The organism is Pseudoxanthomonas spadix BD-a59, from assembly GCF_000233915.3.
Lineage (GTDB): Bacteria > Pseudomonadota > Gammaproteobacteria > Xanthomonadales > Xanthomonadaceae > Pseudoxanthomonas_A > Pseudoxanthomonas_A spadix.
The window spans coordinates 1-57,051 of the sequence record NC_016147.2; the positions used below are offsets into that span (position 1 = coordinate 1).

General features: G+C 69.1%; 47 protein-coding genes (1 of these 47 only partly in view). 28 read left to right on the top strand and 19 right to left on the bottom strand.

All coding sequences use genetic code 11. The annotated features are described in order from the left end of the window. The 11 genes from dnaA (at position 1) to DSC_RS00055 (ending at position 12,076) form a co-directional block, all read left to right on the top strand. Entirely contained in the window at positions 1-1,335 is a 1,335-nt protein-coding gene (gene dnaA, locus DSC_RS00005) for a chromosomal replication initiator protein DnaA (RefSeq protein WP_014159029.1), read from the top strand. Positions 1,336-1,630: 295 nt separating this feature from the next. Continuing rightward, complete coding sequence (dnaN, locus tag DSC_RS00010) at positions 1,631-2,734, top strand: DNA polymerase III subunit beta (RefSeq protein WP_014159030.1); 1,104 nt, start codon at positions 1,631-1,633, stop codon at positions 2,732-2,734. A gap of 78 nt (positions 2,735-2,812) precedes the next feature. After that, positions 2,813-3,892, top strand: coding sequence for a DNA replication/repair protein RecF (gene recF, locus DSC_RS00015; RefSeq protein WP_014159031.1), 1,080 nt, complete (start codon positions 2,813-2,815; stop codon positions 3,890-3,892). Between the two features lie 129 nt (positions 3,893-4,021). Beyond that, a complete protein-coding gene (gene gyrB / locus DSC_RS00020; RefSeq protein ID WP_014159032.1) occupies positions 4,022-6,490 on the top strand; it encodes a DNA topoisomerase (ATP-hydrolyzing) subunit B in 2,469 nt (822 codons plus the stop codon). Between the two features lie 11 nt (positions 6,491-6,501). After that, positions 6,502-7,344, top strand: a complete 843-nt coding sequence (locus DSC_RS00025; RefSeq protein ID WP_014159033.1) for a CPBP family intramembrane glutamic endopeptidase — start codon at positions 6,502-6,504, stop codon at positions 7,342-7,344. Between the two features lie 46 nt (positions 7,345-7,390). Then, positions 7,391-8,203: a M48 family metallopeptidase gene (locus DSC_RS00030; protein WP_043290230.1), complete on the top strand. Its 813-nt coding sequence runs from the start codon at positions 7,391-7,393 to the stop codon at positions 8,201-8,203. Positions 8,204-8,339: 136 nt separating this feature from the next. After that, positions 8,340-9,533, top strand: coding sequence for a heme biosynthesis protein HemY (locus DSC_RS00035; protein ID WP_014159035.1), 1,194 nt, complete (start codon positions 8,340-8,342; stop codon positions 9,531-9,533). Between the two features lie 161 nt (positions 9,534-9,694). Further along, complete coding sequence (locus DSC_RS00040) at positions 9,695-10,369, top strand: energy transducer TonB (protein ID WP_014159036.1); 675 nt, start codon at positions 9,695-9,697, stop codon at positions 10,367-10,369. 65 nt (positions 10,370-10,434) lie between these two features. Next, a complete protein-coding gene (gene exbB / locus DSC_RS00045) occupies positions 10,435-11,190 on the top strand; it encodes a TonB-system energizer ExbB (RefSeq protein WP_014159037.1) in 756 nt (251 codons plus the stop codon). A gap of 44 nt (positions 11,191-11,234) precedes the next feature. Then, complete coding sequence (locus DSC_RS00050; RefSeq protein WP_043290232.1) at positions 11,235-11,663, top strand: ExbD/TolR family protein; 429 nt, start codon at positions 11,235-11,237, stop codon at positions 11,661-11,663. Positions 11,664-11,665: 2 nt separating this feature from the next. Next, a complete protein-coding gene (locus tag DSC_RS00055) occupies positions 11,666-12,076 on the top strand; it encodes an ExbD/TolR family protein (protein WP_014159039.1) in 411 nt (136 codons plus the stop codon). Positions 12,077-12,372: 296 nt separating this feature from the next. Here DSC_RS00055 and DSC_RS00060 read toward each other — a convergent pair whose 3' ends face one another. The 3 genes from DSC_RS00060 to cls are packed head-to-tail and all read right to left on the bottom strand — an operon-like array spanning position 12,373 to position 14,935. Next, a complete protein-coding gene (locus DSC_RS00060; protein ID WP_043290233.1) occupies positions 12,373-13,149 on the bottom strand; it encodes a pyridoxine 5'-phosphate synthase in 777 nt (258 codons plus the stop codon). After that, positions 13,139-13,420, bottom strand: a complete 282-nt coding sequence (locus tag DSC_RS00065) for a hypothetical protein (RefSeq protein WP_014159041.1) — start codon at positions 13,418-13,420, stop codon at positions 13,139-13,141. Before DSC_RS00065 ends, DSC_RS00060 begins: the two co-directional genes overlap by 11 nt. 60 nt (positions 13,421-13,480) lie before the next feature. Then, complete coding sequence (gene cls, locus DSC_RS00070) at positions 13,481-14,935, bottom strand: cardiolipin synthase (RefSeq protein WP_014159042.1); 1,455 nt, start codon at positions 14,933-14,935, stop codon at positions 13,481-13,483. A gap of 57 nt (positions 14,936-14,992) precedes the next feature. Here cls and DSC_RS00075 point away from each other — a divergent pair, with 57 nt between their 5' ends. Next, a complete protein-coding gene (locus DSC_RS00075) occupies positions 14,993-16,069 on the top strand; it encodes a PA0069 family radical SAM protein (RefSeq protein ID WP_014159043.1) in 1,077 nt (358 codons plus the stop codon). Positions 16,070-16,165: 96 nt separating this feature from the next. Here DSC_RS00075 and mnmG read toward each other — a convergent pair whose 3' ends face one another. Next, positions 16,166-18,055: a tRNA uridine-5-carboxymethylaminomethyl(34) synthesis enzyme MnmG gene (mnmG, locus tag DSC_RS00080; RefSeq protein ID WP_014159044.1), complete on the bottom strand. Its 1,890-nt coding sequence runs from the start codon at positions 18,053-18,055 to the stop codon at positions 16,166-16,168. A gap of 675 nt (positions 18,056-18,730) precedes the next feature. Continuing rightward, positions 18,731-19,357, bottom strand: a complete 627-nt coding sequence (locus DSC_RS16375) for a hypothetical protein (protein ID WP_147475102.1) — start codon at positions 19,355-19,357, stop codon at positions 18,731-18,733. Between the two features lie 144 nt (positions 19,358-19,501). On the opposite strand from DSC_RS16375, the gene DSC_RS00085 reads away from it, so the two are divergent. Then, on the top strand, positions 19,502-20,461 hold the full coding sequence (locus DSC_RS00085; RefSeq protein WP_014159045.1) for a pyridoxal-phosphate dependent enzyme: 960 nt from the start codon (positions 19,502-19,504) through the stop codon (positions 20,459-20,461). Next, positions 20,458-21,066 (top strand): YdcF family protein, encoded by a 609-nt coding sequence (locus DSC_RS00090; protein WP_014159046.1) that lies wholly within the window; start codon positions 20,458-20,460, stop codon positions 21,064-21,066. Before DSC_RS00085 ends, DSC_RS00090 begins: the two co-directional genes overlap by 4 nt. Positions 21,067-21,222: 156 nt before the next feature. Here DSC_RS00090 and bioC read toward each other — a convergent pair whose 3' ends face one another. Further along, on the bottom strand, positions 21,223-22,107 hold the full coding sequence (bioC, locus tag DSC_RS00095; RefSeq protein ID WP_043290798.1) for a malonyl-ACP O-methyltransferase BioC: 885 nt from the start codon (positions 22,105-22,107) through the stop codon (positions 21,223-21,225). A gap of 128 nt (positions 22,108-22,235) precedes the next feature. Further along, complete coding sequence (gene bioF, locus DSC_RS00100) at positions 22,236-23,435, bottom strand: 8-amino-7-oxononanoate synthase (protein WP_014159048.1); 1,200 nt, start codon at positions 23,433-23,435, stop codon at positions 22,236-22,238. 161 nt (positions 23,436-23,596) lie between these two features. On the opposite strand from bioF, the gene DSC_RS00105 reads away from it, so the two are divergent. Beyond that, positions 23,597-24,301, top strand: coding sequence for a ComF family protein (locus DSC_RS00105; protein ID WP_014159049.1), 705 nt, complete (start codon positions 23,597-23,599; stop codon positions 24,299-24,301). A 24-nt stretch (positions 24,302-24,325) separates the two neighbouring features. Here the strand turns inward: DSC_RS00105 and DSC_RS00110 are convergent, their stop codons facing one another. Further along, a complete protein-coding gene (locus DSC_RS00110; protein WP_014159050.1) occupies positions 24,326-25,732 on the bottom strand; it encodes a short-chain fatty acid transporter in 1,407 nt (468 codons plus the stop codon). A 224-nt stretch (positions 25,733-25,956) separates the two neighbouring features. Here DSC_RS00110 and DSC_RS00115 point away from each other — a divergent pair, with 224 nt between their 5' ends. After that, positions 25,957-26,511: an HdeD family acid-resistance protein gene (locus DSC_RS00115; RefSeq protein WP_014159051.1), complete on the top strand. Its 555-nt coding sequence runs from the start codon at positions 25,957-25,959 to the stop codon at positions 26,509-26,511. 2 nt (positions 26,512-26,513) lie between these two features. Here the strand turns inward: DSC_RS00115 and ubiA are convergent, their stop codons facing one another. The 4 genes from ubiA to DSC_RS00135 all read right to left on the bottom strand — a co-directional run bounded on the left by ubiA (position 26,514) and on the right by DSC_RS00135 (position 32,154). Next, positions 26,514-27,407, bottom strand: coding sequence for a 4-hydroxybenzoate octaprenyltransferase (gene ubiA, locus DSC_RS00120; RefSeq protein WP_014159052.1), 894 nt, complete (start codon positions 27,405-27,407; stop codon positions 26,514-26,516). A gap of 218 nt (positions 27,408-27,625) precedes the next feature. Then, a complete protein-coding gene (locus DSC_RS00125) occupies positions 27,626-28,486 on the bottom strand; it encodes a hypothetical protein (protein ID WP_014159053.1) in 861 nt (286 codons plus the stop codon). 10 nt (positions 28,487-28,496) lie between these two features. Then, the gene (locus DSC_RS00130; RefSeq protein WP_014159054.1) at positions 28,497-31,103 is read right to left on the bottom strand and encodes a TonB-dependent receptor; all 2,607 of its coding nucleotides are present in this window, start codon (positions 31,101-31,103) and stop codon (positions 28,497-28,499) included. Between the two features lie 451 nt (positions 31,104-31,554). Further along, the gene (locus DSC_RS00135) at positions 31,555-32,154 is read right to left on the bottom strand and encodes a nitroreductase family protein (protein ID WP_014159055.1); all 600 of its coding nucleotides are present in this window, start codon (positions 32,152-32,154) and stop codon (positions 31,555-31,557) included. A gap of 284 nt (positions 32,155-32,438) precedes the next feature. Here DSC_RS00135 and DSC_RS00140 point away from each other — a divergent pair, with 284 nt between their 5' ends. Both DSC_RS00140 and DSC_RS00145 read left to right on the top strand, forming a co-directional pair. Beyond that, entirely contained in the window at positions 32,439-32,771 is a 333-nt protein-coding gene (locus DSC_RS00140) for a hypothetical protein (RefSeq protein WP_014159056.1), read from the top strand. Between the two features lie 224 nt (positions 32,772-32,995). Next, entirely contained in the window at positions 32,996-33,541 is a 546-nt protein-coding gene (locus tag DSC_RS00145; protein WP_014159057.1) for a glutathione peroxidase, read from the top strand. Between the two features lie 79 nt (positions 33,542-33,620). Here the strand turns inward: DSC_RS00145 and DSC_RS00150 are convergent, their stop codons facing one another. The 6 genes from DSC_RS00150 to DSC_RS00175 all read right to left on the bottom strand — a co-directional run bounded on the left by DSC_RS00150 (position 33,621) and on the right by DSC_RS00175 (position 37,884). Beyond that, positions 33,621-34,613, bottom strand: coding sequence for an MlaA family lipoprotein (locus DSC_RS00150; protein ID WP_043290235.1), 993 nt, complete (start codon positions 34,611-34,613; stop codon positions 33,621-33,623). 65 nt (positions 34,614-34,678) lie between these two features. After that, positions 34,679-34,981 carry an STAS domain-containing protein gene (locus tag DSC_RS00155; protein WP_014159059.1) on the bottom strand — a complete coding sequence of 101 codons (303 nt, stop codon included), beginning with the start codon at positions 34,979-34,981 and terminating at the stop codon, positions 34,679-34,681. 8 nt (positions 34,982-34,989) lie between these two features. Continuing rightward, positions 34,990-35,664, bottom strand: coding sequence for an MlaC/ttg2D family ABC transporter substrate-binding protein (locus DSC_RS00160; RefSeq protein ID WP_014159060.1), 675 nt, complete (start codon positions 35,662-35,664; stop codon positions 34,990-34,992). Further along, on the bottom strand, positions 35,661-36,206 hold the full coding sequence (gene mlaD, locus DSC_RS00165) for an outer membrane lipid asymmetry maintenance protein MlaD (protein ID WP_014159061.1): 546 nt from the start codon (positions 36,204-36,206) through the stop codon (positions 35,661-35,663). Before mlaD ends, DSC_RS00160 begins: the two co-directional genes overlap by 4 nt. A 133-nt stretch (positions 36,207-36,339) precedes the next feature. Further along, complete coding sequence (locus DSC_RS00170; RefSeq protein ID WP_014159062.1) at positions 36,340-37,089, bottom strand: MlaE family lipid ABC transporter permease subunit; 750 nt, start codon at positions 37,087-37,089, stop codon at positions 36,340-36,342. Positions 37,090-37,098: 9 nt separating this feature from the next. After that, positions 37,099-37,884, bottom strand: a complete 786-nt coding sequence (locus tag DSC_RS00175) for an ABC transporter ATP-binding protein (protein ID WP_014159063.1) — start codon at positions 37,882-37,884, stop codon at positions 37,099-37,101. Positions 37,885-38,087: 203 nt separating this feature from the next. Here DSC_RS00175 and recC point away from each other — a divergent pair, with 203 nt between their 5' ends. The 8 genes from recC to DSC_RS00215 all read left to right on the top strand — a co-directional run bounded on the left by recC (position 38,088) and on the right by DSC_RS00215 (position 53,674). Beyond that, the gene (recC, locus tag DSC_RS00180; protein WP_014159064.1) at positions 38,088-41,549 is read left to right on the top strand and encodes an exodeoxyribonuclease V subunit gamma; all 3,462 of its coding nucleotides are present in this window, start codon (positions 38,088-38,090) and stop codon (positions 41,547-41,549) included. A 316-nt stretch (positions 41,550-41,865) separates the two neighbouring features. Beyond that, positions 41,866-45,489, top strand: a complete 3,624-nt coding sequence (locus tag DSC_RS00185) for a UvrD-helicase domain-containing protein (protein WP_014159065.1) — start codon at positions 41,866-41,868, stop codon at positions 45,487-45,489. A gap of 88 nt (positions 45,490-45,577) precedes the next feature. Next, positions 45,578-47,497 carry an exodeoxyribonuclease V subunit alpha gene (recD, locus tag DSC_RS00190; RefSeq protein ID WP_014159066.1) on the top strand — a complete coding sequence of 640 codons (1,920 nt, stop codon included), beginning with the start codon at positions 45,578-45,580 and terminating at the stop codon, positions 47,495-47,497. A 565-nt stretch (positions 47,498-48,062) separates the two neighbouring features. Further along, positions 48,063-48,746, top strand: a complete 684-nt coding sequence (locus DSC_RS00195) for a heavy metal response regulator transcription factor (protein WP_014159067.1) — start codon at positions 48,063-48,065, stop codon at positions 48,744-48,746. After that, positions 48,743-50,188: a heavy metal sensor histidine kinase gene (locus tag DSC_RS00200; RefSeq protein ID WP_014159068.1), complete on the top strand. Its 1,446-nt coding sequence runs from the start codon at positions 48,743-48,745 to the stop codon at positions 50,186-50,188. Before DSC_RS00195 ends, DSC_RS00200 begins: the two co-directional genes overlap by 4 nt. A gap of 95 nt (positions 50,189-50,283) precedes the next feature. Further along, complete coding sequence (locus DSC_RS00205; RefSeq protein ID WP_014159069.1) at positions 50,284-50,790, top strand: hypothetical protein; 507 nt, start codon at positions 50,284-50,286, stop codon at positions 50,788-50,790. Between the two features lie 141 nt (positions 50,791-50,931). Continuing rightward, positions 50,932-51,942 carry a zinc-binding alcohol dehydrogenase family protein gene (locus DSC_RS00210; protein ID WP_014159070.1) on the top strand — a complete coding sequence of 337 codons (1,011 nt, stop codon included), beginning with the start codon at positions 50,932-50,934 and terminating at the stop codon, positions 51,940-51,942. A gap of 145 nt (positions 51,943-52,087) precedes the next feature. Beyond that, positions 52,088-53,674: a DNA recombination protein RmuC gene (locus DSC_RS00215; RefSeq protein WP_014159071.1), complete on the top strand. Its 1,587-nt coding sequence runs from the start codon at positions 52,088-52,090 to the stop codon at positions 53,672-53,674. A 121-nt stretch (positions 53,675-53,795) separates the two neighbouring features. Here the strand turns inward: DSC_RS00215 and ilvD are convergent, their stop codons facing one another. Beyond that, a complete protein-coding gene (ilvD, locus tag DSC_RS00220; RefSeq protein WP_014159072.1) occupies positions 53,796-55,634 on the bottom strand; it encodes a dihydroxy-acid dehydratase in 1,839 nt (612 codons plus the stop codon). Positions 55,635-55,795: 161 nt separating this feature from the next. Here ilvD and DSC_RS00225 point away from each other — a divergent pair, with 161 nt between their 5' ends. Both DSC_RS00225 and DSC_RS00230 read left to right on the top strand, forming a co-directional pair. Next, positions 55,796-56,332 carry a DUF1190 domain-containing protein gene (locus DSC_RS00225; RefSeq protein ID WP_014159073.1) on the top strand — a complete coding sequence of 179 codons (537 nt, stop codon included), beginning with the start codon at positions 55,796-55,798 and terminating at the stop codon, positions 56,330-56,332. Beyond that, positions 56,332-57,051 carry the 5' portion of a glutathionylspermidine synthase family protein gene (locus DSC_RS00230; RefSeq protein WP_014159074.1) on the top strand. Its footprint extends 465 nt past the window's final position, so the window shows 720 of its 1,185 coding nt (coding positions 1-720); it begins with the start codon at positions 56,332-56,334; its stop codon lies off the right edge, out of view. Before DSC_RS00225 ends, DSC_RS00230 begins: the two co-directional genes overlap by 1 nt.

Here is a 57,051-nt window from a genome sequence, read left to right on the forward strand (position 1 = left end):
ATGGATGCCTGGCCCCGCTGCCTAGAACGCCTGGAAGCCGAATTGCCGGCTGAAGATGTCCATACCTGGCTCAAGCCGCTGCAGGCCGAACAACGTCCCGACGCGGTCGTGCTGTACGCGCCCAATGCCTTCATCGTCGACCAGGTGCGCGAGCGCTACCTGCCACGCATTCGCGAGCTGCTGGACCACTACGCCGGGCTGGACCAGGTCTCGCTGGCGGTCGGCTCGCGCGCCAGGACGGCCGAGCCTGGGGCCTTCGCCGGCGCGCCGGCCTCGCTGGGCACCACCGCCACCGCGCCGACCGAGCCGTTCGCCGGCAACCTGGATACCCACTACACCTTCGACAACTTCGTCGAAGGCCGCAGCAACCAGCTCGGACGCGCCGCGGCCTGGCAGGCGGCGCAGAAGCCGGGCGAGCGTTCGCACAATCCGCTGCTGCTGTACGGCAGCACCGGCCTGGGCAAGACCCACCTGATGTTCGCCGCCGGCAACGAGCTGCGCCGGCAGAACCCGGCCGCACGCGTGCTGTACCTGCGTTCGGAACAGTTCTTCAGTGCCATGACCAAGGCGCTGATCGACCGGACCATGGACCAGTTCAAGCGTCGCTTCCAGCAGGTCGAGGCGCTGTTGATCGACGACATCCAGTTCTTCGCCGGCAAGGACCGCACCCAGGAAGAGTTCTTCCACACCTTCAACGCGCTGTTCGACGGCCGCCAGCAGATCATCCTGACCTGCGACCGCTATCCGCGCGAGGTCGAGGGCCTGGAGCCGCGGCTGAAGTCGCGCCTGGCCTGGGGCCTGTCGGTGGCCATCGACCCGCCCGATTTCGAGACCCGCGCGGCGATCGTGCTGGCCAAGGCGGCCGAGCGCGGGACCCACATCCCGGACGATGTGGCCTTCCTGCTGGCCAAGAAGATGCGCTCCAACGTGCGCGACCTGGAAGGGGCGCTCAACACCCTGGCCGCGCGCGCCAACTTCCTGGGCAAGGCGATCACCCCCGAGTTCGCCCAGGAAACCCTGCGCGACCTGCTGCGCGCCCAGCAGCAGGCCATCGGCATCCCCAACATCCAGAAGACCGTGGCCGATTACTACGGCCTGCAGATCAAGGACCTGCTGTCCAAGCGCCGCACCCGTTCGCTGGCGCGTCCGCGGCAGATGGCCATGGCCCTGACCAAGGAGCTGACCGAGCACAGCCTGCCGGAGATCGGCGATGCCTTTGCCGGCCGCGACCACACCACGGTGCTGCATGCCTGCCGGCAGATCCGGACCCTGATGGAATCGGACGGCAAGCTGAAGGAAGACTGGGACAAGCTGATCCGCAAGCTGAGTGAGTGAACACGCGCCCGCGGGCCGGGTCAGGTGGCTATGCTGTACAGGTCGGCCCGAGGGGTGAACAACCGGTGGGCCGAGGGCTCTTCAAGCTGTGGACAAGGGGTGGATCAAATCCTGCGGGAAAACTGTCCACAGGTTTCCCCAGCAGGCGCGGCGCACCTATGCACCGGGTTTTGCCCTATAAAAATCCAGAAATATCAAGCGGTTAAAGGCTTTTTCCCGCGAAATTGCGGCAACCATCACCACCAGTTTTAAGATTTATACACTTCTAAAAACATAGAGCACCGGGACCCACACGATGCGTTTCAGCCTGCAGCGAGAAGCTTTCCTCAAACCCCTGGCGCAAGTGGTCAACGTGGTGGAACGTCGCCAGACGCTCCCCGTGCTGGCCAATTTCCTGGTCCAGGTGCACGACGGCCAGTTGTCCCTGACCGGTACGGACCTGGAAGTGGAAATGATTGCGCGCAGCGCGGTCGAGGACGCCCAGGACGGGGAGACCACGATCCCGGCCCGCAAGCTGTTCGAGATCGTGCGCGCCCTGCCCGACGGCAGCCGGATCACGGTCAGTCAGAGCGGGGACAAGGTCAGCGTCGCCGCCGGGCGCAGCCGCTTTACCCTGGCCACCCTGCCGGCCAACGATTTCCCGTCGGTCGATGAAGTCGAAGCCAGCGAGCGGGTCACCGTGCCCGAGGCCGCGCTGAAGGAACTGATCGAGCGCACCTCCTTCGCCATGGCCCAGCAGGACGTGCGCTATTACCTCAACGGCTTGCTGTTTGACCTGCGCGATTCGGCGCTGCGCTGCGTAGCCACCGATGGCCACCGGCTGGCGCTGTGCGAATCGGGCCTGGACACTGGCACCAGCCTGACCAAGCGCCAGATCATCGTGCCGCGCAAGGGCGTCACCGAGCTGCAGCGCCTGCTCGAGGGCGGCGAGCGCCTGCTGGAGCTGGAGCTCGGCCGCAGCCACATCCGGGTCAAGCGCGACGATGTGACCTTTACCTCCAAGCTGATCGACGGCCGCTTCCCCGATTACGAAGCGGTGATCCCGATCGGCGCGGACATCGAGGTCAAGCTGGACCGGGAAGTGCTGCGTGCGGCCCTGCAGCGCGCCGCGATCCTGTCCAACGAGAAATACCGCGGCGTGCGCGTGGAACTTTCGCCCGGGCAGATGAAGATCAGCGCCCATAACCCGGAGCAGGAAGAAGCCCAGGAGGAAATCGAGGCCGACACCAAGGCTGACGGGCTGGCGATCGGCTTCAACGTCAATTACCTGCTGGACGCCTTGTCTGCCTTGCGTGACGAGCACATCGTGATCCAGCTGCGCGATGCCAATTCTTCGGCCCTGGTGCGAGAGGCCAGCAGTGAGCGTTGCCGCCACGTGGTGATGCCGCTTCGGCTCTGATGCGTCGGTGGCTGTTCCACGTGAAACCCAGACAACGCCCGGACCGATCCGGGCGTTGTCATTAGCGAACGCGAAGCGATGCACGTGACCCGACTGGCCGTGGGCGGCTTGCGCAGGTTCGCGCAGGTTGAACTTGCCCCGAAGCCCGGCTTGAACCTGATCACCGGCGACAACGGGGCCGGCAAGACCAGCCTGCTCGAAGCCCTGCACCTGATGGCCTGGGGCCGCAGTTTTCGCGGGCGCGTGCGCGATGGATTGATCCGCACCGGTTCGCAGGCCGTTGAGGTCTTCGTGGAGTGGCGCGAAGGCCAGGATGACCGGATCCGCCGTGCGGGTCTGCGCCACAGCGGGCAGGAATGGAGCGGCCGCCTGGATGGCCGCAACGTCGGTCAGCTCGGTGAGCTGTGTGCGGCACTGGCGGTGGTGAGCTTCGAGCCGGGCAGCCATGCACTGGTGACCGGCAGCGGCGAGCCACGGCGACGCTTTCTGGACTGGGGCCTGTTTCACGTGGAACAGGATTTCCTCCCGGTCTGGCGTCGCTACAACCGCGCGCTGAAGCAGCGCAACGCCCTGCTCAAGTCCGGCGGCAGCGGGAAACAGCTCGATGCCTGGGACGTCGAGTTGGCGGAGGCCGGCGAAGCGGTGACCGCGCACCGGCAGGCATACCTGGACCGGCTGCAAGGCCAGGTCCAGGACGTTGCCAACGCGCTGGTGCCGATGCTGGGCCGGGCGCAACTGGAATTTGCGCCGGGTTGGCGTCGCCAAGCGCTGTCGCTGGCCGATGCGCTGCTGGTGTCGCGGGAGCGCGATCGCCAGTTCGGCCACACCGGCGTGGGCCCGCATCGGGCAGATTGGCGGGTCGATTTCAGCGCCCTGCCCCAGCGCGAAGCATTGTCTCGTGGCCAGGCCAAGCTGACCGCGCTGTCCTGTCTGCTGGCCCAGTCCCAGGACTATGCGGCCCAGCGTGGGGAATGGCCGGTGCTGGCCCTGGATGACCTGGCCTCCGAGCTGGACCGCCGTCACCAGGCCAGTGTGTTGGCTCGGGTGATCCAGTCCGGCGCCCAGGTCCTGGTCACCGGTACTGAAATGCCGGCAGCACTGGAAGCTGTGCCGCTGGCGTGGTTTCACGTGGAACACGACACCATCGTCGGCCACTGAACCGCGCGACTGGGCCCCAGGGAGGCCGCACCGGTCGCGGTGGTACAATTCCTGCTTCCTTATCAAGCGTCGGCGGCCTGCGCGAATCCTCTCGTCGCGCGCCCCGGCCGTGCAGGCGATCGACACCGAATGACCGAACAGACCCCCCCGGCAACCGCCGGCCAGACCGGCACCTACGACGCCAACAGCATTACCGCCCTGGAAGGCCTGGAGGCCGTGCGCAAGCGTCCGGGCATGTACATCGGCGACGTGCACGATGGCACCGGCCTGCATCACATGGTCTTTGAGGTGGTCGACAACTCGATCGATGAGGCCCTGGCCGGCCATGCCGACAGCGTGGTGGTGACCATCCATGCCGATGGTTCGGTGTCGGTCTCGGACAATGGCCGCGGCATCCCGGTCGGCAGGCACGCGCAAATGAGCGCCAAGCTCGGCCGCGAGGTCTCCGCTGCCGAGGTGGTGATGACCATCCTGCACGCCGGCGGCAAGTTCGATGACAACAGCTACAAGGTTTCCGGCGGCCTGCACGGCGTCGGCGTCAGCGTGGTCAATGCACTGTCGGAGAAGCTGCTGCTGGATATCTTCCAGGGCGGATTCCACTATCAGCAGGAATTCAGCCATGGCGTCGCGCTCGCCCCGCTCAGGCAGCTCGGTGCCAGCACCAAGCGCGGCACCACCCTGCAATTCTGGCCCTCGGTCACCGCCTTCCATGGCAATGTCGAGTTCCACTACGACATCCTGGCCCGGCGCCTGCGCGAGCTGTCCTTCCTCAACTCCGGCGTCAAGATCGTGCTGGCCGACGAACGCGGCGAAGGCCGCCGCGACGACTTCCACTACGAAGGCGGTATCGCCAGCTTCGTCGAGCACCTGGCCAAGGCCAAAAATCCCCTGCACCCGCACGTGATCTCCACCGTGGGTGAATACAACAACATCGTGGTCGACGTGGCCCTGCAGTGGACCGACGCCTACCAGGAAACGATGTACTGCTTCACCAACAACATCCCGCAGAAGGACGGCGGCACCCACCTGGCCGGCTTCCGCGCCGCCCTGACCCGGGTGCTGAGCAACTACATCGAGCAAAACGGCATTGCCAAGCAAGCCAAGGTTGCTCTGACCGGCGATGACATGCGCGAAGGCATGATCGCGGTGCTGTCGGTCAAGGTGCCCGACCCCAGCTTCTCCTCGCAAACCAAGGAGAAGCTGGTCAGCTCCGAGGTGCGCCAGGCCGTGGAGAACGCCTTCGGCGCGCGCCTGCAGGAGTTCCTGCAGGAGCATCCGAACGAGGCCAAGGCGATCACCGGCAAGATCGTCGACGCCGCCCGTGCCCGCGAGGCCGCGCGCAAGGCAAGGGACCTCACCCGCCGCAAGGGCGCACTGGACATCGCCGGGCTGCCCGGCAAGCTGGCCGACTGCCAGGAAAAGGATCCGGCGCTGTCCGAGCTGTTCATCGTCGAGGGCGACTCGGCCGGCGGCTCGGCCAAGCAGGGCCGCAACCGCAAGAACCAGGCGGTCCTGCCGCTGCGGGGCAAGATCCTCAATGTCGAACGCGCCCGTTTCGACCGCATGCTCGCCTCCGACCAGGTCGGCACCCTGATCACCGCGCTGGGCACCGGCATCGGCCGCGATGAGTACAACCCGGACAAGCTGCGCTACCACCGCATCATCATCATGACCGACGCCGACGTGGACGGCTCGCACATCCGCACCCTGCTGCTGACCTTCTTCTACCGGCAGATGCCCGAGCTGATCGAGCGCGGCCACGTCTACATCGGCCTGCCGCCGCTGTACAAGCTCAAGCAGGGCAAGCAGGAGCTGTACCTGAAGGACGACGCGGCGCTCAACGTCTACTTGGCCAACAGCGCGGTGGAGAATGCCGCGCTGATCCCGGCCGCCGGCGAGCCGCCGATTTCCGGCGAGGTCCTGGAAAAACTGCTGATCCTGTTCGCCGATGCACGCGATACGATCGCGCGCAACACACATCGCTACAATCCGGCCCTGCTCGAGGCGATGATCGATGCCGCCCCGACCGATGTCCTGCCCAGCCTGGACCCTGCGGCCCTGCGCAAGGAGCTGGATACGCTGGAAGGCGCACTCAACAGCCCCAGCATCGGCAGCCCGCGCTATACCCTGGAACTGCAGACTGCCACCGACACACGCCCGGCCGCGCTGCTGGCCACCCGCCACCACATGGGCGAGGAACTGACCCAGGTGCTGTCGCTGTCGGCCTTCGAAACCGGCGAACTGCGCCCGCTGCGTGAAGCGGCCGCGCAGCTGCACGGCCTGGTCCGCGACGGCGCCCGGATCCAGCGTGGCGCCCGCAGCCAGGAGATCACCAGCTTCGCCCAGGCCCAGGCCTGGCTGCTGGAAGAGGCCAAGAAGGGCCGCCAGATCCAGCGCTTCAAGGGCCTGGGCGAAATGAACCCCGAGCAGCTGTGGGAAACCACGGTCAATCCCGATACCCGGCGCATGCTCCAGGTCCGGATCGAGGACGCGGTGGCCGCCGACCAGATCTTCAGCACGCTGATGGGCGATGTGGTGGAGCCGCGCCGCGAGTTCATCGACGCCAACGCGCTGAAGGTGTCCAACCTGGACATCTGAGCCTGGCGCGCATGGAAGCCGATCCGCTCCAGTCCGGCGGCGGGCAGGGAGCCTCTTCCCGGCCGGGAAGCGCACTGCCGCTGCGCCAGGCGCTGTCGCGCTTTGCGCTGGAGGTGCTGATCGTGGCGGTGCTGTTTGGCCTGCTTTCGCTGTCGGGCGCCCTGGCCTGGGGCCTCTGGCGCGGCGTGCAGCTGGCGCTGCAGGGCATGCCCACCGCCGATCCCGGCGCGATCATGCAGGCGGTCGGCAAGCCCGGGCCGCTGGCGGCCATCGCCATGAGCGTGCTCGGGGTGGGCGGCACGGCGCTGGCGGCCATGCTCTGGCGCGCCCCGCCCCGTGGCGATGAACGCCGCCGCTCGCGTGCCGCCCTGCGCATGCCGGCGACCTGGCTGCTGGCGTTGTTCACCGCCGCGGGGGTGATCTGCTTCAGCGCGGTCGTCGCGCAGATCGCCGCGGCCCTGCGCCAATCGCTGGACCCCACCAACATGACCCTGGTGCGCGGCACGCTGGCCCAGCATCCGGGGCTGCTGCTGCTGTTCGCCGTGGTCGTCGCGCCGATCTACGAAGAAGTCCTGTTCCGGCGCGTGCTGTTTGGCAGGCTCTGGCGTGACGGCTGGCCGTTGCTGGGCGCGGTGTTGAGTGGGGTGCTGTTCGCCTTCATGCACGAACCGCCATGGGTGGGCGACAAGTCACTGGCCGTGCAACTGCCGCTGTGGGTGGTCTACACCTGCATGGGCATCGCCTTTGCGTGGGTCTACCGGCGCACTGGCTCGCTGGGGGCCTCGATCATCGCGCACGGGCTCAACAACGCGTTTGCGCTCGGCCTGATGATGGTCTTCGGCGTTGCCCGCTGAGCGCGGAAGCTTGACGGAAAGTTCATGTGTGCCAACACTGATCCGCATGAAAGCTAGACCCCGACTCGTCCTCCCGCTGTTGTGCTGCCTGGTCGCCGGCGTGCTGCTGGCCGGTTGCGCCACCATGACCTCCTCGACCGGCCGTCGCCAGAATGTGGGCGCGGTCTCGCAGCAGGAACTGGATCAGCTCGGCGCCCAGGCCTTCGCTGAGGCCAAGCAGAAACAGGCCATCAGCAGGGATCCCGGACAGAACGCCTACGTGCGCTGCGTGGTCAACGCGCTGGTGGCCCAACTGCCGGCATCCACACGCGGCATCGCCTGGGAAACGGCGGTGTTCGAGGACAGGGACGCCAACGCCTTCGCCCTGCCCGGCGGCAAGGTCGGAGTGAACACCGGCATGTTTCCGGTGGCCCGGACCCAGGATCAGCTGGCCGCGGTGATCGCACATGAAATCGGTCACGTCGTTGAGCACCACTTTGAAGAGCGCCTCACCAACCAGGTCCGCACCTCGCAGGCGCTGCAACTGTTGGGCGCGCTGGCCGGCGACTACGGTTCGCTGGTCACCCAGGGCGGCAGCATCGCCGCCAGTGCAGGCTTTCTGCTGCCCAATTCGCGCGCCCAGGAAAGCGAGGCCGACGTGGTCGGCCAGCGCCTGATGGCACAGGCCGGGTTCGATCCGCGCCAGGCCGTGGACCTGTGGCAGAACATGCTGGCCGCCGGTGGCAGCCGGCCACCGCAGTGGCTGTCCACCCATCCCGATCCAAGCGCCCGCATCCGCGAGCTGCAAAGCCGCGCCGATACGCTGGTGCCGACCTGGCAGGCCGCGCGCGCTGCAGGCCGCACGCCGCGTTGCCGCTAGTGGCCAGTTGCGCCGAGCGCGCAACGAAATCCGTACACATTGTTAATTCTATTCTGCTAGTTTTCCCGGCGGTCATCATTGGCCTGCTGTTCAGCCCCCCTGCCCACGCAAGCCCCGATTCCGCAAGAGGTGATCCATGTTGTTGCGCACCCCCAAACATGCCCTGCTCTCCCTGGCCGTCCTCGGCCTGCTCGCCGGCACGGTTGCCGTCGATGCCTCGGCCCAGCAGACGCGTGAGCGCGCAGAACGCAAGAGAGGCGGCGATACCAAGCAGGAAGTGCTCTTCCCCGACGCCACCCGCCAGGTACCGGAGGCCAAGAACTCTCGCAAGATGGCGTCCAGGGCCGAGAAGCTGATCAAGGCCTACAACGACCAGGACTGGGCCGCCGCACGCACCCAGGCCGATGAAATCATCGCCAGCCCCGACGCCAACGACTACGACAAGGCGCTGGCCGCGCAGATCGCTTCGCAGGCCGCCTACAGCACCGACGACTCGGCCGCGGCCAAGGCCTACCTCAAGCAGGTCCTGGACCTCAATGCGCTGGACAACAACGGCCACTACCAGGCCATGTACATGCTGGCCCAGCTGCAGCTGCAGGACGAACAGTACGCCGAAGGCCTGGCCACCCTCGACAGATATCTGGCCGAGACCAGGTCGAGCAAGCCTGAAGACCTCGCCCTGAAGGGTCAGGCCCTGTACCAGGCCGAGCGCTACGCCGAGGCGATCGAGCCGCTGAAGCAGGCCATCGCCACCTCGCCCGAGCCCAAGGCGCAGTGGAGCCGGGTACTGATGGCCAGCTACGAAGCCAACAACCAGCCCGCCGAGGCACTCGGGTTGGCCGAGGACATGGCCGCCAAGGCGCCAAACGACAAGAGCGCGCAGATGAACCTGGCCGTGGTGTACTCGCAGAACGACCAGCCGGAGAAGGCCGCGGCGATCCTGGACAAGCTGCGCGCCTCGGGCCAGCTGACCGACGAAAAGGAATACCGCCAGCTGTACGCCACCTACAGCAACATGGACAAGCACGAAAAGCAGACCATCGAGGTCATCAACGACGGCCTGGCCAAGAACATCCTCAAGCCGAACCTGGAGGTGTATCAGATCCTCGCGCAGGCGTACTACTATTCCGAGCCGCCGCAGATCGCGCAGGCCATCGAAGCCTGGAAGAAGGCGGCGCCCCTGGATCCGACCGGCGAGACCTATCTGAATCTGGCCCGGGTGCAACTGCAGGAAGGACACACCGACGAGGCCAGGAAGGCCGCCCAGGCAGCGCTGGACAAGGGTGTAAAGAAACCGCAGGACGCGAAAACGATCATTGGCGTCAAGTGATCGGTTGGAAGCGATTTCACAGCGGTGGATCCCTGCTGGAATCGTGATGAAGGATTGGGTTAAGCTGGCAATTCCGCTGCGGTTCTGCAGGGGAATCCGAATCGAATCGACATTCCGGTGCGCCTGACCGCGCACCCCGTTTCCATTGAGTCCATTGGCGCATGGCTGAACAACTCGTCATCAACCGCTATCGGGAGCAGGAGGGTCCGCAGGGGCTCAACTGGTCGCGCATCATCGGCTACGCATTCGTCATCGCGCTGCATGTGGCGGTGTTCTTGCTTCTGTTGATCCCTGCGGTTGCACCGCCGGCGCAGAAGGAGGAGGAACAGAAGATGCTGGTTCAGATCGTCGACCCGCCCCCGCCCCCGCCGCCGCACCCACCGCCGCCGCCCAAGCAGGAGACCCCGCCGCCGCCGGTGAAGGAGCTGTCCCCGCCCAAGCCGTCGCCGGTCCCGCCGCCGCCGGAAGCCCCGCCGGTGGACGTGCCCGATCCGCGTCCGATGGATACCTATGCCCCGCCCGCGCCGCCGGCCCCGCCTGCGCCGTCCCCGGACATCGGCGCCAGCGTGGACATTTCCTCCAAGAACATGAACCCGCCGCGCTATCCGCCGGCCGCTGCCCGTGCGGGCGTGGAAGGCACGGTGATCCTGATCATCGATGTCGACGCCAACGGCAACGTCACCAACGTCTCGGTCGAGAAGTCCAGCCGCAACCGCGATCTCGACCGCGCCGCGACGGAAGCAGCACGCAAGTGGCGCTTCAATCCCGGTAAATCAGGCGGCCAGAGTGTCGCCGGGCGCGTGCGCGTCCCGGTCGACTTCAGCATGGGCGGCTGAGCCGGACTGCTTCACCCAATGAGCGTCACCTAACCCCACCAAATTTCCAACTAAAGGTAAGCGTCATGCTGCAGGAAACTCTGATTGTTGCCGCCGCGGGAGGCACCAACGCCGCCGCGGCCCTGAACCAGATGGGCTTCTCCCACCTGATCTCCGAAATGACCAGCAACCCGGGCGCCTTCGTGGTGTCGTGGGTGGTGCTGCTGACCCTGGTCATCATGTCCGCCGCGTCCTGGTACTGGACCATCGTCAACATCATCAAGAGCGTGCGCCTGCGCTCGCAGGCCGATCGGGTGACCGCGGCCTTCTGGGAGGCCAAAAACGCCCAGGACGCCATCCGCTTCATGGAGGAGCAACCGCGCAACGAGCCGTTTTCCAAGATCGCCCTGGATGCCGCCCAGGCCGCCGCCCACCACCAGCGCGCTGAAGGTACCGGCACCGGCGAGGCCCTGAGCCGTTCGGAGTTCGTCGACCGGGCCCTGCGTCAGGCCGTCACCCGCGAGAGCACCAAGATCCAGTCCGGCATGATCCTGCTGGCCACCGTCGGTGCGACCGCTCCGTTCGTGGGTCTGCTGGGAACGGTGTGGGGCATCTACGGCGCCCTGATTCGCATCGGTGCCACCGGCAGCGCCGGCATCGACGCTGTCGCCGGCCCGGTGGGCGAAGCGCTGATCATGACCGCCATCGGCCTGTTCGTCGCGATCCCGGCGGTGTTTGCCTACAACTTCTTCAGCAAGATCAACGCCACCACGATCGCCAACTTCGATACCTTCGCGCACGACCTGCACGACTTCTTCGCGACAGGCGCCCGCGTGCGCTAACGCGTCGAAACAAAACCCCACGACAAGAAGTATCCGGAGGCCGTATGGCATTCAGTAGCGGGGGCGGCGGTAGCGGCCCCATGGTAGACATCAACGTGACGCCCCTGGTGGACGTCATGCTGGTGCTGCTGATCATCTTCATCATCACCACGCCGCTGATGTCGCAGAAGGTAAAGGTGGAGTTGCCCGAAACCACGTTCATCCCCAATCAGGATGAACTGGCCAAGCGCACGCCGCCGATCAACATCGCGGTCAAGGAAGACGGTTCGATCTACTGGAACGACGAGCCGGTGACCAAGGACATGCTGGAGTCACGCCTGTCTTCGGCGGCTCAGCAGACGCCGCAGCCGTCCCTCAATCTGCGCGCCGACAAGACCACCAAGATGTCCACGATCAACGAGATCACCAGGATTGCGCAGGGCCAGGGCATGTTGGATATCGGTTTCGTTTCCACCAAGCAGAAGGGGCAGTAACCATGGCCTTTAGTAGTGGTGGTGGCAAGGGCGCCATGTCCGAGATCAACGTGACCCCGTTGATCGACGTGATGCTGGTGCTGTTGATCATCTTCATCGTGACCGCGCCGATCATGACCTACCCGATCGATGTGGCGCTTCCGCAGCGGTCGACGACGCCGCCGCCCACCCAGGAACCGCCACCACCGATCGATCTGCGGATCGACGCTTCCAACACGGTGTACTGGAACAACAACCCGGTGTCGGTCAGCGCCCTGCAGGGCATGATGGAGAACGAGGTCCAGAAGGACCCGACCAACCAGCCGCAGCTGCGCATCGACGCCCACCCGGACTCGCAGTACGAAACCATGGCCCGTGTGCTGGCCGCTGCGAAGAACGCACAGATGCTCAAGATCGGTTTCATGCAGCAGTAGTCGATCCGCCGCATTGGATGAGAGACAACGCCGCCTGCTAGGGCGGCGTTGTTGTTTGGTGGCACTACGGGCATGTCCGGACCCGCAACCACCGAGCGCGGCAGCTGGCGCGGCACCGCGCCTGCATCGCTGGGTGCTCCGCTCCCACGCGCGAAAAATCCGGCCACGCCGGTGTGCCATGAGCCGATCTCAACCCTCCCGGACCGCGGCCGTGCTCAGGGCTGCCCAGGCGCAACGGCTGCACCTCGAAGCGGCGACCGCCGGGCGCATCGCCATCGCCGGTTATTGCGCTGGACCTACGCGCTCAGCGCCTGGATGATCGCCAGATAGCGGCGCACGGTTGTTTCCAGGCCTTCATACAGGGCCTCGCTGATCAGCGCATGGCCGATGGAGACCTCCTGCACCTGCGGCACCCCGGCCAGGAACATGCCCAGGTTGTCCTGGCTGAGGTCGTGCCCGGCGTTGACCTGCAGGCCCAGCAGCTGAGCTTCCTGCGCGGTGGCGCGGCACGCGGCCAGGGCCGGGTCGGGCGCGCCGGCGGCCCAGCCTTGCGCATAGGGGCCGGTGTAGAGCTCGATGCGGTCGGCGCCCATGGCCGCAGCCCGCTCCAGGCCCACGCAGCCGGCATCGACGAACAGGCTGACCCTGCAGCCCAGCGCCTTGAAGTGGGCGACCAGCCGGCCCAGCTGGATGGTGTCCCCGGTGAAGTCGAACCCATGGTCGGAGGTGAGCTGGCCATCGCTGTCCGGCACCAGCGTGACCTGGGCCGGGCGGGCCCGTTCGCACAGCGCCAGCAAGCCGGGATAGCCCTGGCGCGGCGGTGCAAATGGATTGCCTTCGATGTTCAATTCCACCTGGAACTGCGCAGTCAGCCCGGCCAGCGCCAGCACGTCCTCGGCAGTGATGTGGCGCCGGTCCGGGCGCGGATGCACGGTGATGCCGTGGGCACCGGCGCGCAGGCAGGTGCGCGCGGCGCGGACCACGTCTGGCTCGCCGCCGCCGCGCGAATTGCGCAGCACGGCGACCTTGTTGACGTTGACGCTGAGCGCGGTGCGCACTGGGTCAGGCGTCATCGCGCGGCTGCTGCGGCATGGCGCTGGCTTGTGGTTGCCGGGCGGCCTTGCGCGCCTGGGCCTGCTCGCGCAGGCGGTGCAGCTCGACCGGGTCGACCATGCCACGGCCGTTGCGATCGCGGTTGCCGGCCCTGGCCCAATACCAGCCCATCGCCCAGGCGATCAGCAGGCCCAGCGCGGCCAGCAGGCTGACGGCCATCAGCGCCATCGAGGGGGTGCGCAGGGCCACCGCCATGGCGCCCAGGGAAAGCAGCAGGAAGAGCCAGTACATGACACGCGCTCGGTGCAAGGGAGGGGACGGGAATTCTACCGATCCGCCTGCGCCGGCACGCTACAGCAGCGGTGAGCCCAGCCGCGCCAGCGCCTCGGGCAAGCGGTTGCGCCACAGCGAGCGGTTGCGCGCATCCTGCACACGCGCAGCGCTGGCGAACTCGCCCTCCAGTAGCTGTGACAGGCGCGCGTTGAAGGTCGGTTCGCGGAACAGCAGGGCCACCTCGAAATTCAGCCGGAAGCTGCGGTGGTCGAAGTTGGCGCTGCCCAGCACCGCCAGGGCGTCGTCGCACAGCAACGCCTTGGTGTGCAGCATGCGCGGGCCGTACTCGTAGACCTTGACCCTGGCCGCCAGCAGCTCATCGAAGTACGAGCGCGCCGCGTAGGTCACCACCCGGGAATCGCTCTGCTTGGGCACCAGCAGGCGCACGTCCAGCCCGGCCAGGGCGGCCGATGTGAGCGCCATCATCGCCGCCTCGCCAGGGACGAAGTACGGCGTGACCAGCCACACCCGCTGCCTGGCCTCGTAGATCGCACCCACCTGCAGGCGGTGGATGGCTTCCCAGTCCGAATCCGGGCCGGAGGTCAGCACCTGCGCGGCGATCGGGCCCGGTTCGGCCTCGGCCGCCGGCGCCCACAGCGCCGTGCCCCTGAAGTTCTCGCGTTGATGGCCGCTGGCGTACAACCAGTCCTCGACGAACACCTGCTGCAGGCTGCGCACGATGTCGCCTTCCAGGCGCATGTGCAGGTCGCGGAAGGCGTCCGGGCGCAGGGTCTCGTTTTCCTCGTCGGTGATGTTGATGCCGCCGGCGAAGGCCACCGTGCCGTCGATCACCACGATCTTGCGATGGGTGCGCAGGTTCAGCCAGGGCCGGCTGAAGGGGCGGAACTGGGTCGGGTGGAACCAGCAGTGCTCACAGCCAGCCTCCAGCAGCGGTGCCAGGAACTTGCGGTTGAGCTTGCCGGCGCCGACCGCGTCCAGCAGCAGGCGCACGTGCACGCCGGCCCTGGCCCGCTCGATCAGCGCATCGCGCACGCGCGTGCCGGTGCGGTCCGGCTCGAAGATGTAGTACTCCAGGTGCACGTGGTTGCGCGCCTGGCCGATCGCCTCCACCAGCGCCTCGTAAGTGGCCGCGCCGTCGACCAGCAGGTCTACGCGCGTGGCCGAAGAGGGCGGCAGGCCGGTCACGGCCTGGCCCAGCAGCGCCAGCTCGGCGCATTGTGCGTTGGGCGGACAGGTGGCCTGCTGCGAATCCATGCCATCGCGCGAGCGGTCGCGTCGCAGGCGCTGGCGCTTGATCTTCTGCGGGCCCAGCGCGAAGTAGATGAGAAAGCCCACGTACGGCAGCACTGCCAGCGACAGCACCCAGCCGAGCGTGGCCACCGGCTCGCGCTTCTGCAGGATGATCCAGCCGGACAGGATCAGCAGATAGGCTACCCAGGCCGCGGTGAGATAGGACTTGAGGTGCGGGATCTGTGCGATGTCGTGCCACACGGTGGCGAGCAGGGCGAGCATGGTCCGATTCTAGGGCAGTCGCGTTCGCTGAGACGCACCGACGCTAGGCTTGCAGGCATGGGTGAGGCGATCAAAGGGCGTGGGTCGACCGGCTGGCTGCCGGGACGCTTTGCCGTGACCACGCCGGAAGTGGCCGACGATGGTTGGCACCAGCGCGATCACGATGGCGAGCTGGACCTGCTGCCCCGGACCCAGGTCACCGAGGAACGTGCGCGCAGCATCATCAGCCGCAACCGCTCGCCGGACATCCCGTTCTCGCAGTCGGTCAATCCGTACCGCGGCTGCGAGCACGGGTGTTCCTATTGCTTCGCCCGGCCCACCCACGCTTACCTGGAGCTGTCGCCGGGCCTGGATTTCGAGACCCGGCTGTTTGCCAAGACCAATGCCCCGGCGCTGCTGCGGCGCGCGCTGGCCAGGCCGGGCTACCAGGTCAGCCCGATTGCGCTGGGCATCAACACCGATGCCTACCAGCCGCTGGAACGCAAGCTGCAGCTCACCCGCCGGCTGATCGAGGTGTTCGCCGAAACGCGCCATCCCTTTACCCTGATCACCAAGAACGCGCTGGTCACGCGCGATCTGGACCTGCTCGCGCCGCTGGCTGCGGACAACCTGGTGCACGTGGCGTTTTCGATCACCTCGCTGGACAACGCGCTGTCTTCGAAACTGGAACCGCGCGCCTCGGCACCGCACGCCCGCCTGCGCGCGATGAAGAGATTGAGTGCTGCTGGCGTGCCGGTCGGGGTGATGTTCGCCCCGGCCATTCCCTGGGTGAACGATGCGCACCTGGAAGGCGTGCTGGAAGCGGCGCGTGAGGCCGGCGCGCGCTCGGCCGGCTATGTGCTGCTGCGCCTGCCGCATGAAGTGGCGCCGCTGTTTCGCGACTGGCTCCAGACCCACCTGCCGCAGCGGGCCGCGCACGTGATGAGCACCGTGCAGCAGCTGCGCGGCGGCAAGGATTACGACAGCACCTTCGGGCCGCGCATGCGCGGGCAGGGCGTGTACGCGGACCTGCTGGAACGGCGCTTCGCCCTGGCCTGCAAGCGCCTGGGGTTCGATCGCGATCGCGGGCCCGGGCTGGACTGCAGCAGGTTCGTGGCGCCGCGCGCGCCTTCGCCACAGGGCCAATTGTTCTAGGCCGGCGCGCTGAGCCAAACCAGGATCGGGCGCCAGTCTGGGCGCAGGCAGTGCGGCGGCCGCCGACCAGGCGCCGGCAACGACCGCGCGAACAACTCAGGCCACCGCGCCGCGGCGCGCGCGCTCCAGATGGACCAGCAGCAGTGAGATCGCCGCCGGGGTCATGCCGGGGATGCGCTGGGCCTGGCCGACGGTCTGCGGCTGCACCCGGCCGAGTTTCTGCTGCACTTCCAGCGACAGGCCGCGCACGCCGGCATAGTCGAAGCCGGGCGGGATCGGCGTGCCTTCGTTGCGCTGCTGGCGGTCGATCTCGGTGCGCTGGCGGTCCAGGTAGCCGGCGTACTTGACGCTGATCTCCACCTGCTCGGCGACCTGCGCATCGGCCACGCCCGGGCCCAACGCCGACACCTGCATCAACCTGGCGTAGTCCAGCTCGGGGCGCTTGATCAGGTCCAGGGCGTTGGTTTCGCGGCTGACCGCGATGCCCAGGGTGGCCTCCAGATCGCGACCCACGCCATTGCCCGGCGAGGCCCACAGGCCGCGCAGGCGGGCGGTCTCGCCTTCGACCGCCTCGCGCTTGGCTGCAAAGCGCGACCAGCGCGCATCGTCGACCAGGCCCAGGGCGCGGCCGACCGGCGTCAGCCGCGCGTCGGCGTTGTCCTCGCGCAGCTGCAGGCGGTATTCGGCGCGGCTGGTGAACATGCGGTACGGCTCGGTGGTGCCGTGGGTGATCAGGTCGTCGACCAGCACGCCCAGGTAGGCCTGGTCGCGGCGCGGCGACCAGGGGTCCTTTTCCTGGACCAGGCGCGCGGCGTTGACGCCGGCCAGCAGGCCCTGGGCGGCGGCCTCCTCGTAGCCGGTGGTGCCGTTGATCTGGCCGGCGAAGAACAGCCCGGACACCTGCTTGGTTTCCAGCGAGGTCTTCAGCCCGCGCGGGTCGAAGAAGTCGTATTCGATCGCATAGCCAGGCCGGGTGATGTGCGCATTCTCGAAGCCGCGGATCGAGCGCACCAGCTCCAGCTGCACATCGAAGGGCAGCGAGGTGGAGATGCCGTTGGGGTAGATCTCGACCACGTCCAGCCCCTCGGGCTCGACGAAGACCTGGTGGCTGGCCTTTTCCGCAAAGCGCACCACCTTGTCCTCGATCGAGGGGCAATAGCGCGGGCCGATGCCTTCGATCTGGCCGCTGTACAGCGGCGAGCGGTGCAGCGCGGCGCGGATGATCGCGTGGGTGCGCTCGGTGGTGTGGGTGATCCAGCAGCTGACCTGGGCCGGGTGCTCGGCGCTATCGCCCATGAACGACATCACCGGCAGCGGATCATCGCCAGGCTGCTCGTCCATCACCCCGTAGTCCAGGGTGCGACCGTCGATGCGCGGCGGGGTGCCGGTCTTGAGCCGGTCGATGGCGAACGGACGCTCGCGCAGGCGCGCGGCCAGGGTGGTCGCCGGCGGGTCGCCCATGCGCCCGGCCGGGTACTGGGTCTGGCCAATATGGATCTTGCCGGCCAGGAAGGTCCCGGCGGTCAGCACCACGGCCGGGGCGTCGAAGCGCAGGCCGGTCTGGGTCACAACCCCGCGCACTGCGTCAGCCTCGATCACCAGGTCCTCGACCGCGGCCTGGAACAGGGTCAGATTCGGCTGTGACTCGACGATGCGCCGGATCGCGCTGCGGTACAGCGCGCGGTCGGCCTGGCAGCGCGTGGCCCGCACCGCCGGCCCCTTGGAGGCATTGAGCGTGCGCCACTGGATCCCGGCCAGGTCGGCCGCATGCGCCATTACCCCGCCCAGTGCGTCGATTTCCTTGACCAGATGGCCCTTGCCGATCCCGCCGATGGCCGGGTTGCAGCTCATCGCGCCGATGGTCTCGATGTTGTGGGTCAGCAACAGCGTGCGTGCGCCGGCGCGGGCCGAGGCCAGGGCAGCCTCGGTGCCGGCGTGGCCACCGCCGATCACGATGACCTGGTAGGAATGGAAGGACGTGCTCATGGCGCGGATTTTCTCATGCCGGTGGTGCCGCTGGCCTAGCAGCCTGTCGGACTTTGGTCGGCCGGGCTGCGAATCCGCCTGTGCGGTCCATCTTTCCGCCGCTTCTTGGCCCATAGCACCACTATGGGGCGGCGAATCGGCGAAAATCTGTCCTCGCGCAGACGAATTTTCGCCTCGACCGCCAAAGCCCGACAGACTCCTAGCGGCGCCACGCGCGGCGAAATCAGGCGGCGCGATGCCTCGGCCTGAGACGAAGCGGGTACTGGAGGCGGGACGCGAAAAGTTGGCACGGCTTCTGCGTCATACATCCTGCACCCATCGTGGCAAGCGACTTCGGGCGCCCAAGGCTGGTATTGGAACAGGGGCCAGCCGCTAGCGCACGTTGGGGATGCAGGGGCCGGTAGTCGGGGGACTGCCGGCCCCATTTTTTTCCGGGCCAGATCCGGTGGGATCGGTCTTTGCAACAACGAAGCAAACAACAACGCCCGGGCAATGCCGGGCGTTGTTGTTTTTTGGGCGCCGACGACCGGCAAGGGCCGGAACAGGGGGGATCCAGATTTCCCCACCGGACGTCGGCATGGACGCTTTGAACATTTATACCCGGGTTACGTCATAAAACGACGCAACCGGTCAACCAGCGCTAGCTTGAATGGAGCGCACGGCACACGCAAGGGTTCAGCGCTCGTGACTGATCGGCCGAGTGCGGAAGTGAGACTTCCTTGGCAAAGACGGCGGCGCCGGGCGCGACTGCGCCGGGCCGGCCGATCCAGCAGGCATTGGTGGTGACTGCGGCATTTCGCCTTCGACAGGGGGCGGCATCGGTCGGCCGTTCGGCGAGCGCTGGCGGTTGGGCGATTGGGCACGTGCGCGGTGCTCATCGCGCATGGACGGTGGGCGCTGGTGACCTTCAGCGGGACGCCACGGGCGCGGGCCCCCGGTCGCTGGCCGATCGCCACGATTCCCGCCATCGGCAACCGGCGGCGGACGCTGGCCATGGCGGTGGTCATCATGGCCGTCGTGATGATCACGCCGCCGCGCCGGCGGATGGATCACATAGGAGGGACGGCTGTAATACCCGTAGAAGCCGGGCCAATATCCATAGCCACCGTAGCCGGCGCCATATCCGCCGTATCCATAGCGGTAGGCACCGCCGTAGCCGCCGTAATAGCCGCCCGGGTAGGAATACCGGTAGCTGGGACTGCCGCTGTAGTAGCCACCGGCTGCGCCGCCACTGACCTGATCATAGGTCGCGCAGCCGCCCAGCCCCGCCAGGGCAATGGCGGAAAACAGGAGACGTTTCATGGTGGACCCCCCGGTCCGCACCGCTGTATGGATGCCAGCCTGGGCGCCGGGCATTGAACCGGTGATTAATTCCTGCCGGGAATGGCCCGTGTGCCGCGGCCCTGGGGTACGCCGGAGCCGAAGACCATCGGGTAGTCTTGGGCCATGCCGTCCGCCCTTCCCTGTTTCGACGACGTCCTCGACGCCGCCGCCCGGATCGCGCCCCACGCGCGCCTGACCCCCGTGCTGACCTCCACCACGCTCGATGCGCTGAGCGGGGCGAGGCTGTTCTTCAAGGGTGAGCACCTGCAGCGCAGCGGCGCGTTCAAGTTCCGCGGCGCCTGCAATGCGGTCTGGGCGCTGGATGAACACCAGGCCGCGGCCGGTGTGGTCACCCATTCCTCCGGCAACCATGGCGCCGCGCTGGCGCTGGCCGCGCGCAGCCGCGGCATCGCCTGTCACGTGGTGGTGCCCGAAGGCGCGGTCGAAGCCAAGCTGGCTTCGATCCGGCGCTACGGCGCGCTCGTACACCGGTGCGCGCCAACCATTGCCGCGCGCGAGACGCTGTGTGCCCAGGTCCAGGCGCAGACCGGGGCGACCCTGGTCCATCCCTACACCGACTTCCACGTGATCGCCGGCCAGGGCACGGCTGCGCTGGAACTGCTGGCCGCCGCCGGCCCGCTGGATGCGGTGGTCACGCCGATCGGTGGCGGCGGCCTGGCCTCGGGCACGGCGCTGTCGGTGCGCGCCAACGCCGCGCAGGCCGCGCTGTGGTGCGCCGAACCGGAAGGCGCGGCCGATGCGGCGCGCTCGCTGGCCGCCGGCCATCTGCAGCTGGACTTCATCCCGGACACGCGCTGCGACGGTTTGCGCGGCACCTTGGGTGCGCCCAACTTCGAGCTGCTGCGCCGGCATGGCGCGCGCGTGGGAACGGTATCCGATGCCGGCACGCTGGCCGCGATGCGCCTGTTGTGGCAGGTGACCAAGCAGACCGTGGAACCTTCCTCGGCCATCGCCCTGGCGCTGGTGCTGGCGCGACCACGGGACTTTGCCGGCAAGCGCGTGGGCATCGTGCTGTCCGGCGGCAATGTCGACCTTGACGCGCTGCCCTGGATGGCGGCATGAAACCGGCCCGGCGGCGCCGCGGCCGGTGGGGATGGTGCTGGCGGCTGGGCTGGCTGGTGCTGCTGTGGCTGGCTGGCGTTTCGGCCTACATCGTCTGGATCGGCCAGCGCGACCAGGCCGCGCCGGCCGACGTGATCATCGTGCTGGGGGCGGCCGCCTACGACGCGCGGCCCTCGCCGGTATTCGAAGAACGCCTGCGCCACGGTGTTGAGCTGTACCAGCGCGGCCTGGCGCCCAGGATGCTGTTCACCGGCGGCTTCGGCGGGACCGGCGCGCGCTTTGCCGAATCCCAGGTCGGCCGGCGCTACGCGCTCAAGGCTGGCGTGCCGGTCAGGGCGATCCTGATCGAGACCGTCTCGCGCACCACCCGTCAGAACCTGCAGCAGGCCGCCATGCTGATGCAGGCCAACAGCCTGCACCGGGCGATCATCGTCAGCGACCCGCTGCACATGGCCCGGGCCATGCGCCTGGCCCGCAAGGAAGGCATCGATGCGCTGGCCTCGGCCACCCCGACCAGCCGCTTCCGCACCTTCAGCACGCGCTGGCGCTTCTTCCTGCAGGAGCTGTACTTCTTCCACCGCGACCTGTTCCTGGAAGCAGTCTGATCCGCCCTGGCACGCAGCAGGAAGGTCCGGGCGTCGTGCGCCAGCGGCCCCTTGACGCCGTTCACCGGGTGCCCATGAAGATCGACGGAACCGCCCCGCCGCGCCACCGATCCGGTGCTGGACTTCGGCAGCGTCTACGAAAAGCGGCCCGCCGATTCAGGCCGGAGTCGAGCGGCGCCGGATCGGGATGCGCGACAGCGGCACGGCGGCCACGTCGTGGCCGTCTTCGCGAATGGGCGTGCCGGCCTGTGGAGCCCAGGCGTGGGCGTAGAGGACTTCCCAGGTGCTGGGCAGGCGGCCTTCGGCCGTGCGCAGGGGCTCATACGCCTGCGCGGCGTCGGCAAAGCGGCTGCGGCCGGTGAGCGAGGCGCGGCGCATGGACAGCGCGTTGGTGGCACCGATCGCGCGCAGCTCGGCCATCAGTGCCGGCAGGTCGGGATAGGTCAGGGTGAACTGGTCGCGGTCCAGCACCGGATCGCGGAAGCCGGACCGCATCAGGGCATCGCCAAACTGGGCGATCGGCGCGAACGGGCTCACGTGTGGCGCCGGGTCGGCGGCGAAGGCCTGGCGCAGTTCGATCAGCGTCTGCGGGCCGAAGGTCGAGCACAGCAGCAGCCCGTCGGGCTTGAGCACCCGGCGGAAGCCGGCGAACACCGCCGGCAGGTCTTCCAGCCATGGCAGGCACAGGTTGCAGAACAGCACGTCGGCGCTGTGCTCGGCCAGCGGCAGCGCGCGCGCATCGGCGGCCACGCGTGCAAACGGCTTCCACCAGCCGGCCTGCTTGCGAGCCTGGCGCAGCATCGGCAGGGCCAGGTCCAGCGCGATCACCTGCGCCCTGGGCCAGCGCTTGCGCATCTGCGCGGCGGCCGTGGCCGGGCCGCTGCCCACGTCCAGCACCACCTGCGGCACGCGCTGGCCCAGATAGTCCAGCGATTCGAGCAGGCGCTTTTCCACCTCGTGATGGAGCACCGCGGCATCGGCGTAGGTCGTGGCTGAGCGCGAGAACGCGCGGCGGATCTGGCGGCTGTCGAACATCGGCATGGCGCCATTGTCCGCCATCGCGCGCGGCGCGACGAGCCGATGGGCCGGACGCTGGGCCAGGCAGGGCGCAATGATTGCCAGGCACGGCGCCGGCCTCGCCTCGACCCGGTTCCTGGTGGCGAGCTGCTTCAGGCCCCGCTCACCGCCAGCGACTGCGGCGCGCGGGCACGCACCAGGGCCTGGACCAAGCCGTCGACCTGTTCGGGGGAATGCAGCGCCGAGAGGGTCACCCGCAGGCGCGCCTTGCCTTCGGGCACGGTCGGCGGGCGGATCGCCGGCACCCAGTAGCCGGATTCCTCCAGCGCGGCCGACCAGGCCAGCGCCTGCGCATCGGCGCTGCACAGCACCGGCTGGATCGGGGTGTCCGAGGGCAGCAGGTCCAGCCCGGCGACGGTGGCGCGGGTGCGAAAGCGCTCGATCAGGCCGGCGAGCTTGTCGCGGCGCCAGTCGTCGCGGCGCGCCTGGCGCAGGGCCTCGCTGCTGGCCGCGGCCAGGGCCGGCGGCAGCGCGGTGGTCTGGAGGTAGGGACGCGCGGTCTCGGCCAGATGCTGGATCAGGGCGGCATCGCCGATCACCGCCGCGCCGTAGCCGCCCAGCGCCTTGCCCAGGCTGACCAGCTGCAGCGGGACTTCCTCCACGCCCAGCCGGGCCTCGGCCACGCTGCCGCGGCCGTTGGGCCCGCGCACGCCGACGCCATGTGCGTCGTCCACGTACAGCAGCGCCTGCTGGACCCGCGCCACCAGCGCCAGCGCGCGCAGCGGGGCGACATCGCCGTCCATGCCGAACACCCCGTCGGTGGCCAGCATCGCCGCACCGTCGGGCACGTTGCGCAGCTGGCGGATGGCGCCCTCGGCATCGCCGTGCGGATAGCGGCGCAGGCGGCAACCGGCCAGACGCGCGGCGTCGAGCAGGCTGGCGTGGTTGAGCCGGTCCTGCACGCAGGCGTCGCTTTCTTCGCCCAGCAGCGCCTGCTGCACGGCAAGGTTGGCCAGGAACCGGCTGCCGAACAGCAGCGCGGCCGGCGCCTGCAGCCAGTCGGCCAGTTCGTGTTCCAGTGCCGCGTGCGCGGCATGGTGGCCGCTGACCAGGGGCGAGGCGCCGGCGCTGACGCCGTCGCGCGCGGCCGCGTCCTGCAGCGCGGTGGTCACCTGGAACTGCTGGGCCAGGCCCAGGTAGTCGTTGCTGCAGCATTCCACCAGCCAGCGCCCGTCCACTTCCACCCGCACGCCGTCGCGGCGGCTGACGATGCGGCGCACCCGGACCCGGTCCTGGGCCACGCGCAATTTGCGCAGCGACGCGATGCGGTCGTGCAGATCGGGGCGGGCCATGGGACGTCCTGTGCAGTGGCGGGCTGAGCGGGCTAGCGTAATCCACGCGACATCGGTGGTGATGACCGATTGGCCGGCGCTTTGCTGCCGCGTGTCCGCAGCTACACCCGGCGGGCGGGCGCGGGTTAAAGTCGGTGCGTTTCGAACAGGGACGCGCGCGCATGGATGCCAAACGGGTCGAGCGCTGGCTGCGACAGGCCGGCCGGGTGCTGCTGGCGCCGCGCTGCCTGGTCTGCGGCGAAGCCGGCGTTCACGGCCAGGACCTGTGCGCCGCCTGTACCGCCGCCCTGCCCTGGAACCACACCGCCTGCCCGCGCTGCGCCCTGCCGCTGGCCCATGCCGCACTGTGCGGTGCCTGCCTGCAGCGGCCGCCGCCGGTCGCGGCCACCTGTGCGGTGTTCGTCTATGGATTCGCGCTGGACCGGCTGGTGCCGCGCTTCAAGTTCCACCAGGACCTGGCCGCCGGCCGGCTGCTGGCCGAACTGATGGCCCAGGGCCTGGTCCAGGCCGAACGTCCGGCTGCGCTGGTCCCGGTGCCGTTGCATCCGGCGCGCCTGCGCACCCGGGGCTACGACCAGGCGCTGGAACTGGCCCGGCCGGTCGGCCGCGCGCTCGGCCTGCCGGTCCTGTCCGAGGTGCTGCATCGCCGGCGCGATACCGCGCCCCAGTCCGAGCTGGATGCGGCGGCGCGCCGGCGCAACCTGCGTGGCGCCTTCGCCGTCTCCTCGCCCACAGCGCTGCCTGACCATGTCGCGGTGCTGGATGACGTGATGACCACTGGCGCCACCGCCCACGCCGCTGCCCGCGCCCTGGCGCGCGCCGGGGTGAAACGCGTCGACGCCTGGGTCTGCGCAAGGGCGCCTTGATGGGCGGCCGTCCCTGCAGTTGCCTCAACCTGCAGGCGCCGGCATCACCGGCGGCACGTACGCCAGGGTCAGGCCGAGCAGCCACAGCAGGCCGATCACCAGCGGGATGTGGACCAGCAGCTGGATGAAGGTGAAGCCGACGATGTCGCGCGCCTTCAGCCCCAGCACGCCCAGCAGCGGCAGCATCCAGAACGGATTGATCAGGTTCGGCAGGGCCTCGGCGGCGTTGTAGACCTGTACCGCCCAGCCCAGGTGCGCGTGCAGTTCGTTGGCCGCCTGCATCACGTACGGTGCCTCGACCAGCCACTTGCCACCGCCGGAAGGCACGAAGAACCCCAGGATCGCCGAGTACGCCCCCATCACCGCGGGGAAGCTGTCCTGGGTGGCCACCTGCACGAAAAGCTGCGACAGGTGATGGGCCAGGCTGTCGCCATCGGCACCCTTTGCGCCGGTCAGGATCATCGCGATGGCGCCGTACAGCGGAAACTGGATCAGCACCCCGGTCGTGCTGGGCACCGCGCGTGCCACCGCGTTGAGGAAGCTGCGTGGCCGCCAGTGCAGCAGCAGGCCCAGCGCCAGGAACAGGAAGTTGTAGGTGTTGAGGTTGGCGATGGCGGTGATCACCGGCTTGGCGGCGAACTCGCTCGCCAGCCAGCCAAAGGCCAGCAAGGAGAGCAGCACGGTCAGCAGCGGGCTGTATTCCAGCCACTCGCCCGGACGGGTGCGCGGTGGCAGTTCGGGCCTGGCTTCGCTGGCCACGGCTTCTTCGAATGCCTCGACCGTCCGCGCCGAGCTGCCGGTGGGCGCGGTCAGCCAGCAGATCAGCAGCGAGACCAGAATCAGCACCGCGGTGAGCACGATCGACTGCCACAGGAAGATCGTCTCGGTGAACGGCAGCACGCCGGTGATTTCCACCAGGCCCGGCGGCATCGAGGCCGGATTGGCCTGCAGCTGCGCGGCCGAGGAGCTCAGGCCCATCGCCCAGACCGCGCCCAGGCCCAGATAGGCCGCGGCGCCGGCGGCCCGGTAATCCATCTTCAGATCGCTGCGACGGGCCAGCGCGCGCACCAGCAGGCCGCCGAACACCAGCGAAAACCCCCAGCTGAGCAGCGAAGCCAGCATGCTCACCAGGGCGACATACACGATCGCCCCGCGCCCGCTGCGTGGCACCCTGGCCAGCTGATCGATCAGGCGCGCCACGATCGGCGCGGTCGCCACCGCATAGCCGCCGATGACCACGAAGGCCATCTGCATGGTGAAGGGGATCAGGCTCCAGAAGCCGCCGCCGAAGGCCTCGGCCGTGGCCTTGGGGCTGGCTCCGGCCAGCATCGCCGCGACCGCCACGATGACCACGCCCAGCACCGCGAACACATAGGCATCGGGGAACCATCGCTCCGCCCAGGCTGCCGAACGCAGCGCCGCGCGCGCCATCACCCCTTGTCGTCCCAGTCCCGGATCGCTTGCCATCGCCCTGCCCCTTCTTGCGCCAGCCTGCATTCTCGGCCGGACCTGGGTCAGCGTCTGCCCCACCTTGGTCCAAGCCGGTCGCGCCGCCCACCCTGGCGTGATCCGGGATGCGCTAGGCTCGGCCGTGCTGTCCCGCCAGGCCGCTGCTTGTGCTGCCGCACCCCTCCAGCCAATCCAAAGGAGTTCCCATGACGCCTTTCCCGCTCAATGGCCTGGGCCGCGCCTGGTGGCTGCTGGTCCTCTATGGCGTGCTGGCAGTGCTGTTCGGGGTGCTGGCGGTGGCCCGGCCCGTGGCGGCGACCGCAGGTCTGGTCTGGGCCTTCGGCATCCTGGCCATCGCCGAAGGCATTGCCACGCTGGTGGCGCTGTTCACCCGCGATACCGGCCTGTCCAAGGGCTGGACTGTGCTGTACGCGCTGGCCTCGCTGGCGTTTGGGGTGCTGGCGGTGATCGACCCGTTGTCCACCGCCGGGGCGCTGGCGATCCTGCTGGCCGCCTGGATGATGGTGGCCGGCATCTACCGGATCGTGTTCGCCGTGCGCGTGCGCCGGCTGATACGCGGGGAGTGGCTGATCGCGCTGTCCGGCGTGCTGTCGGTGGTGCTGGGCGTGCTGTTCGCCATCGCGCCGCTGGCAGGTGCGATGGTGGCCACGCTGTGGGTGGGCATCGGCGCGTTGATCTACGGCGTGATCCAGATCGTGGCCGGGGTGAAGCTGCGCAAGTTCGGGCGCACCGCGGTCTGAGCTCAGCCCAGCCACAGGTCGGCGGCGATGCCGGCGAACACCGCCGCGCCGACCCAGTTGTTGTGCAGGAACGCGCGCAAGCACGGCCCGCGCTCGCGCTTGCGGCAGAGCACGAACTCGTAGACCACCAAGCACACGCCCACACCCAGCCCCGCCCAGTAATACGTGCCCAGACCGGCCTGGCGTCCGACCAGCAGCAAGGTGGCAAAGGTCAGCGCGTACAGCAGACCCTGGATGACCAGATCCAGGTCGCCGAACAAAATCGCAGTGGACTTGGCGCCGGCGCGGATGTCGTCTTCGCGGTCGACCATCGCATACCAGGTGTCGTAGGCGGTGGCCCACAGGATGTTGGCCGCATACAACAGCCAGGCCAGGGTCGGCACTTGGCCCTGCACCGCAGCGAAGGCCATCGGAATGCCGAAGCCGAACGCCATTCCCAGGTAGACCTGCGGCAGGTAGGTGTAGCGCTTCAGGTAGGGGTAGCTGGCGGCCAGGAACGCGGCGATCACGCTCAGGCCGATGGTCAGCCGGTTCATCGTCATCACCAGGGCCAGGGCGGCGAGCATCAGCAGCACGAACACCCACAGCGCTTCGCGCCCGCTGACCTGCCCGGTTGCCAGCGGCCGCTCCCGGGTGCGCTCGACCTTGGGGTCCAGCCAGCGGTCGGCGTAGTCGTTGATCACGCAGCCGGCCGAACGGGTCAGCCAGACCCCTGCGGTGAACACCAACAGGGTCCACCACGGCGGCACCCCGCCGGCAGCCAGCCACAGCCCCCACCAGGTCGGCCACAGCAGCAGCAACACGCCGATCGGCCTGTCGCCGCGAACCAGCTTCCAGTACAGCGCCAGCCGGCCCGGCGGCCGCACTGCCGGCACATCGAAACGTTCGTAACCCATGCGCAAAGCGTAGCAGGCGCGCGCGGTCGCCGGCTTGCGCCCGGCTGCTCAACCTCGAGCGCTGGCACCGGCAACCAACTCCGCAACGACCAGGCTCGGTTCGGGCACACGATCGGGGCCGGGCAGGGGGCGTGCCGGGCTGCGCGCGCGCAAGCTGCTCAAGCCAGCGGCAGAGCCATTGGCCACCGGCGCGGGCCAGCCGCGTCGCAATGTTTTCTTCAGGGTGTGCCGGCCGGCACCCGCATCGACACGATCTGGCGTTCGCGGCGGCTGATCCCGTACAGCATGCCCGGTTCACTCTCGTCCCAATCGATCGCTTGCCCCTCCACCGCGATGCCCAGGGTGTCCAGGTGGTCGAGCACCGCGCCGCCTTCGCGCGGCAGCGCCAGCACGTACAGTTCCGGCCGGTCGTGTCCGGTGGCGTACAGGCGTCCATCCGGCCCCCAGCCGCCGCCGGAGATGCTCGACGGCGCGATCCGCTCCAGCACCGAAGCCGGAAACGCCCAGCTCTCGGTGCGACGCCAGGCCTCGTCCAGGCGCACCAACAGCGTGTGCCGGTGATCGCGCGGCGCCTCGCCGCCGCGCCCGTCGTAGTTGGCAAACAGCGCCCACCAGGCACCGTCCTTGCGATCGACCCAGGTCAGCGAGCCGGTGCCCAGCCCCAGCGACACGCTACGCAGGTGGTCCAGCGTGTCAGGATCGAAGAACTCCACCGAACTCCAGTGCGGCGTGGCCGGATAGTTGGAACTGGCGCAGACCAGTTCGGCGGCGATCAGCGCGCAGGAGTTGATGTGCGGGAAGCGCTGCGGGTCGCCGCGCCACTGGCCCAGACGCTCGCCGCTGTGCTTGTCGTACTTGACGATTTCGTGATTGGACACCGCGTAGAGGAACTGGGCGCCGACCGCCACGCCCTGCCGTGCCTGCGGCGCCGGATAGCGGCGCAAGGCGGTGGCGCTGCGCGCCGGCGCATCGGCCAGCGCTTGCGCCGGCCCCTGCACGGGCCCAGCAGGGGCGGCCGGGCCGGAGCCAAGAGCGGTTGCCGCGGCCAGTGCGGCGGCCAGTGCCAGTGCTGAAGGCATCGTGGTCTCCTCAGAAATGGCCGGACAGGCCGACCCAGTAGGTGCGGCCATAGTCGGCCGATTCCTGCAGATATTGCTTGCCCGGGCCGGTCACCTCGCGGCGGCCGGTGTCTGACAGGTTCTGGCCCTGCACGAACACAGTCAGACGATCGCTGAGCTGCCAGTCCACGCTGGCGTCGTAGGTGTGGCGGCCCTTCCAGTACTGGTCGGCATTGGGAATGGTGTCGTTGATGGTCTCCAGGAACCCGCCCAGGTAGTTGTGGGAGACGCGGAACTCGACCGGGCCGTACTGGTAGAACAGCGCGGCGTTGGTGATCACGTCCGGCTGCATGTACAGGCCGGTCTCGCGCAGCCCGGCGCTGGTGATGAAGGCAAACTCGGTGTCCAGGAAGGTGGCGTTGAGGTTGAAGCCCAGTCCGTCGAACGGCGCCGGCAGGAAGCTCAGGGTCTGCTGCCAGGCCACCTCCGCGCCGGTGATCTTCGCCGACTGCGCGTTCATTGGCTGCTGCACTTGGACCATTTCCACCCCGCGGCCGATGCCCAGGTCCATTTCCACGTTCGAGGTCAGGGTGAAGATCTCGTTGTCGATGCGTTTGCGGAACAGGCCCAGCGCGACCAGGCCTTCGTCGAGGTAGTACTCCAGCGACAGGTCGAAGCCCTCGCTCTCGCGCGGCTTCAGGGAGGGGTTGCCGCGGGTCAGCACGGCCACGCTGCCGTCGAAGTTGATCGACGAATTGGCGGTGATGTCGGCGAAGTCCGGGCGGCCGATGGTATTGGTCCAGGCCGCGCGCAGCACCAGGTTGTCGGTCGCGTCATAGCGCAGGTGCAGGCCCGGCAGCCAGTTGTGGTAGGAGCCCGAGTCACTGACCGGCAGATAGACGTCATCGGAAGCGCGGGTGGAATCGGTGTCCACCTCGGTGCGCTCGTAGCGCATGCCGGCAATCACGGTGAACGGGCCGCGCTTGATCGTGGCCTGGCCGTAGCCGGCGTAGACGTCCTCGCTGACCGTGAAGTCCGAGCCGATGTTGTCCAGCGCGGCGTTGAAATTGCCGATGTTGGCGTTGAGGAAGTCATTCGCGGCCCGGTAGTCGATCCGCGGCGACAAGAGGTAGCGCCCCTTGATCAGCTTGTCCGGCCCGGCCCGGCTGACGCTGTCCAGGGTCCAGTTGAACCCGCTCCTGGTGCTGTAGGTGATCCGGTCCTGGTCCAGTTCGCGGTCGGTGAAACGCGCCACCCCGCCGAACTTCAACTTGAAAAAGTTCTCCAGGCCGCCGTTGTCGTATTCCAGGTCCAGGCGTGCCTGCTGGCTCTCCTCGATGCTGTCCAACTGGGTATCGCGGTACTGCTGGAACCTGTAGTTGGCCGGGTCGCGCGCGGCGGCCTGGTCATAGGGGGTGAAGATCGGATAGAAGTCCGAGGTGTCGTAGCTGAAACCGAAGTCCCTGGCACGCGTGCCGGTGGGGGTGCGGAATTCGATCGCGGTCGTGGTCTGGTCCAGTTCGGCGCGCGAATAGATCACATCGCCGCTGACCTTCAGCCGCTCGGCGGCCGTCCACTCCACCGCGCTGCGGCCCAGCCAGATGCTGCGCTCGGTGTCGGGCAGGTTCAACTGGATGAACTGCCGGCCGCTGGCGAAATCGCCGCTGGTGGCGGTCTGGTTGGCGACGTTGCCGATCGGCTCCAGCCGGTTTTCGATGCGTTCCTCGTCGTCTTCCATGGTGTTGTAGGCGGCCGAGGTGTCCCACCTGAAGTCCGGGTTTGGACGCCATTCCAGCTTGGCATTGAGGCCGCTGCGGTTCTTGGTGTTGTTGTACCAGAACAGCCGGCGCTGGGTCGGCACCTGGATGCCATTGCCGAGCGCACTGCCCGAATCCACCGGGGCGCCGGCGGCGGTGTATTCGCGCACCGACGGGCTGGCCGATTCGACCTGCGGGATGTCGTAATCGAGCTGTTCGTCCGAGGCACTGACCACGATGCCGAACTGGTCGTCGGCGCCAAACAGCCGGCCGGCGGCGAAATTGACCCGGTACGGCTGCTTGTCGTTGCGCACATCGCCATGCTGTTCGGCAAAGCCCAGCGAGCCGGTCGCATCCAGGAACGGCTGGCCGGTGGAAAACGCGCTGCGGGTGACGATGTTGATGATGCCGCCGATGGCGTTGGCGTCTTGATCGGGGGTGACGGTCTTGATGACTTCGATCCGGTCGGCCATCACCGAGGGCACGATGTCCAGTGGCACGTTGCGACCCTCCTCGGACACCGAGGACACCAGCGCGCCGTCGATCGTGGTCCGGTTGTAGGTGGAGGTGAGGCCGCGGATGATCGGTTCGCGCGGCTCGCCCTGGTCTTCCCATACCGCCACGCCGGGGACCCGCTGCAATGCTGCGGCGGTATTGTGGTCGGGCAGCTTGCCGATGTCGTCCGAGGCCACCACGTCGCTGACTGCGAAGGTCTCGCGCTTGGTCTGGATCGCTTCCCGCTGCGCCTGGCGCTGGCCGGTGACGATCACCGTGTCGAGCTCGGTGGGCGTGCTGGCGGGTTCTTCCTGCATTTGCTGGCCGGCAGTGGACTGCTGGGCCATCGCTTCGGGCAGGGCCAGGCTTCCGGCAGCAAGCAGCATCGCCAGGCTTCGGGCGTGTAGGGGGGAGGGGGCCATTGGAAGCTTTCCGCTGCGTGGGGTACGGCGACCTTAGGTTTCGCCGGTGACGCGTCCATGACCGATTGATCAGCCACGCGGCCGGCCACGACCCGATGGCTCAGCCAGCCCGCTGCGCCCCCTGCGTCATCCACGGCGATGCCGGCGAGGGCCGCCGCCCCAGCCAGGACCAGCGGCCGAGGCGCGCCTGCCGCCAGCCGGCACCAGCGCGAACAGGGGCAGGGGCGTGCAGATGCCCTTGGCGACCAGAGCCGGTACGCGCTGTCGCCACTGCAATCACAGCGCGGGGACTAACACCGGGATGAGCGCAGTCGCAATGTCCACGCTCGACCAGAACTCCGCACAGCACTCTGAGCCGGCCGCGCAGGCCGGGCGATCGGACCGTGGGCGCCGGGCAGGGCCTGGCGCAAGGGCTTCAGGCGAAGACGCGGAAGCGCTCGGCGTCGTCGATGAACGTCTTTTCGCCGAACGGTGCTTGGTTGGAACCGAACGGCATCTGCGCGCGCAGCTTCCAGCTGGCCGGCAGGTTCCATTTGGCGGCGGCGGCGGCATCCGGCAACGGGTTGTAATGCTGCAGGCTGGCGCCGATGCCGACCGTGGCCAGCGCGGTCCACACCGCCAGCTGGGCCATGCCGCTGGCCTGCTCGGACCACACCGGGAAGTGCTCGGCGTACAGGGCGAACTGCTCCTGCAGGCCCTTGACCACGGCCTGGTCTTCGTAGAACAGGATGGTGCCGGCACCGGCGGCGAAGCTGTGCAACTTCTGCTCGGTGGCGACAAAGGCCTCGGCCGGCACGATCGGGCGCAGTGCCTCGGCGGTCAGGCCCCAGAAGGTGTCGCTCTGTTCGCCGAACAGGATCACCGCGCGCGCGCTCTGCGAATTGAACGCCGACGGCGCGTGCTTGATGGCCTCCTGGATCAGGGCGGTCACCTGGTCCTGCGGCAGCGGCAGGGTCTTGCCGAGCGAATACTGGGAGCGACGGGTCTTGAGGGCGGCAATGAAGGCGTTGGTCATGTGGGGTGGGTGTGGTGGGGAAGCGACAAGCCTAGGGACACGGCCGCAGTGCGACCAGATTGCTGCGCGAGACAATCCATTTCCGCAGGGTGGCGGTGACGGCCGCGGGCGAGCGGCGGGTCCGGTGTCCTCCGCGCCGGCGGCAAAAAGGCAGTGGTCGGCAGGCGGCCAACAGCCGGCGCCTGCACGGCCTGCGGGCGGTCATGTTTCGTTCGGTTTGCCTACACCCGTCGTGAACGATCCAGGGACCACCATGCCGCCACTTTCAGTACCCGTGGCATCGCATGAACGCAGTCAATCGGTCGCTGGCGCAGGCCGCATCGGATGTGGAAACCCGCATTTTCCGCCGTGGCGTCAGTGACCAGGAGGTCCACCAGGCCGTCGAGCTGATCCGCGAATACGTCTCCACGCAGGTGCGCAGCAGCGGCAGCGAGAGCGACTGGTGGACCGCCTTTGCCGAGGTCTACGACGACCTGTCTCGCAACTTCACCCCGCAGCAGACCGCAGCCTTCGAGATCGCCACCGACACCATCCTGGTGGGCTTCGGCTGCCCGCGCTGGAGCATGGCCCGCGAAGAGCTGCTCCCCGGACCGAAGCGGCGCCCCGGGCCGCGTTGACTTGCCGTCCCAGCGCCGCCGGTGTCGGCTGCTGATCCAATCCTGCACGGCCGGCTGCGCAACCTGCCCCGGCATGATGGCCGGTGCGGCCCACCTGGGCGCTTGCCGGCCCATGTGGATCAGCGGCGCTGCCAGCAGACCCAGACGCGGCCATAACACGGCGCCCATCGCCACCCGTTTAGACTGCCTCGCCACTTCATTCTCCCACCTGCCGCAGGCCCGCCATGACGACTCTGTACGACATCCCGCTGAAGACCATCCAGGACCAGCCCACCACCCTGGCCGACTACCGCGGCAAGGTCCTGCTGGTGGTCAATGTGGCCTCCAAGTGCGGCCTGACCCCCCAGTACGAAGGGCTGGAGGCGCTGTACCGGGCCAAGCACGATGCGGGCCTGGAAGTGCTGGGTTTTCCGGCCAACAACTTCATGGAGCAGGAGCCGGGCAGCAACGCCGAGATCGCCAGCTTCTGCAGCGCCAATTTCGACGTGACCTTCCCGCTGTTTTCGAAGATCTCGGTGGCCGGCAATGCCGTGCATCCGCTATACCAGGCCCTGGTCGACGCCCAGCCGGTGGCCACCGGCGAAGGCCCGCTGCGCGAAAAGCTCAAGTCCATGGACATCAAGGTCAACCCGGCGCCGGGGGTGACCTGGAACTTCGAGAAGTTCCTGATTGGCCGCGATGGTCGGGTGCTGGCGCGCTTCGCCCCGGACGTGGGGCCGGACGATCCGCGTCTGCTCCAGGCGGTGGACGCGGCGCTGGCCGCGGGCTGATTCGGTCGTTCCTTGGAATGAACAAGGCCGCCTTTCCAGGCGGCCTTGTTGCCTGCAGCATCCGCGGCCGGGGCCGGTTTCAGCCGCCGCCCGGGAACACGCTGGGAATGGCGTCCATCGGCACGGTCGGGTTGTCGTCTTCCTCGCGCAGATAGGGCGGCAGGTCGTCGTCGGACTTGCCCTTGCGCCGGTTGCGCTCGCCTTCGTCACTGATCTGGTAGTTGCGGCGCTGCAGCCAGCCGTCGCGGAACAGCGCGTACTCGTCCAGCGCACCTTCGCGCAGCGAATCGAGCGACATCAGCTGGGTGCGCACATCGACCAGTCGCAGGCCCTGCAGGAAGATGCGCGCCTTGTCGTCCTCGATACGCTGTACCGGCGACAGCGGTGCGTCGCCCACCAGGCCGAAGGTATCGCGCACGGTGCGCGGCCCGAACAGCGGCAGCTCCAGATAGCGCGAGCGCTTCCAGCCCCACACGCCCAGGGTCTGGCCAAAGTCCTCCCGGGTGTTGGGAACCTGGTCGTGGCTGGCCACGTCGAACACGCCGGCCACGCCGACGGTGGTGTTGATCAGGAAGCGGCCCAGGGCATCCCAGGCTTCGCCCGGCTTGGCCTGCAGCAGGCTGTTGACCACCGTCAGCGGCTGGCCGAGGTTGCCGAAGAAGTTGTGCACGCCATTGCGCACCGGGCGCGGCACCACGTTGACATAGGTGGTGGCAAGCGGTTTGGCGACATAGCGATCGATGCCGTTGTTGAACCTGTGGACCTTGCGGTTCCACTTTTCCCACGGGTCGTAGCTGGGCGGCGCGCCGGCGGCCGGCGGTGGCAGGGTGGGATCGGCGACCGGGTCGTACGGCGAAGTGCCGTAGATGGTGCTGAAGTCGTTCTCCGCGCTGGTCGGCGGTGGCCCTTCGCTGGCCGCGAGGGGGGCGGCCTGCGGCTCGGCCGCAGGCGCCTGCACCTGGACCGGTGCAGCCACGGAGGACGCCGGCGGAGCGGAGGCGGCCGGCTTGTTGGAGGCACAGGAGGCGACCAGCGCGCTCAGCAGCAAGGGAAGGAGGTGCAGCGGTTTCATTTTCCAGATCCCTCTATGGGAAGCCCGCACGCGATGTGGCGTGCACACGGTGCCGGTCAGGCCGGCTATGACGCCGGCACATAGTCCAGCGTGGGGGTCAGACGGTAGGCGGCGCACAGTTCGGCCAGACCGGCAGGGGCGCCCTCGATCGCCACGGCGCCCATGCCGGCCGCACGCAGCCGCGCGGCAGTGGCCACCAGCAGGGCCAGGCCGGCACTGTCCACGCGCGGCACATCGGTCAGGACAAGCCGCTGCGCGCCATCCAGGGCGCGCAGCGTGGCCGGCCACAAGTGCTGCGCCGCGGCCCGGTCCAGCTCACCGGCGAACACCAGGGCAGGGCCGTTGCGTTGGACCGAAGCCGGGCGCATGGCGGCACTCAACGCTGGTTGCCGGCGGCATCGGCGCTGGCGGCCTGCAGGCGGCCGGCGCGCAGGTCGGCGGCCACCTGCCGGATCGATTTCTGCCGCAACGGCGCGTCGAACTGGTTCTTGAAGGTCTGTACGTAGGAGACGCCCTCGATCATCACATCGAAGGCCTTCCACTGGCCGTTGACGTTGCGCAGCAGGTACTCCACCGGCACCGGGTCGCCGCTCTCGCGCAGCATCTCGGTGGACACGCGCACGCCACGGTTGCCGGGCAACGGGCTCTCGGACTTGATGCGCACGCGCAGGCGCTGGTTGAAGTCCAGCAGCGATTGACCATAGCGGGCGGTCAGGTTGTCGGCCAGCGCACTGGCGAAGTCGGCGATCTCGGCCTCCGAGGCGCCGCGGCCGTGCAGGCCCAGCACCAGGCGCGCGGCATAGTTGCCGTCAAAGCTGGTGTTGAACTCGTCCTTGATGAAGGCTTTCAGCGCAGCCGGGTTGGATTTGAACTCGGCCCGGCGCTGTTCCAGGGTGGACAGCACGCGGGTGCTGCTGCGCAGCACCAGGGCACTGGCCGAGCCCTGCGCGGGTGCGGCAGCAGTGCTGGCCTGGGCCTGGGCCAGGCCCACGGCAGGTGTCGAGGCGGCCAGGGCAGCGGCCAGGACCAGAGTGAACATGGAACGCTTCATGGAGTCTCTCCGTTGGGGGCGGCCGGCGCCGGCGCGTCGGGCGCGTCCGGGGCGGCTGCCGAATCGTCACCGGCGGGTTTGCCGCCGCCGCTGAACATGTACTTGCCCACCAGCTGCAGCAGGTCTACCGCCGGTTGGGTGAAGGCGATCTCCTCGCCGGGCTTGAGGGTCTCGGGGTCGCCACCAGGCGACAGGCCGATGTAGTTCTCGCCCAGCAGGCCACTGGTGAAGATGCCGGCGGAGGTGTCGGCCGGCAGATCCTGGTACTTGCCATCGATACGCAGGGTGACGACCGAGTCGAACCGCTGGGGGTCCAGGCTGATGTCGCTGACCTGGCCGATCACCACCCCGCCGATCTTGACCGGCGCCTGTACCCGCAGCTGGCCCAGGTTGGTGAAGCGCGCCTTGAGTTCGTAATGGTCGCCGCCGCCGAAGCCGAAGGAACGGTTGGTCGAGGCCAGCGCCAGCACCAGCAGCGAGGCCAGGGCCAGCAGCAGGAAGGCGCCGACGGCAAATTCGAGTCGTGGTCCGCGTGCGGCCATGGTTATTCCACCTGTGTACTGAAAAAGGCCACGACCTGGATCGAAGCCGGCTTTTGGTTGCATCCCCGCACAGCAAGGTGCGGGCCCCTGCCCGGGATCGGCATGAACACCTGCGGGTTCCGAGCGACGGGCATCATTGAAACAGCAGCGCGGAAAGGACGAAGTTCAGCATCAGTACCAGCAGCGAGCCATTGACCACCGCCCGGGTGGTGGCCACCGAGGTGCCTTCGATCGTGGGCTCGGCATTGAAGCCGACATACGAGGCGACCAGGGCGGCCACCGCGCCGAACACGGCCGATTTCAGCAGGGCCACGCCGAAGTCCTCCCACAGGTCCACGCTGTCCTGCAGCGAGGACCAGAAGGTGCCGTTGTCCAGGCCCAGCACCTTGACCGCCTCGAACCAGCTGGCGCTGATGGCCAGTGAGCAGAACAGGCCGGTCAGCAGCGGCACGGTCACCACCGCGGCCCAGAAGCGCGGCGCCACTGCCTTGGCAATCGGATCGATGGCCATCAGTTCCAGCGCCTTGATCTGATCGGTGGCCCGCATCAGGCCCAGCTCGGCGGCGATGGAGCTGCCGGCACGACCGATGAACAGCAGCCCGGTCAGGACCGGACCCAGTTCGCGGTACAGCGACAGGCCCAGCAGCGTGGACAGCGCGTCGGAGGCGCCGAAGGTCACCAGCGTGCGGTAGCTCTGCAGGGTCAGCACCAGGCCCACGAACGCCCCGCCCACGGCGATGATCGGCATCGAACGTGCACCGATCTTGTAGATCTCGCGGACCAGCTCGGCGCCGAAGTCGCGGTTGGGCACCGACGCGCGCAGCACCGCGAGCGAAAACAGCCCGGCGGCGCCCAGCGAACGGATCGACGCGGCAAAGGCCATGGACATGCCCTATGCCGCCCGCGCCGAAGCGGCGCTGTCGAAGGGGATCGGACCATCGGGCGTGCCGCGCAGGAACTGGCGCAACAGCGGGTCCTCGCTGGCCTCCAGCTGTGCCGGGGTGCCGGAGAAGACCAGCCCGCCATTGGCGATCACCAGCGCCTGGTCGCAGACCGGCAGGGTTTCATGCACGTGGTGGCTGACGATGATGCTGGTCAGCCCCAGCGAGTCGTTGAGCCGGCGGATCAAGGACATGATCACGCCCGAGGCAATCGGGTCCAGCCCGGTCAGCGGCTCGTCGTAGAGCATCAGCGGCGGGTCCAGGGCCAGCGCCCGGGCCAGGGCCACGCGCCGGGCCATGCCGCCGGACAGCTCGCGCGGATACAGGTCTTCGGCTGTGCGCAGGCCGACCGCATTGAGCTTCAGGTCGACCAGCTGGTCGATCAGGGCGTCGGGCAGGCGGGTGTGGGCGCGCAGCGGCAGGGCGATGTTTTCGGCCACGGTCAGGTCGGTCAGCAGGCCGTTGCCCTGCAGCAGCACGCCGATGTTCTTGCGCAGCTCGCGCAGCGGCCGGGTGGCGCGCGGGACCGGCTGGCCGAACAGTTCCACCGTCCCGGCCGCCGGGACCAGCTCGCCGGTCAGCGCCGCCAGCAGGGTGGACTTGCCGCTGCCCGACGGACCCAGCACGGCGGTGACGCTGCCGTGCGGCGCGGTCAGCGTCACATCGCGCAGAATGACGCGGCCACCACGCTCCAGGCGCAGGTCGGCAAGGCGAATGGTCGGTGTCGTGGAGGTCATCGGCAGCTGTGGGTGGCCTGGTCGGTCGGGATCGGCGCGCGTGCCGTAGGCAAAACGACGTGACAGCTTCGTCGTGCCGCCCTGAATAAAACCGCACTGGTCAGTACGCTTATTGTGCCAGATCGGACCGGCCCGCCGTGATGGCCCGGAGGTCATGGTTCTCAGGACGCGCTGTTGCGCAGGTCTCGCCGCCTGCGACGCGCATGTCGCATCATGCGCCGATGCAGGACGCGCGCCCGGATTTCCGCCTTTATCCCGCCAATTCGCTCGAGGTGCTGGCCGGCCTGCTGGCGGCCGAACTGCGCCAGCCGGTGCCGGGCCAATCGCTCCTGGCGCCGGAGGTGGTGCTGATCCCGCAGGTGGCGATGCGCCGCTGGCTGCAGGCCACCCTGGCCGCCGCCCATGGGGTGGCCGCCAACCTGTTGTTCCTGACCCCCGGCGAATTCGTCGCCCGCGCGCTGCAAGCCAATCTGGGCCCTGCCCATGACGAACTGGACGCGGCCAGCCTGCACTGGCGCCTGTATGCGGCGCTGACCGACCCGGCCGTGCTGGCCCAGCCGGCGCTGGCCGCGCTGCGCGCGTACCTGTCCGGCGACGATGCGCTCAAACCCTGGGCGCTGGCCGGGGAACTGGCCGGGGTGTTCGAGAAATACCAGGCCTGGCGCCGCGACTGGCTGCTGCGCTGGGAGGCCGGCGCCGATCCGCACGATCCGCAGGCGCTGCTGTGGCGGCAGGTGGCCGGCGGCCAGGGCCACCGCGCGCGGCGCGTCCAGGCGTACCTGGAGCGCTTCGGTGGCGACACGGCCGCCTTGCCGGTGGGCCTGCCCAGGCGGGTGTTCGCCTTCGCCACGCTCAACATCTCGCCGGACGTGCTGCGGGTGCTGGCGACCCAGGCGCGGGTGGGCACCCTGCACTTCTACCTGCCCACCCCGGCACAGGGCTACTGGGGCGACCTGCAGGCGCTGGCGCCGCGCCGGCGCGCGCGCGGCGATGACCGCGCAGAGCCGGACCTGTTCGACGGCCACACCGGCGAAAACCCGCTGCTGCAGGCCTGGGGCGCGGCCGGGCGCGACTTCATGGCGATGCTCGGTGGCTACGAAGTGGTCCATCCGCGCGCCGAGATCGAGGTCTACGCCGACCCGATCGCCTCCGGCCAGCGCCCGCTGGCCCAGGGCGGCCTGGGTGACAGCCTGCTGCGGCGGATGCAGAGCGACCTGTTCCGGCGCGTGCGACCGGCCGTGCCGGCGCCGCTGCCGGCGCTGGACCGCACCGATCCCAGCCTGCAGGTCCACGCCAGCCACACCCGCCTGCGCGAGCTGCAGGTGCTGCACGACCAGCTGCGCGGCCTGCTCGAGGACCCGCGCTTCGATCCGCCGCTGCAGCCGCGCCAGATCGCGGTGCTGGCGCCGGACATCGACCCCTACGTGCCGTATCTGGAAGCGGTGTTCGGCGGATCAAAACCGGGGTCAGAGTCGAGTTTCGGGCAGAAACTCGACTCTGACCCCGGTTTTGACCCCGGTTTTGCACGCATTGGCTACGCCCTGGCCGACACCAGTCCGCTGGCCGGCGAGCCGCTGGCCGAGGTGTTCGTGCGCCTGCTTGGCCTGCCGGTCTCGCGCTTCGGCCTGAACGAAACCCTGGACCTGCTGGCCAGCCCGCCGCTGGCCGAAGCCGCCGGACTGGATGCGGCCGCCTTCGAGCGCCTGCATGGCTGGCTGCAGGCCGCCGGCGCGCGCTGGGGCCTGGATGCCGAGCATCGCGCCCGGCACGCCGCGCCGCGCGATGACGCCTACACCTGGCAGTTCGCGCTGGATCGGTTGCTGCTGGGCCATGCCAGCGGCAGCGAGCAGGACATCGCCGGGCTCGCCCCGTGGCCGGCGCTGGAAGGCAGCGCGCTGTCGGCGCTGGATGCGCTGATCCGGCTGCTGCGGGTGCTGTCGCGGGCGCAGCAGGCACTGGCCGAGGCGATGCCGCCGCAGGCCTGGCGCGAACGCCTGCTCGGCCTGCTCGATGCGCTGCTGCCGCAACCGCCCTCGGCGCCGGGCACGCAGCGCGCATTGGACCGCCTGCGCAAGCTGATCGACGCCTTCGCCAGTGCCGCCCAGCGCGCCGGCTTCGATGCGCCGCTGCCGGCCGAGGTGGTGCGTGCGCATTTTGCCGGCGTGCTGGCCGAGGCCGACACCCGCGCGCCGCTGCTCACCGGCGGGGTCAGCATTGGCCGCATGGTGCCGATGCGGTTGTTGCCGTTCCGGGTGATCTGCCTGCTGGGGATGAACGATGGCGACTTCCCGCGCCGCGATCCGGCCGCTGGGCTCAACCGGCTCACCGCCCAGCTGGGCACCGACCAGCGCCGTTACGGCGACCGCTCCACGCGCGAGGACGACCGCTTCCTGTTCCTGCAGCTGTTCGCCTCGGCGCAGGATGTGTTCTACGTCAGCTACCTGGGCGCCGACCCGCGCGATGGCAGCGTGCGCGAGCCGTCGGTGCTGGTCAGCGAGCTGATCGCCGCGGCGGCGGACTATCACGCCGATCCGGGACAGGCCGCCGCGGCGATGACCGTGCGCCATGCGCTGCAGCCGTTCGCGCCGGCCGCGTTCGGCGCCGATGGCGACCCGCGCCAGTTCAGCTACCGCGGCCAGTGGCAGCCGGGCGCCGGGCGCCTGGGCGGCAGGCGGACAAGGCTGGGGCCGTGGTGCGATGCGGCGCTGCCCGCAGGCGATGCGCTGGAGACGCGGGTCTCGATCGACGCGCTCAAGCGCTTGCTGATCGCACCGGCCGAACAGTTCCTGAGCCAGCGCCTGGGCCTGCGCCTGGCCGAGCAGATCGAAACCGGCGAAGACCTCGAGCCGCTGCTGATGCCCGGCGCCGGGCTGGAGAAACATGCGCTGCAGCAGGCCGTCTTTGCGGCCCTGCTGGAGGACCGGCAAGCCGGCCTGGCCGCGCGCCTGCGCGCCCGCGCGCTGCTGCCCTCCGGCGCCCTGGGCCGACGTGCGCTGGAAGGCCTGCTGGAACAGACCCAACCCTACGCGCAGGCATTCAGGCACTGGCGTGGCACCGCCCAGCCCGAGGCGCGCCTGCTGGAAGTGGACCTGGATGGCCTGGTCCTGCATGGCCGACTCGGCGAGCTGTATTCGCATGGCCTGGCGCGCATGCGCCTGGGCCCGGTGAGCGGCGTCAGCGCGATCCGCGACGGCCTGGACTGGCTGCTGGCCAGCGCCGCCGGGTTGCCGCAGCCGCTGGTGCAGTTCGACGATCGTGGCGATGCAGGCGCAGGTCCGTTCCTGCGCGAGCCGCTCGATGCCGCGCAGGCGCGCCTGGTGCTGCGCATGCTGCTGCAGTTGCGCGCCGATGGCCTGCAGTCGCCGCTGCCGTTCGCCCCCTACAGCGGCTGGGAGTACTTCAACGCCCAGACCGCCGAACAGGCCCTCAGACGTGCTGCCGGCAAATGGCGCGGCGGCGAGCGCCAGTGGGCCGAGGGCAGTGCCAACAGCTACCAGCTCGCCCTGCGCGGCCGCGATCCGTTTGCCGATCCCCGCACCCTGCAGCAGTTCGCCCACCTCAGCTTCACCATCTACCAGGCGGTGACGCGCGGGGTGATCCATGAAGGATTCGACGATGGCCGCAGCTTTGTCGCCGAAGCCGATGAAGCACAGGAGGACGCATGAGCAGCGCATACGGCTTCGAAGCATCGCCCCGCCCATCGACTCGGGCGCACGCGCCAGGTTGCGTTGAATGTGCAGGCCCGGCCGCCGCCGGCATCGACAACTGGCATTCCCGCGAAGGCAGGGAGCCGGTGGGCTTGCGCATTGCACGTCAACGTCCATGGATCCCCGCCTGCGCGGGGATGGCGGTAGAACCGTGGTGGACGGTCTTTGCGCATCGCGCCCGTGAGGAAACAACGCGCCGCCTTGTTGCGGCCACTGCCTGTGCGTTGGCTGCTGTGCCTGCTTGTGTTGCCTGGCCCAGGTGCAAGGCGCCCGCATGACCACCGTCGATCCCTACCTCACCCTCCCGCTCACCGGCACCGCCCTGATCGAGGCTTCCGCCGGCACCGGCAAGACCTTCACCCTGGCCACCCTGGTCACCCGCCTGGTCGTGGAAAAAAACCTGCGCATCGGCCAGATCCTGGCGGTCACCTTCACCGAGGCGGCCACCCAGGAACTGCGCAAGCGCATCCGCGAACGCCTGGCCCTGGCCGCGCGCGTGATCGGCACCGAGGCCACCGCCGAGGAGCCGCCGGAACTGGCCCTGAGCCGGGCGATCATCGCCGCGCACCTGGCCCGCACCGACGAAAGCGCGCCGGCGGTGCAGCGGCGCCTGCAGCAGGCCGTCGACGAGATCGACCTGGCGGCAATCTTCACCATCCACGGCTTCTGTGCGCGGGTGCTGCGCGAGCATGCCCTGGAGAGCGGCCAGACCTTCGCCCCACCCGAACTGCTGGCCAGCGCGCGCAAGCTGCACGCCGAATTGGCCGCCGACCTGTGGCGCGTGCACGCCGCCGACATCGGCAGCGCCGATGCGCTGCTCGGCCTGTGGAAGGAAGGCCCCGATGCACTGGCGCGCGACCTGGGCACGCTGATCGCCCAGCCCGTGCTGCATCCGCTGCCCACGCCGGGCGACGCCGAAGGGGATCCCGAAGCCGAGCTGCACGCGGCCGCACGCGCACTGGCCGAGGGCTTCACCGCCCATGGCGAGCCGTTCCTGGCCGATCTGCTGGCCGCGGTGGACAACAAGATCCTGCACGGCGGCAGCTACAAGGCCGCCTGGATCACCACCCTGTGGCGCGAACTGGACCAGTGGTGCAGCAGCGGACAATGGTCGAGCCCGCTGAGCGACCGCCTGGCCCAGCTCACCCCGGATGCGCTGCAAGCCAGGACCAACAAGGCCCATGCAGGCCGCACCCCGGACTCGCCGCTGTGCGCGCTGATTCGGACGTACCTGCAGGCGGTGGACGGTTTCAAGGCCGCCAGCGAACGCGCACAGGTGCGCCTGCTGCATCAGGTGCGTGACGATGCGCGCCTGCGTCTGGCCCAGCTCAAGCGCCAGCGCCGCGTGCAGACCTACGATGACTTGATCGATGGCGTGGCCGACGCCCTGGCCGGGCCACATGCCGATGCGCTGGTGCAGCGCCTGCGCGCGCAGTATGCATTCGCGCTGGTCGATGAATTCCAGGACACCGATCCGCGCCAGTGGCGCATCTTCCACACCGTGTTCGGCGATTGTCCCGCCACGGCCGCACTGGGCCTGGCCCCGGCGCTGTTTCTGATCGGCGATCCCAAGCAGGCCATCTATGGCTTCCGCGGCGGCGATGTGCAGACCTATCTGGCGGCCTGCGCGGTGGCCGAACCGGCGCCGCCGCTGGACCGCAATTTCCGCTCGCGGCCCAGCGTGCTGGCCGCGATCCAGGCGCTGTATGCGCAAGCCGGCGAGCAGGCCTTCATCGAAGCCGGCATCAGGTTCCGCCCGGTCGCGCCCGGCGGCCAGCGCGTGGATGCCGATTACCTGCGCGGTGGCGCGCCGGCCCCGGCGCTGACCCTGTGGCAGGCGCCGCCCTCGGAAGCACGTGATGCCAAGGGCCAGCCCAAGACGTACAGCGCCTCGCGCTCGCGCGAAGTGGCCAGCGCCGCCTGCGTGGCCGCGATCCACGCGGTGCTGAGCGATGCGCGTGCCGGCAAGGCGCTGATCAACGGCCAACCCGTCCAGCCAGGCGACATCGCGGTGCTGGTACGCAAGCATGGCGAGGCCACCCGGATCCAGCAGGCGCTGGCTGCAGTCGGCATCCCCGCGGTGGCCGCCGGCAAGCAGAGCCTGTTCGCCACGGCCGAGGCGCATGAACTGCTGACCCTGCTGCTGGCCCTGCTGCACAGCGCCGACGACGGCCGCCTGCGCGCGGCGCTGGCCACCGTGCTGCTGGGCGTGGATGCCGCCGGCATCGCTGCGCTGGAAGCCGATGGCGCTGCCCATCGCGCCTGGCAGCTGCAGGCGCTGGACTGGCGCGAGCGGGTGCAGCGCGGCGGCCCGCTGGCCCTGATCGGCGCGCTGTGCGCGGCCCAGGCCGAACGCCTGCTCGGCCTGCTCGATGGCGAGCGCCGGCTGACCAACTACCTGCAGCTGGGCGAACTGCTGCAGCACACGCAGGCGCGCGCGCTGGGCCTGCATGGCCTGGTCGACTGGCTGGGCCGGCAGATCGCGCAGGCCGACAGCGATGACGAAACCCAGCTGCTGCGCCTGGAATCGGACGCCCGCCGCGTGCAGATCGTCACCCTGCACAAGTCCAAGGGCCTGGAGTACCCGCTGGTGTATCTGCCATTCGTGGGCATCGGCGGCAGGTCGCCCGACCCGGGCCGGGGCTGCGTGGTGCAGGACCCGGATTGCCAGCGCGTGCTGCACTGGAAGCTGCAGGTGGAGACCTCCGGCTGGGAAACCGCGCGCCAGGCGTGGATCCGGGCACAACGCGCCGAAGACGCGCGCCTGCTCTACGTCGGCCTGACCCGCGCCGAGCACGCGCTGTGGATCGCCACCGGCGACTTCTACAAGGCCAGGCAGACCGCACTGGCGCCGATGCTGGACACGCTGGAGGCGCTGTGCGCGCAACCGGGCATCGTGGTCGAAGGTGGCGCACTGCCGAGCCAACCGGACTGGCTGCCGCCGGCGGCCGAAGCCGCACCGCCACAGGCACGCCAGGTGACCCGCACGCTCAGCCAGGACTGGTGGGTCTACAGCTTCACCCAGCTGGCCAACGCCGACAGCGGTGGCCAAGCGGTAGCCAGCGCCAGCACGCTGGCCGCCGCCGGTGGCAACGACGAGCCGGCCAGCGACGCCGATGCCGATGCATTGCAGCCGGCCGAAGCGTTCGACCCGCGCTTTGCCGGCAATCGCTTCGGGGTGGTGATGCACCAGGCACTGGAGAACGCCGACTTTGCCCGCTGGCAGCACTGGCAGTCAGGCGATGCTGCGCCGGCACTGGAGCTGCCCGTGCTCGAAAGCGCGCTGCGCGCCGGCGGCTACCCGGCCGAGGAGATCGCCGACGGCGTCGAGGTCCTCACCGCCCTGATCGGCCAGACCCTCACCGTCGCCCTGCCCGAAGGCGTGCGCCTGTGCGCGCTGCCGGCCGAGGAGCGTCGTGCGGAAATCGAGTTCCAGTTCGCCCTGCAGCCGACCGCGGTCCAGGCGCTGCTGGCCCTGCTGCACGCGCACGGCCTGGTGTGCGAACGCCACAGCTTTGGTCTGCGCCGCCAGCTGGAAGGGTTGATGACCGGCCTGATCGATCTGACCTATTGCCACGATGGCCGCTGGTACGTGCTGGACTACAAGTCCAATCGCCTGCCCGGTTACGACCACGCCGCGCTGCAGCAGGCGATGGCGCACAGCGAATACGACCTGCAGGCGCTGATCTACACCCTGGCCCTGCATCGCTGGCTGGGTTTTCGCCTGCCCGGCTACGACTACGCGCGTGACTTCGGCGGTATCTGCTATCTGTTCTGCCGCGGCCTGGATGCCCGCCGCGCCGATTCGCCCGGCGTGCACGCGCAGCGCTTCGCGCCCGAGCTGATCCACGCCCTGGACGCGCTGTTTGCCGGCCACCCGGCCGAGGCTGCGGCATGAGCCTGATGACAACGCCATGCGCTTTCGCCCCCTCTCACCCCGCAAACGGGGGAGAGGGGGCACAGGCAAGTGCGAGGATGTGCCGTCCATGAGCACCCCCAACCTCCTCGCCTTCCTCCTACGCGCAGGCGCCCTGCGCACGCTGGATCACGCCTTCGCCCAGAGCCTGCGCCGGCTCGATCCGGACACGCCCGAGGAAGTGCTTGTCGCCGCTGCCCTGGCCTCGCTGGCCGTGGCCCAGGGGCATGCCGGTTTCGATCCCGCGCGCCCGCAGCTGCTGGTCGATGCAGCGCTCGACTGGCCCGATCCCGCGTCCTGGCAGGCGGCGATCATCGCCTCGCGCTGGGTTGCCCAACCCATGGCCGCGGAGGAAGCCGCCACCGCCGACCGGCCGCTGGTGTTCGAACATGGCCTGCTCTACCTGCGCCGCTACCGCGAATACGAGCGGCGCCTGGCCCTGCAGCTGCAGCGCATCGCGGACCAGCCGCTGCACACCGCCGGCAGCGTGGAGGTGGCCGATGTGTTCGCCCTGCTGTTTCCGCCCCCGCAAGGCACTGGCCTGGCTGCGCAGGCGGGCAGCGGCCAGGACCGCCAGGCGCGCGCGGCCGCGCTGGCCCTGCGACGGGCCCTGCTGCTGGTCACCGGCGGCCCCGGCACCGGCAAGACCACCACCATCACCCGGCTGCTGGTGCTGCGCATCGCCCACGCGCAGCGCGCCAACACGGCCTTGCCCCGCATCGCCCTGGCCGCGCCCACCGGCCGCGCCGCCGAGCGCATGGCCGAAAGCCTGCGCCAGGCCGCTGCGCAGATCATCGCCAGTGGTGTCGATGCCGCGCTGTGCGCTGGCCTGCCGGGCAGCGCCAGCACCGTGCATCGCCTGCTCGGCACGATTCCCGACCAGCCCACCTTCCGCCACAACGCCGACAACCCGCTGCCGTTCGAGGTGATTGTGGTCGACGAGGCCTCGATGGTCGACCTGCCGCTGATGTGCAAGCTGGTCGAAGCGGTCGCCGATGGCGCCCAGCTGATCCTGCTGGGCGACCCGGACCAGCTGCCTTCGGTGGAAGCCGGCGACGTGCTGGCCGCGATCCTGGCCGCTGCCGGTCCCGGTGATGCGCTGGAAGCCGACGACGCCCGCGCACTGCAACCGCTGCTGGGTGATGCGCTGCCGGTGGTCGCCCAGGCCGGCGGCCTGCACGGCAACCGGGTGCAGCTGCTGCGCGGCTATCGCCAGCAGGCGGACTTCGACCTGTCGCCGCTGGCCCTGGCCGCGCGCGATGGCGATGCCGAACGTGCGCTGTCGCTGCTGCGCGGTGGCCAGCTGCGTGGCGTGAGCTTCCACGAGGACGTGCTGGACCCGCTGCAGGCACAAGGCGAGCTGTTCCTGGCGCACTGGCGCGCGCTGGCCGCGGCGTCCGATCCGGCCAGCGCCTTGCAGCTGGCCCAGCGCCTGCGCCTGCTCACCGCCGTGCGCCAAGGCCCACAGGGCGCGCGCGGCCTGAACACGCGCATCGAGCAGCTGCTGTCCGGGCGCCGCACCGGCGGCGCGCCGGCCTACTTCCACGGCCGCCTGCTGCTGGTCACTGAAAACAGCTATCGCCATGGCCTGTTCAACGGCGACATCGGGATCTGTCTGGGCGATGGCAGCGGCGCGCTGATGGCCTGGTTTGCCGGCGGCGAAGACGGCAGCGTGCGCCCGTTCCATCCCGCCGCCCTGCCTGCGCACGAGAGCGCCTTCGCCATGACCGTGCACAAGGCCCAGGGCAGCGAGTTCGACCAGGTCTGGCTGCAACTGCCGCGCCTGGAGAGCCGGGTGCTGTCCCGCGAGCTGGTCTACACCGCCCTGACCCGCGCCCGCAGCCGTCTGCACGTGGCCGGCAGCGCCGAGGTACTGCGCGCGGCCCTGGCCCGGCACGCCGAGCGCATGTCGGGGCTGGCCTGGCGCCTGGAGCGGGGGCAGAGCAGGGCGCGGCCGACGGACGGGCCCGCCCAGGGTCGCCTGTTCTAGCAGCCTGTCGGGCTTTGGTGGTCGAGGCGAGAATTCGGCTGTGCGAGGTCAGATTTTCGACGGTTCGCCGGCCCATCGTGGTGCTATGGGCCAAGAAGCGGCGGAAAGATGGACCGCACAGGCGGATTCGCAGCCCGGCCGACCAAAGTCCGACAGACTGCTAGGAGCCTGCGGTCGGGCGTACGGGGCCGGCCCGGCGCCGGCGAAGACCCGCGCTGACGCACGCGGCTGCTTGATTCAGGCGGGGGCGGGCGCGACCGGCTCTCGCCCTGGCCGAGTGACGGGATTGTCAGCGCCTGGTCAGGAGGGCGATGGGGGGCGACGACCAGAATCGGCGCCATCGCCCGAAAGCGCCTTCCGCAGCGACCGTGGCACCGCGCCCGGTCATGCCGCTCGCCACGGGGATGCCGGCTGCCGGATGCGTGCACGCCGGGCCAAGCTCGCCCCCCTGGCCGCAGGTGCCGCGGGACGGCTTTATTACCCCCGCCGCAGATGCGGTTTGCGCCTGCGCACCTGAATGGATCGACGCTGCATGAGCCAGCTCCCGACGCCGTACCATGACGCCATGAAACTGCTGATCATCGAAGACGAAGCCAAGACGGCCGGCTACCTGACCCGCGGCCTGGGCGAGGAAGGCTACAGCGTGGACCATGCGGCCAACGGCGTGGACGGCCTGCACCTGGCCCTGACCGGGGACTACGATGCGGTCGTGCTGGACATCATGCTGCCGGGCATGGACGGCCTGCAGGTGCTGCAGGCGCTGCGCGCCCAGCGCGACACCCCGGTGATCATGCTCACCGCGCGCGACCAGGTCGACGATCGCCTGCGCGGCCTGGGTGCAGGCGCCGATGATTACCTGGTCAAGCCGTTTTCCTTCCTGGAACTGCTGGCGCGCGTGCAGGCCATCACCCGCCGCGGCCGCGCCCACGAAGCCACCCAGATCCAGGTCGGCGACCTGCACATCGACCTGCTGGCCCGTCGCGCCACCCGCCGCGGCCGGCGCCTGAACCTGTCGGCCAAGGAGTTTGCACTGCTGGCCGCGCTGGCCCGCCGCCGCTCGCAGATCCTGTCCAAGACGGTGATCACCGAGACGGTGTGGGACATCAACTTCGACACCAACACCAACGTGGTGGAAGTGGCGATCAAGCGCCTGCGCGCCAAGCTGGAGTACCCGGGCGAGACCAAGCTGCTGCATACCGTGCGCGGCATGGGCTACGTGCTCGAGGTGCGCGAGGACCAGGCCGAGTGAACACCCGCTCCATCGCGGCACGGCTGGGGCTGATGTTCGGCCTGGCCGCCACGGTGGTGCTGGCGGTGCTGGCCGTCTCGCTGTTCCTGTTCCAGTCCTACGAACTGCAGCGCCACAACCGTGAGGAACTCCACGCCCGGCTGGTGATCGTCGAGCGCCTGGCGGCACGGGCCGACAAGGACGCGCAATGGGGCATTTTCCGCGACAAGCTGGCCGACTTCACCCCCGAGGACGGCAGCCTGTACTTCCTGGTGGAAAGCCGCGATCCGCGCTACCGCGTGGGCAGCGGCTTTCTGGACCAGGCGCGGTTCGACGGCCACGTCGAGGGCTTCGGCAACGCGGTGCTGGCCAACGGCCAGCAGTACCTGACCCTGTCCCATCCCCTGCCGGCCGCCGGTGAGCGCCCGGCGGTGCAGCTGATCGTGGCCGAGGGCAAGCGCGACATCGAGGCGGCCGAGTGGCTGCTGGCGGTGGGCATCGTGGTGCTGTCGCTGGTGGCCGTGGCCGCGGTGTCCACGCTGGGCTGGTGGATCGCCCGGCGCGGCCTGGCGCCGGTGGACCGGCTCAGCGCCTACGCGCGCAAGCTGGACGTGCGCGACCTCACCCTGCGCCTGCCGGCCGACCACCTGCCGACCGAGCTGGAAGGCCTGGTGGTCTCGCTCAACGAGGCGCTGGATCGGCTGCAGCGCGCCTACGAGCAGCTCAACGCGTTCAATGCCGACGTCGCCCACGAATTGCGCACGCCGCTGGGCAACATGATCGGCGAGACCCAGGTGACCCTGACCCGAGCGCGTTCGTCCGATGCGCTTCAATCCACGCTGCAGTCCAACCTGGAAGAGCTGGAACGGCTGCGCAACATCGTCAACGCGATGCTGTTTTTGGCCCGCGCCGACCGCGGCGAATCGGCGCGCGACCTGGTGGAAGTCTCGCTGCGCGAGGAAACCACCAAGGCCGCTGAGTTCATGGACATGGTCATGGAAGATGCCGGCATGTCCCTGCGCGTGGAAGGCGATGCGCGCGCGCGGGTGGAAGGCTCGCTGTACGCGCGCGCCATCACCAACCTGCTGGACAACGCGCTGCGTCATGGCGCCCCGGGCGGCACCATCGAGGTCTTCATCACCGAGGCCGGCGACGCAGTCAGCGTGAGCGTGCGCAACCGCGCCGCGCCGATCCCGCGCGAGGCGCTGGAGCATCTGTTCGACCGCTTCTACCGCGCCGATCCGTCGCGCACCGGCAGCGACCAGAACCACGGCCTGGGCCTGGCCATCGTCAAGGCCGTGGCACAGCTGCATGGCGGCACGGTGTTTGCCACCTGCGAAGATGGCCATGTGTGCATCGGCCTGCGCCTGCCGCGGGTGGCGCAGGCGGCCCCGCCGCCAGCCGCGCGTGCCGGCGGGCGTGCAGGTCGGGCGCCACGGGTCAGTCCGCAGCCTTCGGCCTGAACCGGCGGCGCTGGCCGGCAGTTGCCGGCCGCCGGTAAAGTGGCCGCCAGATGGGCGTTGTGCTGCGCCTTGCTTGCGCCGGGACCGGAGAGCCCATGTTCGCACCCGTGATGTCGCTGTTGCTGGCCGCCGCAGCCGCCACCGCGCCGGCCGCCACTGTCGTGCAGCTGCGCACGGCCATGCCCGTGCGCTGCATTGCGCTCTATCAGGGTTCGCTCAAGGGCTCGCACGTGCTGGTCTCGGCCGACACCCTGCAGACCCTGGCCGGGGGCGATGCCGATGGCCTGCCACTGGATGCGCGCATGACCCGGATCATGGCCAGACGCGCCAGCGACCTGCTGGCCATGGCCCGGGACCTGGCGCGCGACGCCCGCGGCTGCCAGCAGCTGAGCCTGACCCAGGTCGGCGATGCCGGCCTGGTGCTGATCCCGCTGATCGAGGCCGGCCGGGTGGCGGTCTGGTCGGAGGTCGGGCATGGTCTGGTCCCGGACATCCGCATCGAACAGGGCGTGTGCAGCCTGGAGCATCCGGTGGCCGGTTTCAGCGCCAGCATCGACGGCGAGGCCAAGGCCTTCCTGGTGCTGATGACCTGCATGGTCTGATCGGCCGCCGGGCCGGCGGCGCCTGCGGGCGGGAGGTTTTCGGACCCCTGTGCCACCGGTTTGCAGTCCTGGCGGGTTTTCCGCGGCGCGCTGCGCGCCGACAATGGCCTGCAGATCCGTCCTCCGAGGGAGTCCTTCGCCATGAAAGCCGTCGCCTACCTCCACGCTGGCCTGCCGATCGATGACCCGGCCGCGCTGATCGACATCGAGCTGCCGATCCCCGAGCCCGGCCCGCGCGACCTGCGGGTCAAGGTCCACGCGGTATCGGTCAATCCGGTCGATACCAAGGTCCGCCACCGCGCCCAGGTCAGCCAGCCGCGGGTACTGGGCTGGGACGCGGTCGGCACGGTCGAGGCCGTCGGTGCCGCGGTCACCCTGTTCAAGCCCGGCGATGCGGTGTTCTACGCCGGGGTGATCGATCGCCCCGGCAGCAACGCCCAGTATCAGCTGGTGGACGAGCGCATCGTCGCGCGCAAGCCGGCCAGCCTGGACGATGCCCAGGCCGCGGCCCTGCCGCTGACCGCCATCACCGCCTGGGAGTTGTTGTTCGACCGCCTGCGCATTGCCGAAGGCGGGGGCCAGGGCCAGGTGCTGCTGGTCACCGGCGCAGCCGGCGGCGTGGGCTCGATCCTGGTCCAGCTGGCGCGCAAGCTGACCTCGCTGACCGTGGTCGGCACCGCCTCGCGCCCGCAGACCCAGGCCTGGGTCGGGGAGCTGGGCGCCCACCACGTCATCGACCACAGCCAGCCGCTGTTGCCGCAGCTCAAGGCCGTGGGCATCGACCAGGTCCAGCACGTGGCCAGCCTCACCCACACCGGCAGCTACTACAGCCAGTACCTCGACCTGATCGCCGCGCAAGGCCAGCTGGCCCTGATCGACGACCCGGCCACCCTGGATGCCCTGCCGCTCAAGTCCAAGAGCATCTCCCTGCACTGGGAGTTCATGTTTACCCGCCCGCTCTACCAGACCCCGGACATGCAGGCCCAGCACGCCCTGCTGACCCGCGTGGCCGACCTGGTCGATGCCGGCACCCTGCGCACCACCTTCGGCGAGCACTACGGCACGATCAACGCCGCCAACCTGCGCCGCGCCCATGCCCTGATCGAAAGCGGCAAGGCCAAGGGCAAGATCGTGCTGGAAGGTTTCCACTGAGCCAGGCCCGCAGGAGCAGGCCGCCTCGGCATGCCGCGCGCCTGCACCATGACCGGGACTGCGCGCGCGCCGGGCCGTGCCGGGGCCGGATGGACACCGCCGTCCGGCGCAGTGGCTGAGACCTGCCGCCGATACACTGGCGTGCATGCAACCTGAAATCCTGATCCTGGGCGGCCTGGTCCTGGCCGTCATCGTGCTGCAGCTGGTGCTGCTGCTGCGCCGTTCCAACACGGACGCACTGGAAAACGCCCTGCGCGAGGAACAGCGCAGCGGCCGCGGCGAGCTGCGCGAGCAGCTCGAAGGCCTGGCCCGCCAGCAGGACGCGCGCATGGAGGCCTTCGCGCGCAACCTGACCGAGTTGTCCACCCGCACCGATACCCGCCTGGACCTGCTGCGCCAGGCCCTGGGCGAGGACGCGCGCAAGGCCCGCGAGGAAGGCGCGCAGGCCCAGCAGCGCAGCGCCGAACAGCTCGGCAGCCGGCTGGTGGAGATGCGCGCCCAGCTGGACGCCTTCGGCGCGCAGCAGGAGGCCCGGATCGTGGCCTTCGGCCAGCAACTGAGCGAGCTGATCGCCCGCAGCGACGCGCACATGGCCGCCCTGCGCGAAGCCCTGGCCGAAGACGCGCGCAAGGCGCGCAGCGAGGCGGGCCAATCACAGCAGCGTTTTGCCGATGCCCAGGGCCTGCGCCTGACCGAGCTGACCCAGCGCAACGAGGCCCGCATCGCCGAGATGCGCGCCACCCTGGACCAGCAGCTGCAGCGCCTGCAGGCCGACAACGCGGCCAAACTGGAACAGATCCGGGTGACCGTGGACGAGAAGCTGCAGGGCACCCTCAACACGCGCCTGGATGCGTCCTTCAAGCTGGTGTCCGAACGCCTGGAGCAGGTCCAGCGCGGGCTGGGCGAGATGCAGCAGCTGGCCACCGGCGTGGGCGACCTCAAGCGGGTGCTGACCAATGTCAAAAGCCGCGGCGGCTGGGGCGAGGTGCAGCTGGAAAACATCCTCGAGCAGACCCTGACCATCGAGCAGTACGCGCGCAGCGTCAAGGTCAGCGCCGACAGCAACGAGATGGTGGACTTCGCCGTGCGCCTGCCCGGGCGCGGCGATGGGCACGCCACGCCGGTATGGCTGCCGCTGGATTCCAAGTTTCCGCACGAGGACTACGAGAAGCTGCTCAACGCCCAGGAGCTGGGCGATGCCGAGGCGGTGCGCGTGACCGGCGTGCAGCTGGAGCGTGCCATCCGCATCCAGGCCAAATCGATCAGCGACAAGTACATCGCCCCGCCGCACACCACCGATTTTGCGGTGATGTTCCTGCCCACCGAGGGCCTGTACGCCGAAGTGATCCGCCGCCCCGGCCTGGTCGACCTGCTGCAGCGCGAGCACCGGGTGGTGATCGCCGGTCCGACCACGGTCACCGCGTTGCTCAACAGCCTGCAGATGGGCTTTCGCACCCTGGCCATCGAGCAGCGCTCCAGCGAAGTCTGGGCGCTGCTGGGCGCGGTCAAGAGCGAGTTCGGCAAGTTCGCCGGCATCCTGGAAAAGGCCGAGAAGCAGATCAACACCGTCAGCAAGAGCCTGGGCGATGCCAGCCGCAAGACCCGCACCATCGCCCGGCGCCTGCGCGGGGTGGAGACGCTGGGGCAATCGCAGTCCCAGGCCCTGCTGGGCGAGCTGGGCGCCGAGCTTGACGAGGAAGCCGAACCGGCAGGCGACGACCCGCCGGCTTGAGCGCAAAAGCTTCGCGTCGAACGGCGCGCGGCTGGGCGCGCCATCGGCCCATCGCCCCTGGCCGCAAGCGGCGCTCCCGGCGATGGCCGGAGCCGGCGCGCGCGTCAGGGCGACAGGCGCGTCAGCCGTCCAGCATGGCCTTGTCGCGCACCGCACCCTTGTCGGCGCTGGTGGCCAGCAGCGCATAGGCCTTGAGCGCGGTGGTGACCTTGCGCGGACGCGCCTGGGCCGGTTTCCAGCCCCTGGCGTCCTGCTCGGCGCGGCGGGCGGCCAGTTCGGCATCGTCCACCAGCAGGTTGATCGCGCGCTTGGGGATGTCGATCAGGATCTTGTCGCCGTCGCGGACCAGGCCGATGGCGCCGCCGCTGGCCGCTTCGGGCGAGGCATGGCCGATCGACAGGCCCGAGGTGCCGCCGGAGAAACGCCCGTCGGTGAGCAGCGCGCACTGCTTGCCCAGGCCCTTGGACTTCAGATAGCTGGTCGGGTAGAGCATCTCCTGCATGCCCGGGCCGCCCTTGGGGCCTTCGTAGCGGATCACCACGACCTCGCCGGGCGCGACCAGGTTGGCCAGGATGCCCTTGACCGCCGAATCCTGGCTTTCGAACACCCGCGCCCTGCCTTCGAACACGTGGATGGATTCGTCCACGCCGGCGGTCTTGACCACGCAGCCATCGACGGCCAGGTTGCCGTACAGCACCGCCAGGCCGCCCTCGGCCGAATACGCGTGCTCGACATCGCGAATGCAGCCTTCGCTGCGATCAATGTCGAGCGTCTTCCAGCGCGTGGCCTGGCTGAAGGCCACCTGGGTCGGCACCCCGCCCGGGCCGGCCTTGAAGAAGGTATGCACCGCCTCATCCTCGGTCTGGGTGACATCCCACCTGGCGATGCCCTCGGCCAGGGTCTTGCTGTGCACGGTCGGCACGTCGGTATGCAGCAGGCCGCCGCGGGCCAGTTCGCCCAGGATCGCGAAGATGCCGCCGGCGCGGTGCACGTCTTCCATGTGGTACTTCTGGATGTTCGGCGCCACCTTGCACAGCTGCGGCACCTTGCGCGAGAGCCGGTCGATGTCGCGCAGGTCGAAGGCCACCTCGCCCTCCTGCGCGGCGGCCAGCAGGTGCAGGATGGTGTTGGTCGAACCGCCCATGGCGATGTCCAGGGTCATCGCGTTCTCGAAGGCCTCGAAGCTGGCAATCGTGCGCGGCAGCGCGCTGGCGTCTTCGCCGCCGTACCAGCGATGGCACAGCTCCACCACCAGCCGTCCTGCGCGCAGGAACAGCTGCTCGCGGTCGGCGTGGGTGGCCAGGGTCGAACCGTTGCCCGGCAATGCCAGGCCCAGGGCCTCGGTCAGGCAGTTCATCGAGTTGGCGGTGAACATGCCGCTGCACGAACCGCAGGTCGGGCAGGCGCTGCGCTCGTAGGCGGCGACCTTTTCGTCCGAGGCATGCGCGTCGGCCGCCACCACCATCGCATCGACCAGGTCCAGGCCATGCTCGGACAGGGTGGTCTTGCCCGCTTCCATCGGCCCGCCGGAGACGAACACCACCGGGATGTTCAGGCGCAGCGCGGCCATCAGCATGCCGGGGGTGATCTTGTCGCAGTTGGAGATGCACACCAGCGCATCGGCGCAGTGCGCGTTGACCATGTACTCGACCGAGTCGGCGATGATCTCGCGGCTGGGCAGCGAGTACAGCATGCCGTCATGGCCCATGGCGATGCCGTCGTCCACCGCGATCGTGTTGAACTCCTTGGCCACCCCGCCGACCCGTTCGATCTCGCGCGCGACCAGCTGGCCGAGGTCCTTCAGGTGCACGTGGCCAGGCACGAACTGGGTGAACGAGTTGGCGATGGCGATGATCGGCTTGTGGAAGTCGTCATCCTTCATCCCGGTGGCCCGCCACAGCGCGCGCGCGCCGGCCATGTTGCGACCAAAGGTGGAGGTCCTGGAGCGGTACTCGGGCATGGCGGTGTCTTTGGGCCGGCGCAGGGCCGGCGTGATGCGGGAAGGGCGGCATTTTCCGCGCTTTTCTCGGTTGCTGCTGCAACTGACGATTCAGCCATGTGCAGCAGGCCGTTGGTGACGGCAGGCATCATGGGCCATCGCATGACCTCGACCGACCCAAGATGAAACGCTCCCGAACCACGTCCCTGCTGCTGATGGGCGCCGCGCCATTGCTGTTCAGCGCCTGCCAACGCGAACCGGAAGTGCGCCAGGGCCTGTACACCTCGGTGGACGCCTGCGCCCGCGAGACCGGCGACAAGGCCAGCTGCCAGGAAGCTTTTGCCAGCGCCCAGAAACAGGCCAGCGAGCAGGCGCCGCGCTATGCCTCGCAGGAACAGTGCAAGACCGATTGGGGCCAGGACCGCTGCGTCGAGCAGCGCGACAGCCAGGGCCATTCGTTCATCGGCCCGATGATGGCCGGCTTTTTCATGTCGCAGATGCTGGGCAATCGCCGTGGCTTCAACAGCGCGCCGGCCTTCCAGGATCGCAACCGCGGCTGGCTGCGCCCCACGCCAGGGGCCCGCCCGGACACGTCCAATGCGTTCCGCGCCGGCAACACCGGCATGACCCCGATCACCAGCGCGCCCAACCGCGCGGTGACGGTCAGCCGCGGCGGTTTTGGTGCGCGCAGTTCCGGCCGCAGCAGCTTCGGCGGCTGATGCGTCGGGTTGCCATCACCGAGCGTGGCGATTGGCGCGCGCAGGCGGGCGCATGCGGGTTCGATTTCCACACCATCGGCGGCGCACCGTACTGGGACGAGACGGCCTACTACGCCTTCACCCTGCGCCAGATCGAGGATGACCTGGAAGACCCCAGCGCCGAGCTGCACGCCATGGCGCTGGACCTGGTGGACGAGGTGCTGCGCGATGAGGCCAAGCTCAAGCAGCTGGCCATTGCCCAGCCGTACTGGCAATGGATCGCCGACAGCTGGCAGCAGCGTCAGCCGCATCTGTACGGGCGGCTGGACCTGGCCTACGACGGCAACGGGCCGGCCAAGCTCTATGAGCTGAACTACGACACGCCGACGTCCTTGTTCGAGGCGGCGTTCTTCCAGTGGCAATGGCTGGAAGACCAGCGCGCGGCCCAGCGCCTGCCAGCCCACGCGGACCAGTTCAATTCCCTGCACGAGGCACTGGTGGCGCGCTTCGGCCAAATCGCGCCTGAGCTGAAGCACCCGTTGAGATTCACCGCGGTGCGCGGCTCGAACGAAGACCAGGGCACGGTGGCCTACCTGCGCGACTGCGCGGCGCAGGCTGGGTTGCATGGTGAGCTCATCGCGCTGGAAGACCTGGGCCTGTCCGAGGACGGCCGCTTCACCGATCTGGATGATCTGGTGATCGGCACGCTGTTCAAGCTGTATCCGCTGGAAGATCTGTTC

Excerpts from the sequence above, each read along its gene's own strand:
- dnaA (WP_014159029.1), top strand. The coding sequence starts at position 1 with ATGGATGCCTGGCCCCGCTGCCTAGAACGCCTGGAAGCCGAATTGCCG.
- dnaN (WP_014159030.1), top strand. The coding sequence starts at position 1,631 with ATGCGTTTCAGCCTGCAGCGAGAAGCTTTCCTCAAACCCCTGGCGCAA.
- recF (WP_014159031.1), top strand. The coding sequence starts at position 2,813 with ATGCACGTGACCCGACTGGCCGTGGGCGGCTTGCGCAGGTTCGCGCAG.
- gyrB (WP_014159032.1), top strand. The coding sequence starts at position 4,022 with ATGACCGAACAGACCCCCCCGGCAACCGCCGGCCAGACCGGCACCTAC.
- DSC_RS00025 (WP_014159033.1), top strand. The coding sequence starts at position 6,502 with ATGGAAGCCGATCCGCTCCAGTCCGGCGGCGGGCAGGGAGCCTCTTCC.
- DSC_RS00030 (WP_043290230.1), top strand. The coding sequence starts at position 7,391 with ATGAAAGCTAGACCCCGACTCGTCCTCCCGCTGTTGTGCTGCCTGGTC.
- DSC_RS00035 (WP_014159035.1), top strand. The coding sequence starts at position 8,340 with ATGTTGTTGCGCACCCCCAAACATGCCCTGCTCTCCCTGGCCGTCCTC.
- DSC_RS00040 (WP_014159036.1), top strand. The coding sequence starts at position 9,695 with ATGGCTGAACAACTCGTCATCAACCGCTATCGGGAGCAGGAGGGTCCG.
- exbB (WP_014159037.1), top strand. The coding sequence starts at position 10,435 with ATGCTGCAGGAAACTCTGATTGTTGCCGCCGCGGGAGGCACCAACGCC.
- DSC_RS00050 (WP_043290232.1), top strand. The coding sequence starts at position 11,235 with ATGGCATTCAGTAGCGGGGGCGGCGGTAGCGGCCCCATGGTAGACATC.
- DSC_RS00055 (WP_014159039.1), top strand. The coding sequence starts at position 11,666 with ATGGCCTTTAGTAGTGGTGGTGGCAAGGGCGCCATGTCCGAGATCAAC.
- DSC_RS00060 (WP_043290233.1), bottom strand. The coding sequence starts at position 13,149 with ATGACGCCTGACCCAGTGCGCACCGCGCTCAGCGTCAACGTCAACAAG.
- DSC_RS00065 (WP_014159041.1), bottom strand. The coding sequence starts at position 13,420 with ATGTACTGGCTCTTCCTGCTGCTTTCCCTGGGCGCCATGGCGGTGGCC.
- cls (WP_014159042.1), bottom strand. The coding sequence starts at position 14,935 with ATGCTCGCCCTGCTCGCCACCGTGTGGCACGACATCGCACAGATCCCG.
- DSC_RS00075 (WP_014159043.1), top strand. The coding sequence starts at position 14,993 with ATGGGTGAGGCGATCAAAGGGCGTGGGTCGACCGGCTGGCTGCCGGGA.
- mnmG (WP_014159044.1), bottom strand. The coding sequence starts at position 18,055 with ATGAGCACGTCCTTCCATTCCTACCAGGTCATCGTGATCGGCGGTGGC.
- DSC_RS16375 (WP_147475102.1), bottom strand. The coding sequence starts at position 19,357 with ATGAAACGTCTCCTGTTTTCCGCCATTGCCCTGGCGGGGCTGGGCGGC.
- DSC_RS00085 (WP_014159045.1), top strand. The coding sequence starts at position 19,502 with ATGCCGTCCGCCCTTCCCTGTTTCGACGACGTCCTCGACGCCGCCGCC.
- DSC_RS00090 (WP_014159046.1), top strand. The coding sequence starts at position 20,458 with ATGAAACCGGCCCGGCGGCGCCGCGGCCGGTGGGGATGGTGCTGGCGG.
- bioC (WP_043290798.1), bottom strand. The coding sequence starts at position 22,107 with ATGCCGATGTTCGACAGCCGCCAGATCCGCCGCGCGTTCTCGCGCTCA.
- bioF (WP_014159048.1), bottom strand. The coding sequence starts at position 23,435 with ATGGCCCGCCCCGATCTGCACGACCGCATCGCGTCGCTGCGCAAATTG.
- DSC_RS00105 (WP_014159049.1), top strand. The coding sequence starts at position 23,597 with ATGGATGCCAAACGGGTCGAGCGCTGGCTGCGACAGGCCGGCCGGGTG.
- DSC_RS00110 (WP_014159050.1), bottom strand. The coding sequence starts at position 25,732 with ATGGCGCGCGCGGCGCTGCGTTCGGCAGCCTGGGCGGAGCGATGGTTC.
- DSC_RS00115 (WP_014159051.1), top strand. The coding sequence starts at position 25,957 with ATGACGCCTTTCCCGCTCAATGGCCTGGGCCGCGCCTGGTGGCTGCTG.
- ubiA (WP_014159052.1), bottom strand. The coding sequence starts at position 27,407 with ATGGGTTACGAACGTTTCGATGTGCCGGCAGTGCGGCCGCCGGGCCGG.
- DSC_RS00125 (WP_014159053.1), bottom strand. The coding sequence starts at position 28,486 with ATGCCTTCAGCACTGGCACTGGCCGCCGCACTGGCCGCGGCAACCGCT.
- DSC_RS00130 (WP_014159054.1), bottom strand. The coding sequence starts at position 31,103 with ATGCTGCTTGCTGCCGGAAGCCTGGCCCTGCCCGAAGCGATGGCCCAG.
- DSC_RS00135 (WP_014159055.1), bottom strand. The coding sequence starts at position 32,154 with ATGACCAACGCCTTCATTGCCGCCCTCAAGACCCGTCGCTCCCAGTAT.
- DSC_RS00140 (WP_014159056.1), top strand. The coding sequence starts at position 32,439 with ATGAACGCAGTCAATCGGTCGCTGGCGCAGGCCGCATCGGATGTGGAA.
- DSC_RS00145 (WP_014159057.1), top strand. The coding sequence starts at position 32,996 with ATGACGACTCTGTACGACATCCCGCTGAAGACCATCCAGGACCAGCCC.
- DSC_RS00150 (WP_043290235.1), bottom strand. The coding sequence starts at position 34,613 with ATGAAACCGCTGCACCTCCTTCCCTTGCTGCTGAGCGCGCTGGTCGCC.
- DSC_RS00155 (WP_014159059.1), bottom strand. The coding sequence starts at position 34,981 with ATGCGCCCGGCTTCGGTCCAACGCAACGGCCCTGCCCTGGTGTTCGCC.
- DSC_RS00160 (WP_014159060.1), bottom strand. The coding sequence starts at position 35,664 with ATGAAGCGTTCCATGTTCACTCTGGTCCTGGCCGCTGCCCTGGCCGCC.
- mlaD (WP_014159061.1), bottom strand. The coding sequence starts at position 36,206 with ATGGCCGCACGCGGACCACGACTCGAATTTGCCGTCGGCGCCTTCCTG.
- DSC_RS00170 (WP_014159062.1), bottom strand. The coding sequence starts at position 37,089 with ATGGCCTTTGCCGCGTCGATCCGTTCGCTGGGCGCCGCCGGGCTGTTT.
- DSC_RS00175 (WP_014159063.1), bottom strand. The coding sequence starts at position 37,884 with ATGACCTCCACGACACCGACCATTCGCCTTGCCGACCTGCGCCTGGAG.
- recC (WP_014159064.1), top strand. The coding sequence starts at position 38,088 with ATGTCGCATCATGCGCCGATGCAGGACGCGCGCCCGGATTTCCGCCTT.
- DSC_RS00185 (WP_014159065.1), top strand. The coding sequence starts at position 41,866 with ATGACCACCGTCGATCCCTACCTCACCCTCCCGCTCACCGGCACCGCC.
- recD (WP_014159066.1), top strand. The coding sequence starts at position 45,578 with ATGAGCACCCCCAACCTCCTCGCCTTCCTCCTACGCGCAGGCGCCCTG.
- DSC_RS00195 (WP_014159067.1), top strand. The coding sequence starts at position 48,063 with ATGAAACTGCTGATCATCGAAGACGAAGCCAAGACGGCCGGCTACCTG.
- DSC_RS00205 (WP_014159069.1), top strand. The coding sequence starts at position 50,284 with ATGTTCGCACCCGTGATGTCGCTGTTGCTGGCCGCCGCAGCCGCCACC.
- DSC_RS00210 (WP_014159070.1), top strand. The coding sequence starts at position 50,932 with ATGAAAGCCGTCGCCTACCTCCACGCTGGCCTGCCGATCGATGACCCG.
- DSC_RS00215 (WP_014159071.1), top strand. The coding sequence starts at position 52,088 with ATGCAACCTGAAATCCTGATCCTGGGCGGCCTGGTCCTGGCCGTCATC.
- ilvD (WP_014159072.1), bottom strand. The coding sequence starts at position 55,634 with ATGCCCGAGTACCGCTCCAGGACCTCCACCTTTGGTCGCAACATGGCC.
- DSC_RS00225 (WP_014159073.1), top strand. The coding sequence starts at position 55,796 with ATGAAACGCTCCCGAACCACGTCCCTGCTGCTGATGGGCGCCGCGCCA.